Annotated in this window: 47 protein-coding genes and 1 pseudogene (2 of these 48 running past the window's edge); 15 read left to right on the top strand and 33 right to left on the bottom strand. The window is 59.1% G+C overall.

Annotation, left to right across the window (positions count from 1 at the left end; genetic code table 11):
• The 5 genes in view from EN818_RS08260 to EN818_RS08280 are tightly spaced (at most 18 nt apart) and all read left to right on the top strand, a layout consistent with a single transcriptional unit that may run on beyond the window.
• Nucleotides 1-252, top strand: partial view of a ubiquinone biosynthesis methyltransferase UbiE gene (locus EN818_RS08260; RefSeq protein WP_135904481.1) — the final stretch only. The gene continues 261 nt to the left of window position 1, outside the view; 252 of the gene's 513 nt are visible here — the last part of the coding sequence; the start codon falls outside the window, past its left edge; the stop codon is at nt 250-252.
• Between the two features lie 2 nt (nt 253-254).
• Nucleotides 255-1,433: a class I SAM-dependent methyltransferase gene (locus EN818_RS08265; protein ID WP_095805589.1), complete on the top strand. Its 1,179-nt coding sequence runs from the start codon at nt 255-257 to the stop codon at nt 1,431-1,433.
• Nucleotides 1,430-3,790, top strand: a complete 2,361-nt coding sequence (locus EN818_RS08270; RefSeq protein ID WP_135904212.1) for a SpoIIE family protein phosphatase — start codon at nt 1,430-1,432, stop codon at nt 3,788-3,790. Before EN818_RS08265 ends, EN818_RS08270 begins: the two co-directional genes overlap by 4 nt.
• Before the next feature lie 2 nt (nt 3,791-3,792).
• Nucleotides 3,793-4,353 carry an ATP-binding protein gene (locus EN818_RS08275; RefSeq protein ID WP_176478349.1) on the top strand — a complete coding sequence of 187 codons (561 nt, stop codon included), beginning with the start codon at nt 3,793-3,795 and terminating at the stop codon, nt 4,351-4,353.
• A gap of 18 nt (nt 4,354-4,371) precedes the next feature.
• Nucleotides 4,372-4,710, top strand: coding sequence for a hypothetical protein (locus EN818_RS08280; RefSeq protein WP_095805592.1), 339 nt, complete (start codon nt 4,372-4,374; stop codon nt 4,708-4,710).
• Between the two features lie 51 nt (nt 4,711-4,761).
• Here the strand turns inward: EN818_RS08280 and EN818_RS08285 are convergent, their stop codons facing one another.
• Nucleotides 4,762-6,474, bottom strand: coding sequence for an HAD family hydrolase (locus tag EN818_RS08285; RefSeq protein WP_135904215.1), 1,713 nt, complete (start codon nt 6,472-6,474; stop codon nt 4,762-4,764).
• Between the two features lie 204 nt (nt 6,475-6,678).
• Nucleotides 6,679-6,954, bottom strand: coding sequence for a LysR substrate-binding domain-containing protein (locus tag EN818_RS33555; protein ID WP_245518803.1), 276 nt, complete (start codon nt 6,952-6,954; stop codon nt 6,679-6,681).
• Nucleotides 6,955-7,364: 410 nt separating this feature from the next.
• Here EN818_RS33555 and EN818_RS08295 point away from each other — a divergent pair.
• A pseudogene (locus tag EN818_RS08295) lies at nt 7,365-7,880 on the top strand (transposase); the annotation flags it as partial.
• A gap of 372 nt (nt 7,881-8,252) precedes the next feature.
• Complete coding sequence (locus tag EN818_RS08300) at nt 8,253-8,753, top strand: hypothetical protein (protein ID WP_135904217.1); 501 nt, start codon at nt 8,253-8,255, stop codon at nt 8,751-8,753.
• 5 nt (nt 8,754-8,758) lie between these two features.
• On the opposite strand, the gene EN818_RS08305 is transcribed toward EN818_RS08300, so the two are convergent.
• The 19 genes from EN818_RS08305 to EN818_RS08395 form a co-directional block, all read right to left on the bottom strand.
• Nucleotides 8,759-9,529 (bottom strand): ABC transporter permease, encoded by a 771-nt coding sequence (locus EN818_RS08305; RefSeq protein ID WP_135904219.1) that lies wholly within the window; start codon nt 9,527-9,529, stop codon nt 8,759-8,761.
• A complete protein-coding gene (locus EN818_RS08310; protein ID WP_245518805.1) occupies nt 9,526-10,332 on the bottom strand; it encodes an ABC transporter ATP-binding protein in 807 nt (268 codons plus the stop codon). Before EN818_RS08310 ends, EN818_RS08305 begins: the two co-directional genes overlap by 4 nt.
• A 23-nt stretch (nt 10,333-10,355) precedes the next feature.
• Nucleotides 10,356-11,414, bottom strand: a complete 1,059-nt coding sequence (locus EN818_RS08315; RefSeq protein WP_245518806.1) for an ABC transporter substrate-binding protein — start codon at nt 11,412-11,414, stop codon at nt 10,356-10,358.
• 1,018 nt (nt 11,415-12,432) lie between these two features.
• Nucleotides 12,433-13,290 (bottom strand): DUF3800 domain-containing protein, encoded by an 858-nt coding sequence (locus EN818_RS08320; protein ID WP_135904223.1) that lies wholly within the window; start codon nt 13,288-13,290, stop codon nt 12,433-12,435.
• Between the two features lie 25 nt (nt 13,291-13,315).
• Nucleotides 13,316-15,619, bottom strand: coding sequence for a molybdopterin-dependent oxidoreductase (locus EN818_RS08325; RefSeq protein WP_135904225.1), 2,304 nt, complete (start codon nt 15,617-15,619; stop codon nt 13,316-13,318).
• A gap of 14 nt (nt 15,620-15,633) precedes the next feature.
• Nucleotides 15,634-16,497 (bottom strand): nitrilase-related carbon-nitrogen hydrolase, encoded by an 864-nt coding sequence (locus EN818_RS08330; RefSeq protein ID WP_135904227.1) that lies wholly within the window; start codon nt 16,495-16,497, stop codon nt 15,634-15,636.
• Entirely contained in the window at nt 16,484-17,503 is a 1,020-nt protein-coding gene (locus EN818_RS08335; RefSeq protein WP_135904228.1) for a M14 family metallopeptidase, read from the bottom strand. The genes EN818_RS08330 and EN818_RS08335 overlap by 14 nt, the downstream gene beginning before the upstream one ends.
• Before the next feature lie 18 nt (nt 17,504-17,521).
• Nucleotides 17,522-18,334 (bottom strand): IclR family transcriptional regulator, encoded by an 813-nt coding sequence (locus EN818_RS08340; RefSeq protein WP_135904230.1) that lies wholly within the window; start codon nt 18,332-18,334, stop codon nt 17,522-17,524.
• Between the two features lie 37 nt (nt 18,335-18,371).
• Nucleotides 18,372-18,977 carry an urea carboxylase-associated family protein gene (locus EN818_RS08345; RefSeq protein WP_210237122.1) on the bottom strand — a complete coding sequence of 202 codons (606 nt, stop codon included), beginning with the start codon at nt 18,975-18,977 and terminating at the stop codon, nt 18,372-18,374.
• Nucleotides 18,974-19,741, bottom strand: a complete 768-nt coding sequence (locus EN818_RS08350; RefSeq protein ID WP_135904232.1) for an ABC transporter ATP-binding protein — start codon at nt 19,739-19,741, stop codon at nt 18,974-18,976. Before EN818_RS08350 ends, EN818_RS08345 begins: the two co-directional genes overlap by 4 nt.
• Nucleotides 19,731-20,540 (bottom strand): ABC transporter ATP-binding protein, encoded by an 810-nt coding sequence (locus tag EN818_RS08355; protein WP_135904235.1) that lies wholly within the window; start codon nt 20,538-20,540, stop codon nt 19,731-19,733. The genes EN818_RS08350 and EN818_RS08355 overlap by 11 nt, the downstream gene beginning before the upstream one ends.
• Nucleotides 20,537-21,532, bottom strand: a complete 996-nt coding sequence (locus EN818_RS08360; RefSeq protein WP_135904237.1) for a branched-chain amino acid ABC transporter permease — start codon at nt 21,530-21,532, stop codon at nt 20,537-20,539. Before EN818_RS08360 ends, EN818_RS08355 begins: the two co-directional genes overlap by 4 nt.
• Nucleotides 21,529-22,374: a branched-chain amino acid ABC transporter permease gene (locus EN818_RS08365; RefSeq protein WP_210237317.1), complete on the bottom strand. Its 846-nt coding sequence runs from the start codon at nt 22,372-22,374 to the stop codon at nt 21,529-21,531. The genes EN818_RS08360 and EN818_RS08365 overlap by 4 nt, the downstream gene beginning before the upstream one ends.
• 59 nt (nt 22,375-22,433) lie before the next feature.
• Nucleotides 22,434-23,576, bottom strand: a complete 1,143-nt coding sequence (locus EN818_RS08370; RefSeq protein ID WP_135904241.1) for an ABC transporter substrate-binding protein — start codon at nt 23,574-23,576, stop codon at nt 22,434-22,436.
• A 91-nt stretch (nt 23,577-23,667) separates the two neighbouring features.
• Entirely contained in the window at nt 23,668-25,305 is a 1,638-nt protein-coding gene (locus tag EN818_RS08375) for a rhodanese-like domain-containing protein (RefSeq protein WP_135904243.1), read from the bottom strand.
• Nucleotides 25,306-25,315: 10 nt separating this feature from the next.
• A complete protein-coding gene (locus EN818_RS08380) occupies nt 25,316-25,909 on the bottom strand; it encodes a cysteine dioxygenase family protein (RefSeq protein ID WP_135904245.1) in 594 nt (197 codons plus the stop codon).
• Nucleotides 25,878-27,086 (bottom strand): cystathionine beta-lyase, encoded by a 1,209-nt coding sequence (gene metC, locus EN818_RS08385; protein ID WP_135904247.1) that lies wholly within the window; start codon nt 27,084-27,086, stop codon nt 25,878-25,880. The genes EN818_RS08380 and metC overlap by 32 nt, the downstream gene beginning before the upstream one ends.
• A gap of 429 nt (nt 27,087-27,515) precedes the next feature.
• The gene (locus tag EN818_RS08390) at nt 27,516-28,019 is read right to left on the bottom strand and encodes an ABC transporter permease (protein WP_189523774.1); all 504 of its coding nucleotides are present in this window, start codon (nt 28,017-28,019) and stop codon (nt 27,516-27,518) included.
• Nucleotides 28,020-28,315: 296 nt separating this feature from the next.
• The gene (locus tag EN818_RS08395; protein ID WP_135904250.1) at nt 28,316-29,623 is read right to left on the bottom strand and encodes an LLM class flavin-dependent oxidoreductase; all 1,308 of its coding nucleotides are present in this window, start codon (nt 29,621-29,623) and stop codon (nt 28,316-28,318) included.
• A gap of 514 nt (nt 29,624-30,137) precedes the next feature.
• Here EN818_RS08395 and EN818_RS08400 point away from each other — a divergent pair.
• Nucleotides 30,138-31,430 carry an FAD-binding oxidoreductase gene (locus tag EN818_RS08400; protein ID WP_135904252.1) on the top strand — a complete coding sequence of 431 codons (1,293 nt, stop codon included), beginning with the start codon at nt 30,138-30,140 and terminating at the stop codon, nt 31,428-31,430.
• A gap of 4 nt (nt 31,431-31,434) precedes the next feature.
• On the top strand, nt 31,435-32,067 hold the full coding sequence (locus EN818_RS08405) for a hypothetical protein (protein ID WP_135904254.1): 633 nt from the start codon (nt 31,435-31,437) through the stop codon (nt 32,065-32,067).
• 711 nt (nt 32,068-32,778) lie between these two features.
• On the opposite strand, the gene EN818_RS08415 is transcribed toward EN818_RS08405, so the two are convergent.
• Nucleotides 32,779-34,152 (bottom strand): FAD-binding oxidoreductase, encoded by a 1,374-nt coding sequence (locus EN818_RS08415; RefSeq protein WP_189523775.1) that lies wholly within the window; start codon nt 34,150-34,152, stop codon nt 32,779-32,781.
• A 76-nt stretch (nt 34,153-34,228) separates the two neighbouring features.
• Between EN818_RS08415 and EN818_RS08420 the strand changes: the two genes are divergently transcribed.
• Nucleotides 34,229-34,855: a TetR family transcriptional regulator gene (locus tag EN818_RS08420; protein ID WP_189523776.1), complete on the top strand. Its 627-nt coding sequence runs from the start codon at nt 34,229-34,231 to the stop codon at nt 34,853-34,855.
• Between the two features lie 50 nt (nt 34,856-34,905).
• Here EN818_RS08420 and EN818_RS08425 read toward each other — a convergent pair whose 3' ends face one another.
• The 4 genes from EN818_RS08425 to EN818_RS08440 all read right to left on the bottom strand — a co-directional run bounded on the left by EN818_RS08425 (nt 34,906) and on the right by EN818_RS08440 (nt 39,025).
• Nucleotides 34,906-35,760, bottom strand: coding sequence for an ABC transporter permease (locus EN818_RS08425; protein WP_135904258.1), 855 nt, complete (start codon nt 35,758-35,760; stop codon nt 34,906-34,908).
• Between the two features lie 8 nt (nt 35,761-35,768).
• Nucleotides 35,769-36,680, bottom strand: coding sequence for an ABC transporter permease (locus EN818_RS08430; RefSeq protein WP_135904260.1), 912 nt, complete (start codon nt 36,678-36,680; stop codon nt 35,769-35,771).
• A gap of 24 nt (nt 36,681-36,704) precedes the next feature.
• Nucleotides 36,705-37,793, bottom strand: coding sequence for an ABC transporter ATP-binding protein (locus EN818_RS08435; protein WP_348631404.1), 1,089 nt, complete (start codon nt 37,791-37,793; stop codon nt 36,705-36,707).
• Between the two features lie 74 nt (nt 37,794-37,867).
• Complete coding sequence (locus tag EN818_RS08440; RefSeq protein ID WP_189523777.1) at nt 37,868-39,025, bottom strand: extracellular solute-binding protein; 1,158 nt, start codon at nt 39,023-39,025, stop codon at nt 37,868-37,870.
• Between the two features lie 498 nt (nt 39,026-39,523).
• Here EN818_RS08440 and EN818_RS08445 point away from each other — a divergent pair, with 498 nt between their 5' ends.
• The gene (locus EN818_RS08445; RefSeq protein ID WP_281036005.1) at nt 39,524-41,125 is read left to right on the top strand and encodes a GMC family oxidoreductase N-terminal domain-containing protein; all 1,602 of its coding nucleotides are present in this window, start codon (nt 39,524-39,526) and stop codon (nt 41,123-41,125) included.
• Between the two features lie 129 nt (nt 41,126-41,254).
• On the opposite strand, the gene EN818_RS08450 is transcribed toward EN818_RS08445, so the two are convergent.
• Nucleotides 41,255-42,559, bottom strand: a complete 1,305-nt coding sequence (locus EN818_RS08450) for an NAD(P)/FAD-dependent oxidoreductase (protein ID WP_189523779.1) — start codon at nt 42,557-42,559, stop codon at nt 41,255-41,257.
• Between the two features lie 336 nt (nt 42,560-42,895).
• Here EN818_RS08450 and EN818_RS08455 point away from each other — a divergent pair, with 336 nt between their 5' ends.
• Nucleotides 42,896-44,155 (top strand): FAD-dependent oxidoreductase, encoded by a 1,260-nt coding sequence (locus EN818_RS08455; RefSeq protein ID WP_135904267.1) that lies wholly within the window; start codon nt 42,896-42,898, stop codon nt 44,153-44,155.
• Between the two features lie 507 nt (nt 44,156-44,662).
• Here the strand turns inward: EN818_RS08455 and EN818_RS08460 are convergent.
• From EN818_RS08460 to EN818_RS08485, 6 genes are all read right to left on the bottom strand, one after another.
• Nucleotides 44,663-46,099: an NAD-dependent succinate-semialdehyde dehydrogenase gene (locus tag EN818_RS08460; protein ID WP_135904269.1), complete on the bottom strand. Its 1,437-nt coding sequence runs from the start codon at nt 46,097-46,099 to the stop codon at nt 44,663-44,665.
• 183 nt (nt 46,100-46,282) lie between these two features.
• Nucleotides 46,283-47,167 carry an alpha/beta fold hydrolase gene (locus EN818_RS08465; protein ID WP_135904271.1) on the bottom strand — a complete coding sequence of 295 codons (885 nt, stop codon included), beginning with the start codon at nt 47,165-47,167 and terminating at the stop codon, nt 46,283-46,285.
• Between the two features lie 167 nt (nt 47,168-47,334).
• Nucleotides 47,335-49,284, bottom strand: coding sequence for a 3-hydroxyacyl-CoA dehydrogenase NAD-binding domain-containing protein (locus EN818_RS08470; RefSeq protein ID WP_245518807.1), 1,950 nt, complete (start codon nt 49,282-49,284; stop codon nt 47,335-47,337).
• Between the two features lie 76 nt (nt 49,285-49,360).
• A complete protein-coding gene (locus EN818_RS08475; RefSeq protein ID WP_135904273.1) occupies nt 49,361-50,956 on the bottom strand; it encodes a GMC family oxidoreductase N-terminal domain-containing protein in 1,596 nt (531 codons plus the stop codon).
• Between the two features lie 44 nt (nt 50,957-51,000).
• Nucleotides 51,001-52,305 (bottom strand): FAD-dependent oxidoreductase, encoded by a 1,305-nt coding sequence (locus EN818_RS08480; protein WP_189523780.1) that lies wholly within the window; start codon nt 52,303-52,305, stop codon nt 51,001-51,003.
• Between the two features lie 358 nt (nt 52,306-52,663).
• Nucleotides 52,664-53,479 carry an IclR family transcriptional regulator gene (locus EN818_RS08485; protein ID WP_135904277.1) on the bottom strand — a complete coding sequence of 272 codons (816 nt, stop codon included), beginning with the start codon at nt 53,477-53,479 and terminating at the stop codon, nt 52,664-52,666.
• A 302-nt stretch (nt 53,480-53,781) separates the two neighbouring features.
• On the opposite strand from EN818_RS08485, the gene EN818_RS08490 reads away from it, so the two are divergent.
• From EN818_RS08490 to araD, 3 genes are all read left to right on the top strand, one after another.
• The gene (locus tag EN818_RS08490; RefSeq protein WP_135904279.1) at nt 53,782-54,921 is read left to right on the top strand and encodes an acyl-CoA dehydrogenase family protein; all 1,140 of its coding nucleotides are present in this window, start codon (nt 53,782-53,784) and stop codon (nt 54,919-54,921) included.
• 86 nt (nt 54,922-55,007) lie between these two features.
• On the top strand, nt 55,008-56,576 hold the full coding sequence (locus tag EN818_RS08495; RefSeq protein ID WP_245518808.1) for an acetolactate synthase large subunit: 1,569 nt from the start codon (nt 55,008-55,010) through the stop codon (nt 56,574-56,576).
• Nucleotides 56,577-56,610: 34 nt separating this feature from the next.
• On the top strand, nt 56,611-57,671 hold the 5' portion of the coding sequence (gene araD / locus EN818_RS08500) for an L-arabinonate dehydratase (protein WP_135904280.1). Its footprint extends 664 nt past the window's final position; the window shows 1,061 of its 1,725 coding nt (coding positions 1-1,061); the start codon lies at nt 56,611-56,613; its stop codon lies off the right edge, out of view.

Here is a 57,671-nt window from a genome sequence, read left to right on the forward strand (position 1 = left end):
GCGACGGACAGGATCGAGCTGACATTCCCTTGCGTGCCGGAGGAGCGCCAGTTCTATGAAGAAGCCGTGGCGCAGGTCGCGGGATCCGAGATCAGGGAGCGATACCTCAACTCCGTGTCTGGCGATCTCGCTCCCAGCCGGGAGGTCGTGCTCCTGGAACTGGCCATCGACTACAACGCGACACTCAGTGTGGAGGAGGTCGACGGTGATGCCATCAAGCTTGTCGTCGATCTTCCGCTTGAGGGCCTGTAAAATTGAGCCCCTACGACCTTCTCCCGCGTTTCAGGGCGCACTACGACGCGAACAATCAGGAGTTCTCCCTGTCGGGGGTGGTCCGACCTCAGGCGATCGATGAGCTTGGGTCCAGCCTGTCTTTGCTCCGCGATGCGATCAGCCGCGTGCGAGGCGTTCTCTACATCAATGTCAGGCGACTGACGCAGATGAACAACGCCGCGTTCCACGCCTTTTCGCGCATCATCATCGACGCCTGCCGAGCACGGCCCGATCTCAGATTCGTCGTCGTCACTTCCAGCGTCGTTGGATGGACGTCACGAAAATTCGGTCGCTTGAGCAGGATCGAACCGAACATAGCGGTCGAGGAGTACGACACCGTATTCTATCCGGGGCAGAGCTTCCTCGAGGAAGGCGGATTCGTTCCCATCCTGCGCACGCAGACCAAGATGACCTGGCGCCACGAGCGCACCATTTTGCCGCGGCACGGCATGAAGCCCGGCATCGTCATGGCCGACATTTGCTGCGGGATCGGTGATTTCGCCGTGCTCGTGCAGAAGGAGTTCCAGCCCTCGCGGATCGTCGCCCTCGACCATTCCATGTCGAGCCTGGAATATGCCCGGCGCATGATGCGGGAGTTCGACATCCGCGGCATCGAATATACCTATGGCGATGCGTCGGAAATGCTGCTCGACGAAGCGCAGTTCGACCTGGTCACCTGCCGCCATTCGCTTCAGATCTTCAACCGACCCGAACTCATCCTCAAGGAGCTGTACCGCATTTGCAAACCGGGCGGGCGGGTCTACATCACCAATGAGAAGAATTCCCATTGCCTCGGCGAGCCGCGCGCCGAAAGCATTCGCTGGACCTACAACGAAGTGGCGGAGTTGTTCGCGCATTTCGAGATGGACGTCGAGCTCGGACCCAAGAGCCGGCGATACCTGGTCGAGGCCGGGTTCGAAGACATACGGGTCGAGACCTTCATGGTCACCAACCTGGACGGTGATCCGCAAGACTTCGCCGATATCATTGCAGCCTGGGCGGATGTCTATGCGGGCGACATGGCGACCAGACGCGGTGACGGTCCGGAGTTCGTCGCACGGTTCCGGCAGGGTTTTCAGGACCATATCTTCGCTGCCCTCCATCCCAAGGGTTACGCGGCTTGGCCGATCTGGGTCGCGTCGGGGCGACGACCGCAATGACCGATGAGCGGACATCGCGCTTCGGCCTGCGCTCCTTTCGAGCGAAATTCGTGTTGGTCGTCGGTGGCGCGGTCCTTTTCGACCTTCTGGTGAGCGGTGGTCTGGCGCTTTGGAACGTCCAGAAGCTGTCGCGCGACGCCACGTCGGAAGTCGGTGAAGGCCTGACGACGGCAAACCAGGAATACATACGTTCCTACGCTCGATCGACAGCGTTGCGCGTCGACCTGCTGCTCGACCGGGTTCATGGGGACGTCAAGGCATTGGCCGGCGTGCTGCAGGCCCAGATCGACGATCCAGCCAGACAGCAGCAGGTCGGAGCGACGCTGGCGCAGCAATCGCCCGGTTCGGTGAAGGTCGTCTACGACGCGCACGGCGATTGGGCGCAGAATCTGCCGGGCGCGCCGTCGGTGGTAAGCGTCTGGGGCTACTTGCTGGGCGCCGACCACACGCCGCTGCCAAGCGTTCAGCAGGAAATCGATGACAGCACCGTGCTCGATCTCGTCGCGCCGACCCTCATGGCCAGCGGCTCGTCCAAACTGCAGATGTATTATATTGGTCCGAAAGAACGGCCGATCTTCAGGACCGTGCCGTACACGGACCAGGCGCAGACCTTCGACCGCCTCTATCCGGGCCACAACAAGGCGGAATTCTGGGAGTTCTTCTTTCCCGGGATCTACGGGTCGTGGCAGCAATGGGCCCGGGATCCGGCCTCGCGTCCGGTCTCCGACGACATTACCCAGACAGCGCCTTACACCGACGCGATCACGGGAAAGCTGATCGTCAGCTTCTTCCACCCGTTGTGGACGCGCGATCGCAGCGGCGTCGCCGGCACTGCGGGGGCTGACATCACGCTCGATCAGCTCGCGGAAGTCGTTCAAAGCGTGAAGATCGCCGAGACCGGCTTCGGCTTCCTGACGATGTCGAATGGCAACGTGGTGGCGATCAATCCGTCGGGGCAGGCGATCATCGGCCTGAAATCGTCGAGCGATGCGGGCACGCAGGGCGTCACCGGTTTGGAGCGGTCACTGAGGGGAAGCTCGCAGCCGGCGATCGCGTCGCTGCCTCTCGACCAGAAGAATGACGGCGTCATTCAGCACATCATGCTCGACAACAAGGGCGAACGCGTGCCCTACATCGTCGTCCTCAGGCAATTGAAGCCGACCAATTTGTGGAGTTCGGGCCCGATCAAGTCCGAGACGATGTCGGTCGGGATCGTCGTTCCCGAACGGGAGATCTATGCCTCCCTGTTCGCCGCGCAGGACAGCATTTCGCGCGCAACCAATCGCATCCTGTTCTTCCAGATCGCTGCCATCGTCGTTTCGCTGTTGATTGTCTTTGCGGCCGTGCTCGGAATTTCGAAGCGCATCACCGCCGGCCTCAGGGCGCTTGCCAGCGCCGCCCAGCAGCTCCGCTCCAAGGACTATTCGGTGCGCGTGAGCATTCCGACGCGTGACGAGGTTGGAGCGGTGGGAGTGGCCTTCAACCGCATGGCCGAGCAGATCAGCTTCCACACGGAAAACCTCGAGCAACTCGTCGACGAACGAACCCGGGAGCTCGGCGACGCAAATCAGGAGATATCCGCGCTCAACGAAAAGCTGCGCGACGAGAACGTCCGCCTCGGCGCCGAGCTCGCGGTGGCCAAGCAGATCCAGATGATGGTCCTGCCGAAACCCTTCGAGCTCGAAGCGATCCCGGGACTGGAGATCGCGGCCTATATGCGGCCGGCCGACGAGGTCGGCGGCGACTATTACGACGTGCTGCAGAACGGATCGCGGGTCAAGATCGGCATCGGCGACGTGACCGGGCATGGTCTCGAGAGCGGCGTGCTGATGCTGATGGTCCAATCCGTTGCCCGCGCGCTGCAGGAGACCAACGAAGGGGATCCGCACCGGTTCTTGGATCGCCTGAACAGAGCGATCTACAAGAACATCGAACGGACCAACACCGGCAAGCATCTGTCGCTCGCCTTCCTTGACTTCGAGGATGAGCGGGTGACGCTGTCCGGCCAGCACGAGGACGTTCTCGTCGTCCGCGCGGCCGGCGAAGTCGAGCGTATCGACACGATCGATCTCGGTCTGCCGGTTGGCCTGGAGAACGACATTTCGCCGTACATTGCCACGCGTGACATCCTGTTCGGCAGTGGCGACGTGATTGTGCTGCACACCGATGGTGTGACCGAGGCGGAGGACCAGGACAAGAAACTGTTCGGCTTCGAGCGCCTCTGCCAGAGCGCGCAAAACCGTTACGGCGGGAGTGCGGAGGAAATCAAAACCGGGATCATCGAGGATCTGATGGCCCACATCGGCATGCAGAAGATCCACGACGACATCACTCTCGTGATCATAAGGCGCACATAGACATGACAACGCTGTTCGGTACCCCAGACATTGCAATCGGGATGAAGGAGAGCGTCAGCCGGGTGCGGCTCTTCGATGGCCCGCTCGACCTGAGCTGGCGTCACTGCGCGACCACGTCGGACTTCATCGCCGATCTCTTCGCGTTGCGCTTCCGTTCCTCCCGCAACGACTACATGGAAGTGCGGCACAGCATCGGATATCTGGTCAACGAGCTCATCGAAAATGCCGTCAAGTTTCGCGCGCCGGGCGAGATCGTGATCGAGGCATCGATGGATCCGGAGTGCTTCAAGCTCAAGGTGTCGAACGACGTCGTCTGCGAAGTCGCCTCTCAGTTCCAAAGCCTCCTGGCGGACATCACGGTTGGCGATCCCGGAGACTTGCTGATACAGCGCATCGAAGCGAACGCCGCGAATCCCGACGTGGGAGGCTCCGGACTGGGATTGCTGACATTGATGAGCGATTATGGCGCACGACTTGCTTGGATATTCAGCGCTGCCGACGAAAGCGATCGGATTTGCCTGGAGACGTATGCCTCCATACCGATCTCGCAAACTCACAACTAGATGAGATGAAGCCACTCAATGGAAATCAAGACGGACGATTACCGGGTTTGGAATGAAGGAAGCGATATCTTTTTTGACGGTGCGATGCGGCTTGCCAGTTCCGAGGCCGGGGCACCGGTCATGGCCTTGGCGAGCAGCGTTCTTGCCGCCAATCCCCTGTCCATTACGCTCAACCTGAAGGACCTTCATTTCCTCAACTCGTCCGGCATCAACATGCTGGCGAAGTTCACCATCGAGGTACGCAAGCATCCCGATGTTCAACTCATCGTGCGCGGAACGCCCGACATACCCTGGCAATCGAAGTCGTTGCCGAATCTGAAGAAGCTGCATCCGGCCCTGGTGCTTTTGATGAACTGACCTGTGGTCGAAGACGCGCGCCCACCCGGCACCTGAGGTGTGCAGGCCGTCCTAGTTTTCCGGGGCGGTCGCCGGTGCCGTGTAGCGGCGGCGTACGGCGTCGAGCACGCGCTTGCGGCTCTCCTCAGCCGAGAGCGCCTCGTCCTTCTCGGCCTCGGCCGTCTCGCGGGCGAGTTCCTTGTCCCTGATCTGCTGGCGGAACCATTTGGAATAATCGCCGGCGCGCAGATGATGCATCCACGTCTTGTCGTCGATGCCTTCCGCCATCTGCGCGAAGATGATCAGATTGTGGGCTCGCAGGTTCATCGCCTTCTTCGGCCCGGTGAAATAGAAGCTCCCGGCCTCGTCGAGCTCGCCTTCGGCATATTTGCGGCTGTGCCGCTTCAGCGACTGGCTGGGCTCGACCGCCTTGACGGTAAAAGGCTTCTTGCCGTCATGCGGCCGCCAGAGCAGCACGCGATCCCCTTTTGGCGCGGGAATGCTCTTGGGCGCATCCAGCCCGGTCTCCTTGCAGAAGGTCTTGATGACGCCCTTCGCCTTCGGGCCGAGTGCGATCACTGCCGTCACCAGGCGCAGTGCGTCCGTCGAGATCGCCTCCGGGTGCACGGTGATCAAGACGGTGCCCGGCAGCTCCAGCGAGAGCACCGCGCGGGTATCCTCGCGCCGCTTCGGCAGCAGATGGTGCGCCTCGTCGATGATCAGCCAATGCGGTCTTGCGGTGCGGTAGCGAGCGCTGCCGAGCCCGGGCAGCAGCTCGGCGAAGAAGTCCGGCCGCTCGTCGACCTTCAGCGCCAGCCCTTTGACCACGACATTGGTGTCGGGCTTCTCGATCAATTCCAGCAACTGGTCCTTGCTCGGCGCGCTCGACCCGTCGCCGAGCGGCACTGCGCCCTGCAGGCCGTCATAATCGCCTTCCGGGTCGAAGATGCAGAACTGCAGGCCCTGTTCCATGAGCCGCTCGGTAAGCGCCGTTGCCAGGGTGGATTTGCCGATGCCGGAACTGCCGGCGATCAGGACCGTCTCGACGGGCGACAGGTGGACCTTCTTGCCGCGCGCCGTTCCCAGCAGGATGCCGCGCAAGCGTTTTCGGGCGATCAGATGATCGAGCTTGACCAGCTTGCGGATCAGCTCCTCGACCCCCTTTCCGCGGGTGCCCTTCGTGACGAGGTCGGCCGTGTCCTTGACAGCCGGCAGCGCATTGGCGACCGCGACGCTGCAGCCCGAAGCTCTGAGGAAGGCATGGTCGTTCTCGGCATCGCCGACGCCGAGCACATTGTGCGGCGAGAGCCTGAGGTCCTGAAGCGCGGCCGCGAGCCCCGTTGCCTTGTTGATGCCGCTGGGCAGGATCATCACCGCGCCCTTGTTGAAGATGATCTCCAGCTCCAGCCCGAGGTTCTTGATGACGTCGAGGACCGTGGCCTGGTGCGGTTCCCATGTGGCAACGATCGAGCGCCCGACCGAGAGCGGCTTGACGCCGCGCTTCTTGAGCCTGTCGACGAGATCGGTGGACGGAGAGGGGCAGATCGTGCGCTCTTCCTCGCTCGCCGGCGTGTAGATCAGCGCCCCGTTTTCGGCGACGACCTTGTCGAACAGGCCGATCTCGGGAAACACCTCCTTGAGATCGGGCAGCTCGCGACCGGTTACCAGGATGAGCTTGCGGCCGGATTTCTTCAGCTTCTCCAGCGCCGAGACGGTGCTTGCGGTCACCAGCCCGTCATGCGCCAGCGTGCCGTCATAGTCGGTGGCCAAGGCCATGAAATACATCGGTTTTGCCCTCTCCGCTGGCCGCGCTCGAAGAGCCGGCAGGAGCCGGCCTGACGAACAACAACGCGTGTCTGCGGAAAAAGTTTAGGCTGTGGGGCGCATTCCGCACGTGCCCAGCAGGGTGCACCGAAATCGGCAGCTCATTCGAGCAATTCCGGGCAGAATGCGTAGGGGCTTTCCGCAAACCACGCGGTTAGAGCGCAGTCACGGCCCCTGCGAGCTTATCGCTCCCGCGGACTGCCCCTCCTGCTCCGAGAGATTCGTGAGAACGAAATCTATGAATTCCTGCACATGCGGCTTGTCCTGGGAGGCGCGGTTCACCTTCATATAGTATCCGCGATCAATCCGCAGCGGAGCGTCGAACAGGACGCAGAGCGCGCCTTCGTCCAGCAGTGATCTGATGAGGTGACTCCAACCCAGAACGACGCCTTGGCCCTTTACCGCTGCGTCCAGAAGGAGCGGGTAATTGTTGCTGACCATGACGGGGGAAAACTGGGGCACATTGATGCCGCTCTGCCGGAACCAGTCGTGCCAGGTGACTGCATGCCAGCCAATGGCGTCAGAGGTCCAATGCTTTCGATCCCAACAAGTCCGCACGGCCGAGGCTTCGGGCGTCCGGAAACGGCCCGCGGCGTGCCATATAGGCTGGGCTGCACGCCGGTTGGACGATGTCCGGAAAGAGATAATAAAGATGCTCCCCAACCTCACAGCGTTCGTTCCCGCGTATGATCGACTGCACGTCTGCTTCGAGGCCGGGCCGACGGGTTATGGGTTGTGCCGGCAGGTCCGCGATCTTGGTCACGACTGCATGGTGGTTGCGCTTCTTCCGGACCGGCGACAGGTGGCGCCGGCCCTGATCCCGAAGCGGCCGGGCGAGCGTGTCAAGACCAATTGCTCATCTCGCTGAACGGCGGGCATTCCTGCGCTGGGTGGTCTACGCCAAGGCGCCCTTCGCCGGCCCGGAAGCGGTGCTCGCCTACCTGTCGCGCTACACGCACCGGGTCGCGATCTCGAACCGCCGCCTGATCTGCTTCGACGAGAACGGGGTTACCTTCCGCTACAAGGATTATCGTCGCCCTGACGGCGACCGGCAGCAGGTCATGACGCTCGCCACCGACGAGTTCATCCGTCGGTTCCTTCTCCACGTCCTGCCGCGCGGCTTCCATCGCATCCGCCACTACGGCCTGCTCGCGGGCGGCTCTCGCAAAACGAGGCTCGCGCTCGCCCGCGAACTGCTGGCGGCCGCGCCTCCCGTCACGAACGATCCGCCGGCGGAGCCGGACGACTTCCGCCCGCCGTGCCCGTGTTGCGGCGGACGCATGATGGTCATCGACGTGTTCGAGCGCTGCAGGCAGCCGCGCGGACCGCCGGGCGCACGGACGACGAACCGGGAGACCGCCCCATGACCCGGCATGGCCCGTTTGGCCACACGACCGCGCTGCGTCGGCGCTGGTCCACGGAAACACATGTGCGCTTCGCTGTGGCGCCAGAAGTCGGCATTTAACGCCCTGCCAGCGACGGTCGCGATCCGACCCATTGCGGACAAAAGTCTTGGTGGGCCGCAACCGCGACCTCCAGCGTCGTCGCCGGCGATGTCTGGTTTTGGTTAATGGCCATGGTACCCGGAATGACCAAGATGCTAAAGGGTTTCGGGTGCCGTTAGGCGTACGAAAGCCGTCCGCTCGGGTCCACAGTGGGAGGGACCCTCCGTCCTATAGAAGGAGAGCCGCGATGACTGCCCTATACAACAGGCCTGCTTGCCGTTTTGATCGGGCCTGATGTCGATCGCCACAGGCATCGGCGGCCTACTTCGCCCGAACGATTGGCGACGCATGTTCGATGAATTAGAAGCCTCACCGGGACTCAGCCTGGCGATCGCCTTTATCGCCATCCTGTTCGGCACCCTCGTCATCCTAATCCATCCACTGTGGGACACGCCGTTGCAAATCGTCATCTCGGTGATCGGCTGGGCTTCCTTCATCGAGGGGCTCGCCCTACTGGCCATTCCCCGCTCCTACATCGGAATGGTGAAGCCGCTACTCGCATACACCCGGGCTGTCTTCTCGCTGCTGCTTGGCGCTGTGCTTCTGATTGTCGGATTCGGCGAACGCCGAAACCCTCCCGCTCCCATAAAGGAATACCCGGCCTATCCGAGTGGCGTCAGCTTGGTTTCCCATAGAGGAGAGGAAGTTTCGGCTGGCCCCCGCCGGCCGGGAACTTTCCTATCGTCTGCTAATGTCCACTTTCCACCCTCTCCTGCGGTACTCCTCCAGCGCTAGAAGATTCAGCCCCTTAGCCCGGTGCCCCAGCGTCGATGCAGAAACCGTTCCCATGGGGAAAAGAGGGCTTTGTCAGCGAACAGACCGATAATCACGATGACAATCATGATTCCGATCACCTGCTCCATAGCATTGAGTTCGCGACCATAGTGTAGAAGTTGCCCTAGGCCGAACCCAGTCAGAATAGTGACGAAGATTTCGGCCGCCATCAGCGACCGCCACGCAAAAGCCCAGCCTTGCTTCATGCCGCTGATAAGGAAGGGGAGCGAAGCGGGCAGAATCACCCGCGTCCATTTGTGCATTCCTTCGGAACCCATCGTGCGTGCTGCGCGGGCGTAAATGGGCGAGATGTTGCGGGTGCCTGTGTCGGTGGCGATCATCACCGACCAGACGGTGCCCATGATAACGACGAACAGCATGGCCCCCTCGGTCTGCCCGAACCACAAGAGCGCCAGCGGCACCCAACAGACGCTGGGCAGCGTCTGAAGCCCGAGCGCTAACGCGCCGATCGTATCCTCAAAGAATTGCGAGGTGCTGGTCAGAAAGCCCAACGGCACCCCGATCGCAACTCCGACCAAGTAGCCAACAAGCAACCGGCGAAGCGTCACTAAGCTCGAATCGAGCAGCGTTCCATCCTGTAGGGCTCCCCACAGATATTCGCCAACGCTCAAGGGAGACGGCAAGATTATTGGCGACCATCGCCCGCTCAACACCAAGACATGCCAAGCGAGCAACAGGGCGGCAAAGAACAGGACAACCGAGAGGATTCGCCTCAATCAGCTACATCCATCGTTAGATAGTTCTTGAGCGCAGCCGTGATCTCCGCGGCATGTCTTGCCAGCTCCGGGCTATTTATGTCACGCGGTCGAGGCAGATCAATGGTGAATGTCTCTCGAATGCTCCCTGGGCGGGGCGATAATAGGACCACGCGATCGCCCAGGCAAACTGCTTCGCGTACATTGTGAGTGACCAATACGATGGTCTTCTTACGGGATTGCCAAATATCCTGAATGTCGTTGTAGAGCTGCTCGCGAGTCATAGCGTCTAGCGCAGCCAGAGGCTCGTCCATGAGCAGTATGCGTGGATCAGGCGCCAGCGACCGCGCTAGCGCAACTCGCTGTTTCATGCCACCCGAAAGCTCGTGCACGTTGGATCGGGAGAATTTTTGCAGCCCGACCAGCGTCAGATGGCTGTTCGCGATCTCGTGGCGCTCGGCGTTATTCAGGTCGGCCCTGAGCTTTAGGCCAAACATCACATTGCCAAACACTGTCAGCCACGGAAACAGAGCCGATTCCTGGAACATCACCAAACGATGCCGTCCGGGCCCCACCACCGGCTGGCCGTCAGCGAAGACGCTGCCAGAATCTGGTTTGGTCAGACCGGCGATGATGTCGAGAAGTGTCGATTTCCCACAACCGCTAGGGCCCACCAGACAGATGAATTCGCCTGGTTTGACATGCAGCGATACATGGTCGAGCGCGTGGACTTCCGAGCGCGACGTTTTGAATCGCTTGGATATGCCCTCGACGACCAGTTGGCCCGGAATGGGCACAGTGACCTGATCCTCAGGAGGATTCAATACGACCTCGTTACCTCTCTCCATTAAGGGCGCTCGACCAGCCGCCCGAGATCGGGGGCGCTGCGCAGAAATCCGACGGATTGGGCATCGCGCACAAAGTGCTCAAGAGCATCTCGGTCGATGTCGCTCGTTACAGTGATGCGCTTCCAGGCGCGCGCAACGAGCTCGGGTGCCATCTTGACACGTGTCTCCTCTGCCAATTCGTCGCGCACGAGCCGCTGGGCCTCCTCTGGATTTTTGACGATCCATTCCGTCAATTCCCGGTGTGCGGCGGCAAACTTGCTTACCAGTGGCCCCTGATCCTTTAAGAAAGCCGCGCTGGAGACGAGCACGGTCGTAATCGCCTTCGGCTCCTCGAAAACGACCCGCCCCTGAGCTTCGGATTCGAGTCGAGAGACCCAAGGCTCGATCGTCCACACAGCATCAAGCTGCTTTTCCTTGAATAAGCTGAGTTGATCCGGATTAGCCGTCGGGATTACGTTGGCATCGCCGCCGGTCAAGCCTATTTTCAACCCGCCTTTGCCGAGCCAAACGCGTGCCGCGACATCCTGGGTATTGCCAAGCTGAGGTGTGGCAATGGTGCGGCCCTTGAAATCGGCTGCCGAGTTCAGAGGCAAGTCCGGTTGCACCACCAGCGCCGAGCCGCCATTCGCTGCGCCGGCAATGATGCGTATTTCTTCGCCGCCCGATCTCGTATATGCGTTGATCGCTGGGTTCGGGCCGACATACGTGAGGTCGAGCGAACTGGCGAAAATGGCTTCCATAGCGCTCGGTCCCGCATTGTAGAGGTACCATTCGACTTTGACGTCCGCGCCCAGCCGCTGCTCGAACCAGCCTTTTCCCTGGCGCGAGAGATTGTGGGCGATCAGCGCTTGCATGTGGGTGAGATTCGGGAAATGCCCCACGCGGATCACGATATCCTCCGCGACGCTCGGGCTTACGAGGACAGCAAGCCAGCTGATAGCGAGAAGCCGCATGCTGAGAAGTTTCCAATACCTGCGACTACGTTGGGAGTTCTGCATGTTCGGATAGGCTCCGATTTTGCCCAGTGCGCTCCGGCCCGCACACAGCAGGCTGTTCATCGGTCACTCTGGCGAGCGTTCTGACCGACCCAAGTTATTATAGCAGATCGCGAAAAACCAGCGAAGGAGGATTACATACTGTGATCGATCACTGCAAACGGTTCCCGGATTTGCCGCTTCGGCTCAAGATGCACGCCATACGCGCTGCACTTGCGCGGTGAAGATGCGTTGCGGCATGCAAGGCTGGTGGAGATTGCAGACCTGATGCGGATCGGCAGTTCCTGACCCGAAGCGGACCGTCGCAGAATAAGCTGCAAGGTCCGCATCGGGTCAGATCAAGACCTCGATTCCAGCAGGTCGAATGTCTGCAATATTCGTTCTGGAGCCCGAAGCTGCCGGACTGCTTTCGTGAAGAGTTTCGGGCGCCGGCAGAGGAGACGGGCAACCTCATCGCGGCTCAGCACCACCGGCAGCTCGCGCGGGTGCGCCATCGGCGCTTCCTTCCGATGAAGAAAGTGAGCTGGAACAGTCAGTTACGGATTTGTTGGCTGGGGCGCCAGGATCCTGATTTCGCATTTTCAGAGCCATTTTTACTGTGGAATATCAGATACTTAGTAAAAGTCATCGTCACCGTCAAGATCCAGTTGTAGCACTGAACTGGGGGAGGACGATGGTCACTGCGAAGGTGCGCTGAGCCAAATTCTTGCTTGCGATCTACTGCTCTATGAGGCGGTGAAGACGCTTCCCCTAGCGTCACGGCGATGCGCTCACCCTCAGCGTAAGCTTTCGATTCCGACCTGGGGCAGGCAGCAGTTCAATGCCATCCCGACGCAGACCCGGCGAGCAGGGTTGCCAGTCTTTTTCGGCTCTTAGATTCTAGCGCCTTCGCCTTTGATGACTGTTGGATGGCAGCCCTTATGCCAGTCACAGATGCACTCAATCTCGATGCTGCGCCAGGTCGGCAGTAGCAGCCCGACCTTTGCTACGTTGGACATATCCGGCAACTAACTCAATCGACCAGGTTCCCTTCGTCGCAGATTTTTGCGCACGAAGGAGCGCACTTAGGTGCCGTGAGGGTTCAAGCGGCCTGACAATGAAGCGCCGGATTGCTTAGCAGCGAATGCAGGCGCCCATCTAGGCGCCCAACTGTCTCTGCGATGAGCCGATCGAAAGCGTCCATCGCGTCTTCATCCGCTGCCGCCGTCATACCGTCACGGCGACGCAGGTATCGTCCAATCACATAGACTGCGGCGTCGGCAAGCTGAAGGCCAAGGATTTCATGCGAATGTGCAAGGAAGATGCCGCCCCCCAGGAGATGGTCACTCCCCTCGAATTTGGCCAAGCCCAACCCTTTGCTATTCTTATCCTTGTCCGCGATGACGATGGCGGGGGTCGGGGTATCGAGCATTTCAGCGATAAGTTCGCGGAAGCGAGTTCTCACACCGGTCTTGTGATCGCCACTTAGGGGCAGCAACGAAGCATAATAGTCATATTGCGCTTTGGGGACATGCACATAGTAGACGTGCCCGCTGGATGCGCAGAGCGCATCGCATATGGTCCCCAGTGCTGCGAGTCGATCGGCTTTGTTGCGCTCCTTCCAGACCGACTTTTTGCCGTTGTTGACGATGTCGACGGCGTGAAACTCGGCGACGCCGAACTCCTGGAGCGCCGCAGCAAGCGGCGCGGTAAGTGGCCCATAGTCCTCAGAGGGGAGCACCACGGCGGCATGGAAATGAATGTCCGCAACCATCGTCGAGGTCGCTTCCTTGGTCAGATCGGTTTCGTCACAAAAGGCCAGGATGCGTCCAGGGACCATCAGGTCACCAACAAGTGCGGCTAGGGTGTTGCTCATCGCACAATCGTAGCATCCCAGCGCTTCGAAATGAAGATCGGCCGTCTTCCGGTGCGTTTCGAGCCATGTCGTCGTTGCGTGCATCCATAAAGTGCCGAAAGCTGTGGATTTATACGAGTTTTATTTCCGGGGATTGAAACGTTCCCCCAGGTTTGGTCGCCGAAAACCTCTCGACCTCGACAAGAACTGATTGTGCGGACGGACCTTGCCCGAGGCGAGAGGTACCCTCATCGCGGGTAAGCATGTTGGGATTTCCATGGAGATCGAGAGAGCCTGGGACGCCGTACATGTCGGGGCGATACCAAGCGCCGGACGCGAGCTGCACGACGCCGGGAATTACGTCGTCAGATAATTGTGCGCCGGCAAGACAGGCTCCCCGATCGTTGAATACGCGCACCGTGTCTCCGGCCCGTATACCTCGGGCTGCTGCGTCAGCACAGTTAATGAGAATAGGCTCACGACCATCGATCTTCGATTCCTTGCTGAGCTTGGCATCGTCCAGCTGGCTATGGAGCCGGGTCGACGGCTGGTTCGAAATCATGTGGAGCGGATAGCGGCTGGCGGCGCCCGCAGAGTGCCATTCCTTGGGGGGGAGCCAAACCGGATGGCCCGGACAGTCCGCATAGTTGAAACCTGCGATTGTCTCGCTGAAGATCTCGATGCGGCCCGATGGCGTCCTAAGAGGGGTGGCGTCGGGATCCGCACGAAAATCCGCAAAGAGTACAAAGTCCTCTTCGGGCGGTGGAACCTCTGCGAAACCGTCCTGCCAGAACGCGTTGAACGTGGGCAAGTCGACATTTTGGGCACGAGCCTTCGATCTGCAGTGTTCATAGGCATGCTCGATCCAGCCGCGGATGTCTCGTCCCTCCGTGAATTGATCTCGGAAGCCCAGACGTCCTGCCAAGTCACTGAAGATATCATAGTCGTTTCGCGCCTGACCGACCGGCTCTATCAGTTGCGGCATCGCCACGATGAACCGGTCGCGAGGCGACGCGCCAACGTCCTCGCGCTCGAACGTGGTGGTAGCAGGCAAAACGATGTCTGCCTGTTGCGCCGTGGCGGTCCACCAAACTTCGTGCACGATGATTGTATCTGGCTTGTTCCAGGCCTCGACAAGGCGATTGATGTCTTGGTGGTGGTGGAAAGGATTGCCTCCACACCAATAGACGAGCTTGATGTCGGGGAAGGTTACGCTCTTCCCGTCGAATGGAATGGTTCTACCCGGCTGAAGCAAAAGGTCGGCGATACGGGCAACTGGGATTGCAAGCCCCAGAGGATTCTTGCCCGCCTCCATCGCAGGCGAACTTGTGGGCCGCCGGGGCGTGCCCATGCCATTGATCGATCCATAGCCGAAGCCGAATCCACCTCCGGGAAGTCCGATCTGACCAAGCATCGCCGCCAGCGCGATCAGCGCCCAATAGGGTTGCTCGCCATGGTCTGCGCGCTGCAGCGACCATGTGGCGGATAGCATGGTGCGGCCGCTCGACATGCGGTTGGCCAGATCAACGATCTTGTCGGCGGCAATTCCGGTGAGTCCGCAAGCCCATTCGGCCGATTTCGGAATGCCGTCCGCAATTCCAGTGACGTAGTCACGAAAGCGATCGTACCCGACTGTGTACTTTCGCAGGAATCCGAGGTCGACACGGCCTAGTTTGATCAGCTCATGGGCGACTGCGAGCATCAAGGCAGTGTCTGCACCTGGCCTGATCGGCAGCCATTCGGCGCCGAGGCAATCGCCACAGTCGCGTTTCAGGGGGCTGATGGAGAGGAACTCTACGCCTGCGTCACGCGCCTGTCGGAACCACCCCGGGCTTTCGTGGCAGCCGGCGCCTCCGGTTGTAATGAGCATGTTTTTCTCGGCGGCGCCTCCGAACAGTATCATCAGATCGGTATTCTTGATGATGCTCGGCCAATCGGTTACGGGACCTGCCACCGCCTCGATGCCGCCAACGATATGCGGAAGCAGGATTGCGGCAGCCCCCCAGCTGTAATTGGTCACCTGATCGACGCAGCCGCCAAACTTGTAAAGGAAACGGTGAACGAGCGTACGCGCGTGGTTGATGCGTCCGGCGCTCGACCAGCCATAGGACCCGCCAAAAATTGCCTGGTTGCCGTGTTGTTCCTTCACATCCGTCAGTTGCTCGGCGATTAGATTGAGCGCGTGGTCCCAGGTCACCGGGACGAATGGCTCTCCACCGCGGCGACGCGATTTGTCGCGGGGGCCGCGGAGCAAATAACCCTCACGGATCATGGGCTGACCTATGCGCGAGGCCGCATGGACGGCGCTTGGAATCGACCGGATCAGCGCGGAGGGATCGCGATCGTGTTCGAAGGGAGCAACGCCGGCGATCCTGCCTTCGACAACGTCGGCCTCGAATGCTCCCCAGTGAGCATGGCTGAGTTTACGTGCCATCGGCTTGATGCTCCTCAATGGCCCAAGGTAGCGACGCCGCGCGAATAAAGATCATCGCGCCGTGTTTCCATGTGGCTTTGAACCATGGCCCTGGTCGCAGAGGGATCCTGCCACTCGGCAATAAGGCAATCGTCTTGCTCAGGCGAGGCAGGGCCTGCCAGCAGACGGCCATTTGGGCCAACGATAAAACTCTGACCAAGAAACTGTACGCCACCCTCTTGGCCGGTGCGATCGGCGCACGCCACGGTAATTTCATTGCTGCAAGCGGCAGCGATCGCTAGGTGCATCGCCATCGGGCTTGCCCCCGAACGGTCGGACGTCTGGCGTGGCGGGGTGAACCAGTTGGCTGGTGAAGCGACAAGCGTCGCGCCATTCTTCGCAAGCGCGCGGGTGAGTTCCGGAAACCAAAGATCGTAACACACCGTAAGCCCGATACGCCCCCATGGCGTGTCTACACAGGCAAGCTGATCGCCAAGGTCAAAGAGCGCGCGCTCGCCGCCGAACACATGGGCCTTGCGATAGCGGGCGGCGGACCCGTCAGGAGACACCGTGATCGCCGAATTAAAGAGTTTGCTTCCCTCTCTCTCGGCCATCCCCGCAACCAGGTGGATATTCAGCTCGGTAGCTGTCTTTCGCCAGGCATTGACAGCAGAGCCCTCGAACGTCTCGGCAACGCCAAACAGCTCGCTACGCCCGGGGTAGACGAGTCCGGTCGTGCAGCATTCAGGCAGGACAACAACCGATGCGCCGCGACTTGCGGCATTTGCTATTTTTTGGAGGGACATCTCGACATTCGCCGCTACGGCCCCATGCTCTGGCGCGTATTGCATGACGGCCACCAAAGGCCGAGCCGCCTCGCCGGTGTCAGGCTTCGACATTGACGTCGCTCCATTTCGTCGCAAGGAACGCAACACGGTCGCCGGAATGCACGACCGGATCGCGCCTCACCGCGATCACCCAGCTGTCCACTTCGACCGTAATGACTTCGATCACGTCGCCGAAGAGGTTGCGAATCTGGCCGATGCTTGCCCCGGCGTTTACAATCGTTCCAGGTGCAGCTGCCGGCTCGAACAGGCCGCCTGCTCGCGCCAGTCGGTGCGCGCGTTTGGTGACTTGCCTGACTTTCGAGGGAAGGAGATCGGGCGAGGGCGGTAAGATGCCCATCTTGGAGGCGAGGCGAATGAGACCAGTCACTCCCTGCTCAACGAAATCGTTCTCCAGGCGGCCACCGCCACCTAGTTCCACCATGAACGCGATGGCCCCCAGGGAAAGCGCCTGGTAGTCCAGTGCGCCGGCGATGTTGCCAGGCAGTTCGCCGGAGGCGTCAGCGACGGGCATTTGGCAGGCCACCGTAGGCTCGAAACAGGCTATGTGCGCCAGAAGGGCGGCTTCGGACACTCTGGCCTGAGGGTGGATCTTATAGACGGCATAAGGCGCCGCGTTGAACGGCGTTCCAAGCGTGTGGATGTTGATGACGACGTCAGCCGTTTTGGCAAATCGGCCAAAGAGCGCGGCCGCAGCCCGCTCCGTGGCGAAGCCGTCGGCCCGGCCGGGAAAGCTCTGATCCATGTCGATGCCGTCGACAAGCGTCGTCTTGCGACGTTCCTCGAACGCAAGGACATTGGCTACTGGCGTGACAATGACCGACCCGATCATCGTCTCCGGATCAAGCCGTTGGAAGAAGCGCTGGGCAGCAAACACCCCATTGATCTCATCGCCATGGACGGCCGCGTTGACCCAAAGACAAGGTCCGTCAGTCCGCCCTTTCTTGATCAGATAGGGAATGCGGATCTCTTGGCCGCTGGCGGTTTCGCCCGCCTCTATCGACCCTCGCTCGTAGGGAAGCATGACTGGAGATTGCGACATCGCTATGCGCTGGCTCATTTCAATCGTCCAATCGTGTCAGTTCTGGAGAGCCACACTTGTCAGAGTTGGCCGGAGCGAGCTGCTGGCCGATCCATACGGATAGTCCTGAGCACCGCATTTTATGGAAAGTGTTCTTGCCTCTTCATGCAACAGCCCGGTTAAATCTTCCGTCTGCGCCTCGACAAAGAAGCGGTCTGGAATAATGAGGCCAAGCGCTGCAACAGTCTCATTCAAGCGTCCCAGAACGGGCACCGCGATCGCCACGAGACCGGGAGCGCTTTCGCCTCGGGTGAGCGACACGCCCGTAGTTCTGATCTCCTCGACTTGCTGCCGAAAGACCTTGGGATCGACAACCGTGGAGGGTGTGATCGGGTCAAGCTTGCGGCCAGCGATGAATGCCTCGAACCCGCCTGGCGTCAGTCCGGCGAGCAGGATCTTGCCAGCGGACGTTGCGTGGAAAGGTAGCCTGTTGCCGACCCGCCAACGACCGTCGATGTAGTGGGGACCTTCGACCGCCAGGATGTGTAGAATGAGATCGCCTCGCATGACGCTCAGCGTCGTCGAGTGTCCGGTGCGGTCGACTATTTGCCTCAGAACCGGCAATGCGGCGTGCGCAAGAGGCTGGGACTTTATATAGTTTGAGCCCAGCTCGAACGCGGCTAAGCCGACTCGGTAGCGTCGCGTCTGCTCGTCCTGTTCAAGAAAGCCGTTCGCTCGAAAATCGGCAAGGAGCCGCGAGACTTTGCTTTTCGGGAGAGCGGTCGCCTCGGCAATCTCGGTGACGGAAAGCGTTTGTTCTTCCATCTCGAAAAGCTTCAGCAGCTTGAGTGCCGTGTCGAGTGTCTTCATGCGTGTGGCCGCCTCTGATTGCTTTGTCGAGCGCTCGTCAGTTTAGGATCTGATACGCGGCATCGGTCGGCATTTTGCCGATGCCGTTAACGGTCTGAATATCTTGCGGGCAGGCGGAGAGGACCATCAAAAGATCGGTCTTGACGTCGAAAAGCACGAAGTCGCCCGGCCGCGATACTGGCGGCTCGCGTGTGATCAAGCCGGCTGCAGAGACCGGAAAATTCATGAAGAGGTTCAGCGGTCCAGGCGTGAACGAGGACTGTTTTCCGACGGCAGCCAATGCTGCATGAAAATTGTCGTTGCAGTTATCATGGTAGCCTTCGTGTTTAAGGCGTTCATAGGTCTTCTTGCTGCAGCAACACATCAGCGTGTCATGGATCCCGGGCGAAGTGTCTTCGATCACCGTGAGCATGGGCGTGAAGAGGTTGCTGACATAGGTGTCACCCACGCCCGGAATGATGCGGCTTGTCGCCGAGCGCGTGTGCTCCATCGACATGTACTCCTTCATGTCGTTAGCCGCGAAGGCCCAGGTGTCCAGAACTTGCGATCCGTAGGTGTTGATGATCCTGAGCTTGCTTCCGCGGGGCACTTCGAAGGCGATACCCCGGCGAGCAGGGATGATGGTGATGTCGGTGTTGTTCAAAGTACTGCTCCGGCTGGTTTGTTGCTGTCGCTGTCGTCGACCACCGGCTCGCCGCCCAGGAAGGCGGCCTTGATCCGCGGGTCATGCATGATGTCATTGGCCGGACCGTCGGCAAACTTGCGCCCGAGCTCAAGAACGATCGCCCGATCCGAGATCATCAGCGAACCGAAGACGTTCTGCTCGGCCATGACAACGGTCACGCCCTGCTTGCGGATTGCATCGACGGTTTCGAAGACTTCCGATTGCATTTTTGGCGAGAGCCCGAGGGAAGGTTCGTCGAGCAACAGAAGGCGAGGTCCGTTTTCGAGGACCATTGCGGTTTCCAAGATCTGCTGCTCCCCACCACTCAGATTTCCAGCAAGCTGACGCCATTTTTGGCGCAACATGGGGAAAAGGTCGGCGACCCGTTCGATTGCGTCGGTCGCCATTGCCCTGGGCTGAAGGTATGCACCCATTTCAAGGTTCTCGTAGACGGTCATTTGCGCAAAGTTGCACCGACCCTGTGGTACGATGCCGATCCCTGCTTTCAGCCTTGCGGCTGGCGACAGATTTTCGACGGCTTTGCCCTCGAAGATGAGCTTTCCGGCAAAGTGCTTGTTGAGACCAAAGATCGATTTAAGCAATGTCGACTTGCCGGCGCCGTTGCCGCCGATCAGGCTGGTAACAGAGCCTGCGGCAAAAACCGCCGAGAACTCGCGAACGATGGGATGATCGAGATAGCCAACCGACCAGTCGTTTATCTCGAGCGCGACGTTATCGACCATGGAAGGCAAGCTCCATTGCAACTGCGTCTGCCTTGCCTAAATAGGCCTGCAACACCCGTTCATCCTCCTTAATGAGCGAAGGCTGGCCTTCGGCCAGTTTGCGGCCCTGCTCCATGACGACGACCCTGGAACAGTGGTCCATGATGAATTGCACGTTGTGTTCGACGATGATGAAGGTCTGGCCGTTGCGGTTCAGCGTCTCGATGAGACCCGCTACCCTGCGGATGACGGTTGGATTAACGCCCGCCAAAGGCTCGTCGAGGATGACGATCTTTGGATCGGACATCAGTGCCATCGCAAGCGCGAGCAGCTTCTTTTGTCCATACGACAAGAACGCCGCAGGAAAGGTCGACATTGCGCCCAGGCCGACAAGATGGATGAGCTCACGGCCCCTGTCTTCGGCTCGGCGCTCGGCTGCCCTGGAAGCCAGCGAACCGAGGAGCACCTTCCACCACGAAACACCATCATATGCTTGGCGCGCGATGAGCACGTTCTCGGTCACTGTGAGACGGTCGTAGACGCGGACGTTCTGGAATGTTCGAGCCAAGCCGGCCTGAGCGATCTGTTCTGGCCGTGCGTGGCTCAGTTCGACGCCATCCAGCGTGGTGGTGCCCCGATCCGATTTGGTGAAGCCGGTGACGCAGTCGATCGAGGTGCTCTTGCCGGACCCATTTGGCCCGATCAGCCCGACGATCTCGCCGCGCGAGACGGTGAAGGAAAGGTCGCTGACGGCCTTGATGCCAGAAAACGACTTCCTAAGATTCTGGACTGAAAGAAGCGGTTTGTCTGACGGCATCATTCTGTCCTCCTCAGCATCCGATTGCGGCGCTCACTGAGGTAGCCGCCAAGCCCCTGTGGCATGAACTGGATCGTTACGATGAGGACGAGGCCGAACAGGATCATGCGTAGCTCAGGAGCAAGCCGCAGAAATTCGGGGAGCGCCGTAAAGACGAAGCTCATGAAAAGCACGAACCAGAAATGGCCGGCGCCCCCAACGATCACAATAATCAGCATCATCTGCGCGTAGTAGATGTCGAAAATTCCCGGGTCGACGATCCCGAGTTTGAACACGTAGAGCGCGCCGGCCATCCCTCCGATAAGCGCCGACAGGGCAAAGGCGGCGAGTTGATGGAGAAATACGGAAATTCCCTGCGAACGCGCCAGGTGCTCGTCGAGATTTACTGCCACGAACGCGCGCCCGATGCGCGAGCGCAAGAGCCACCAAGTTGCTGCCACGACGAGGCTGCCGCAGCAAAGTGCGATCCAGTAAAAGCCGCCCGCGCTGTTGCCATCCAGGAGGACCACGTCACCCAGACGCATTTGAGGAGGCATCAGACCCGGAATGCCCATGGCGCCCCGAGTCAGTGAGGTCCAGCTGCGCGCCAGCAGCTGGAGCAGTAAGCTGAAGCTCAACGTGATCACGACGAAGGCGTCGCGTGAGACGCGCAACGCGGCGACGCCGCCGGCAAGCGCGGTTACGACGCAGACGACCCCGGCGACAAGGATTGCCGACCAAGGTGAGAAGCCCGCATCTGTGACGAGCAGCGCCGAGGTGTAAGCGCCAAGGCCCCAGAACCCGACCTGTGCGAATGAGAGCAGTCCGGCGTAGCCGTAGACAACGTTGAGACCGGTGCTGGCCACGCCAAAGAAGATCGCCAGCGTTGCAATATTGGTCACATAATCGGATGGCGACCACAAAGGCAGCGTCAACAGCACTCCAATACCGGCGACGATTCCCACCAGGCGGAGAGGGAGCCACGATGTGGTCATGGTCTCGGTCGCCGTGCTCATATCCGGACTCCTTTGCCGAACAGGCCCATTGGCCTGAACTGCAGCATTGCGATCATGACGAGAAATACCGCGGCGTCCTGCATGGAAGCTGAGCCGAGGCCGCCGGCGAGGCTCTCGGACACGCCGATAATGAGGCTAGCGACGACAGCTCCCGGCAGGTGGCCAAGACCGCCGATAATGACAATTGCAAAGGCCTTGAAGAGGACAGGCGCGCCCATCAGAGGGTGGACCGTGAATACCGGGGCGAGCACCGCGCCAGCCAGGCCGGCCAGCGCCATCCCAATAACCACCGCATGGCCCACGACGATCGTGGGCCGCATGCCGACAACCAGAGCCGCCTCTCGGTTTTGCGACAGCGCCCGGATCGCCATTCCGAAACGCGTGCGGGTAAGCACCAGATGGAGCAGGGTTATTGAGACAAGGGCAAAGGCAACGGCAATTGCCTTGATCATCTCCACACGAAAGCCAAATGCGCTGAGGTCCTTGAAGCTGAATTCGGTGTCGACGATTTGTGGCGTCGCGCCGTAGAAGTAGATCAACGCATTCTGGATGACGATGCCGATGCCCAGTGTCAGGATGATGCCGCGCTCGAACTCCCCTTTCTTGATATGCCGAAGGAAGAGCAAGTAGAGGGCGTAACCGAAGGCGGCGACGGCAACCGCCGACACGAAGGCTGCAGGAAGAAACCCCAGGCCGAAATGGCTGACAAGGATCGCTAAAGCCAGCGCCCCCAAAGTGTAGATCTGTCCATGGGCAAAGTTGACGATCTCCAGCACGCCGAAGATCAGGGAAAGGCCGACACCGATGAGCGCGTAAATCGCGCCCATGACGAGGCCGTTCAAGACGAGTGTCGCAACAAGCATGACATACTCTTTCTTTGGGGGCGCCCCAGCCTTTGCGCTTAGGTGTTGAACAAGCCCTTGACCACCACCTTGGCGTCTTCGATCTGCAGGATCACGGCGGAGGGGTGGGCCTGATGATGATCATCAAACTTGATCACGTCGCCCAACGTCGCCTTGAAGGACGCGCTCTCCAGGGCATCCCGGATCTTTGCCGGATCTGACGATTTGGCCCGCTCGATGGCATCCGCAACCAGCTTGATCGCGGTATAACCTTCATAGCTTTGGGCATTTGGCACTTCGCTGAACTTCTTGCGGAAGCGCTCGACGAAGGCGGTGTTCTCGCCGGCCGTGATCTGATCGGCGTAGGGAAAGACGCTGGTGGCACCATTTATTGCGCCGCTCTCCACGATGCCTTCCTGCAGTTCTGAGAATTCGACGCGCCCGGTAAGCGGGATCGTCAGACCCGCAGCGCGGTACTGCCTGAGAAAATTCAATTCGTCGGCGCCGTTCAGGTAAAGGGCGATCGCGTCCGGCTTCTCCGATCCCATACGGGTGAGGAATGCCGAGAAATCCTGCGTGTCACGACCGAAGAAGTCGCCATCGCCGACGTTGATGCCATTCTTTTCCAGCACTGCCTTCAAAGCGGCATGGCCGCCACGCCCATAATCGGTGTCTTCCCCGGCAAAGGCGACCTTTTTGATCTTCCCGTTCGCGATCAGATATCGCGCAAGCCCGACCGCAAGCTCGGAGTCGGATGGGTTAATGCGAAAGGTCCATTTGTTGCCGCCGACGCCAGCCTGCTCGGTGATCTTCGGCGAGGTCGACGTTTCGACAACGAGCGGGATTTTGGCCTTCTCGATGATAGGCATGATGCTCAGCGTCGCCGAGCTGCAAAGCGCGCCTACGATCGCTGACACCTTGCCTACACTGATAAGCTGTTCGGCGCTGGCAGCTCCTTGCGTCGGATTGCATTGATTGTCCTGGACCGAGAGCTGCAGTTGTTGTCCGCTCGCGCCACCGGCTGCGTTGATCTCTTCGATGGCGAGCTCGGCTCCCCAGCGTTGGTGCTGGCCGAGATAGGCTGCGCCACCGGTTTGCGGGCTGCTGAGACCGATTGTGATCGGGTCAGCGCCGGCCGCATGCGTAGCAAGGGCAATGCCGGCGACGAGGGTGGCAATTTGGATGGATGATCTAATGGTCATGTCTTTCCCCTACTGGTTTGTTGCAAATATTGCAACTAATTTTCATTTTATTGGCATGCTTCGGCAGCCCTCAAGCTGAGGGTTTCTCTTTTCACTCCCCGTTGGAAAGTCGTTTTGCCTCGGCGCGGGATCCGGCGAGCAAATCTGTGCGGGGCGCCCGATGAGGGTTCAATTCGGCAAGCTCGTCCTCGTCAAGCCGTGCCACCAAGCCGGTTTCCCACGAAAGATAGCGTCTTGCGGCCTCAAGGTTGCCGCTATGGCGATCATGTGTGAAAAAGACGAAATCCAGGGCTTCGGCGTCGGACGGCTCGTCGGGTGTGCTGACCGTTTCCAGCCCGGCTTCGCGCCAGCCGACAGGATCGTCACGGAGGTGCGAAACATCTTCGAAACCGAAGGCTTTCAAATCTGCTGCGACAAGATCAACAACGCTCTGGTCGTTGCCGCAAAGGACGACGGGACGAGTTCTTTCACGATCATTGAGCCGATCTTCAAGCTGATGCCGAAGGACCCAGATCGCTCCGGGAATATGGGAGGATCGATAGGGCGTGCTCGACCTTGTGTCGAGAATGATCGCATCGTTGGGTAACGGTACTGCCGCCAACCGGATTTCCGGCGGAGCGGGCGCAACCAGTGGATGGGCGGTAGTCGCGTTCGGGCCATCGCTCGAGGCATTCAGCACAGAACAATCGAGGCCCATCATCCGCAGATATCGCGCCACGACGACGGCGCGAAGCCCGGTGTCGTCGGCAAGGACTATCCGGCTTCTGCGAACGGCAACCCATTGATCCGTCGATTGCAGCAATTGGCCACCGGGAGCATGCACTGCACCGGGTAGATGTCCACGTTGATATTCCGACCCGCTGCGAACGTCCAAGAGATAGGTTGTACGACTGGCATCGCGCAGCCACTCGGCGGCAATAGGACCGTCGATGAATGGCACGTCCCACTCTTCGCCAAGATAACGCGCCTTGACACGCATTTCCGTGAGCATCTCGCCTGCCGGGGTCGTGTCGGCAACACGGTCGGACCCGCGCTCGAGCTCGAAACCGGCAAGGGTCCATCCTTGCGTCCCGTTTTCCAGCGCGAAGATTGGGTTGTGAAAGCCGAGATCGCGAAGGATCTGCGCTCCGATGATGGATCGGGTGCGCCCCGCACAATGGATCACAATGGGAATCTCTGGATCCGGAATGACACTGTCTGCCCGGTAGGCGAGCTCGCCATTCGGCAGACAGATGCTGCCTGGGATGTTCATCCTGCGGTGCTCATCAATTGGCCTGCCGTCGAGCAGAACAAACGCCTTGTTGGTCCTGCGCCAACTATCCAGCTCCTCGGCGCTGACATGCGGCACTGAAAAGGCTGTCTCGACAAGCTCCCCGAAGGCCTTGCTGGGGACATAAACCCCCTCGAACAGCGTAAAGCCGGATTGTTGCCACCCAACTGTCCCGCCCTCGAGAACGAAGACGCTACCATAGCCCAGGCCCCACGCGATCTGCGCAGCGCGCGTGGCCCGGCCGGAAGCTCCGTCATCGAGGAAGACGATGCGGCAGGATGTCGAAGGTGCAAGTGCAGGCAACCGCGCCTCGAGAACGCTAAAGGGAATTGATGTTGCAAACAGTGGATGCCCAGACGCGAACTCGCCGGGTTCGCGCACGTCGAGCAGGGCGATCTCCTGCCTGTCGCAAAGCCAGGCTTTCGCCTTGGACGGACTGATGGATTGAGGGGATGGCACGAAGGTTCGCCTATCGTTTGGTCGCGACCGCCATTTTCATCGGCCTCGCCTCGCCCGCTGCGAGATCGAACATCAGGCGCTCGCTTAAGGTTTCAAGCGCCTTGCCGTAAAAATGCAAATGTCTGATCGGCTGCTCGCCGCGGATCTCCACCGAATGGATATCGTCGGCCAGAAGGGCAACGCCACTTCCCGGCTCGACGTCGAATTCCTTGACGACGCGCAGGCTGGCCGGCCCCGCGCCGGTGCCGCCGTCCGTGCGTTCGTAAAGCGTGTTGTGCTCGGCACCTTGAACGGCCGCGATGCAGGCCCACGTGGTGTGATTATGCGGTGGGATCAGATTTCCTGGACGCATGACATTGAGGTACAGCGTGAAACTGTCGTCTGGGTCGGTGGCAATCAGGTAGCGTGCCTGGCGCTCTCCAGGTTCCGGATCGGGAAATCGGGATGCGTCCCATTGGTTGGGAAGCCTGGCTGCTTCCTCGACGATGGACAAAACGCCAGCCAGACTCGCGCGGGTTACACCGTGCCGCTCAACATGTGCTTTTGCATTTGCGACAAGGTTGGCTACTTCATCAGCGATTGCGGGCATCTTGTTTCCTTTCATGGCGCAAATTCGCGGCGTGCAGGGCGTCGAGGCCGCTTTGCAGGTCTTCGAGCAAATCATTGGGGTCTTCCAGACCAATGTGGAGTCGCAAAAGCGGCCCGCGCCAATGAGCGTGGCTGACTGTGCGGATCGGGTTTGATGGCAGTACTAGGCTTTCGTAGCCGCCCCAGCTGGAGCCGATGCCGAATAGCTTGAGACCATCAATCAAATCACGCACGGCCTCGGAAGCTGCAGGCATAAGCTCTATGCCGAACAGTCCGGTGGCGCCGGCGAAGTCCCGAAGCCAGATCGTGTGCGAGTCATCCGTTGGGAGTGCTGGATAAAGTACACGCTTCACGGCTGGATGATCTTGCACCGCCTCCGCAACTTGCTTCGCACTTTCCTGATGCTGCCGAAGCCTTGCGCCAAGTGAACGAAGACCACGCAGGCCGAGCCAACATTCGTCTGGTCCGGCAAGAATTCCATGCTCGGCCGCCCAGGCTCGCAGTCGGGGGAGGTGCCGTTCCCGCGCCACCGCCACTCCGAGCATGGCGTCGGAATGGCCGACGATATATTTTGTGGCGGCATGGATCGATATGTGCGCTCCGAGTTTGAGCGGCTGGTGGAAGAATGGCGTTGCCCAGGTGTTGTCCACGACAACAGCGATGTCGGAGGCGGCACAGGCCGCCGCGATTGCGGGAATGTCCTGAACTTCGAATGAAAGGCTACCGGGAGACTCGCAATAGACCACGCGAGTCTGGGGCCGGATCAGGTCGCTGATCCCGGCGCCAGTAGTGGGAGGAAAGAAGGTAACATCGACCCCATTGCGTCGCAGTTCGGTCTCGCAAAAATTGCGCGCCGGCCCATAGACTGCATCGGTCACGAGCAAATGGTCGCCGGGACCGAGCAATGACTTCAGGACACATGCGATCGCTGCCAAGCCCGACGGGTAGAGAACGGACCCGTCACCTTGTTCGCACTGCGCCATCGCTTCCGCCAGGGCGAATGCTGTCTGGGTTCCATACCGGCCATAACGCAAGGCGCTGAACTTGTCGGCTCGGGAGCGCTCGTAGGTCTTGAGATCAGGATAGAGGATAGTCGATGCGCGAACGACGGGCGTGTTGACCGCGCCGCCGAAGTCTTCGGGATGCCTGCCGGCATGTACCAACACTGTATCCCGCTTGGAATGAATAGGCATTACGCAAGGCTCCGCGCGAGTCGAACGACAGAGGCATTCACAACCAGCTGAGCCGAGACCGGGCGCGCCGCGATCGAACACACAACCACTCCGCAAGACAGGTCAGCCCAGCTGCACAATCCAAGCTTTAGGAACGACCACATTGCTTTTCGCCTCGCTTTACATGTTGCACTATTTGCAACTTAATTGCATTATAAACAAATAGCGCCCGCCGTCAACTCGCTCGCTCGTTGCCTGTTGTGATTGGCGGTTCTAACGAGCTGCCTCTAGTCGGGCTCAGTCCGGAGCCGCGATCCAAAGCAATTCAGGACAATGTGTGGCGATCAGGCTCGGCGACTCGCCGTAGCGCTCCGTTCAGCAATCGTAAAAACCAATGGCTAGAGCAGTTCAGCGACCTACCAAACGCCGAGCTGCTCCCGTCGCGGAGCATCAACGGCTCTCGCGATCGTAGGTCCGACCTGCTGCAGCAGGCTGTCGCGATTTGCCTAGGAACCAGACCATTGTCATAAGCGAAACCGCGTAGGGTAGGATCAGGAATATCTGGTACGGTATCTCTGGATTGGAGAATTGCAGACGCAGCTGGAGTGCATCGCAAAAGCCAAAAAGGAAGGCAGCTGCGACAGCGCCAAAGGGATGCCAACGACCGAGAATAATTGCCGCCAACGCGATGAAGCCATTGCCGGCAGACATTCCTTCGGAGGTTACATAAACTTGGCTCAGCACGAGTTGGCACCCGCCGGGGGCTGCCAGGCCTCCGCTTATGGCCAGTGCCAGAAATCGCATGACCGACACGTTAATGCCGGCCGTGTCGGCTGCCCGGGGATATTCGCCAGTGGCGCGCAGGGCTAGACCTGCGTGTGTCCGGTATAGAATGAAAGTAATCAGCGCCGTCAGAAAGATCAGCAGATAAACCAGAGGATCCTGCTGGAACAATCCTTCTCCGAGCACTGGCAGCTCGGAAAAAGGCGGAACCACGAGTGGGCCGAAACCTGTGACAGACGTCAGTTTGGAGCTACCTTCGGTCGCTTAAGCCACTACGGCGGTCTGACAGCTCTTTATCGAATAGGCTTTCGGTGCCTGCCATATGCAAGTCTTTGCCCGCCGGGTATTTATGCGCCTTTAAGCCGACGGGATGGAGTACAAGCAGGCCCCCTCTTCCCATCGCGTAACGACTATCGCGAGGTGAGTGGGTCGCTTGCGGGCGGTGGCGCGAGTGGGCTTTACCTCGGTCAACTCCGTAAATGATCACGGAATGTGCGACCCACGTAGTCCGTTCGGAAGATTCCTCGGCGCTGAAGTTCCGGAACGACCCCGTCGACGAATTGCACGTAGGACGAGGGGGTGAGCGAAGGACATACGATGAAACCGTCACAAGCCTCGCTTTCGAACAAGTCCTGCATATGGTCCGCAACCGTTTTTGGTGTTCCTACAAGCTGTGGGTTCATTTGGCTAACGCCCCAGGCTCGGCCAGCATCGCGAAGTGTCTTGCCCTCTGATCCCTGCAGTATGACGTCGAGCATTCCTCGCGGGCCTTGTGTGATCTCCATGTCCTCCAGCGGTTTGTCGAGAGGATAGTTAGACAGATCGACGCCAATAGAGTTCGAGATCCCAGCGACGCCAAGTTCTGGGCTGACCAGCGAATTGAGATAGTCTGCCTTTTCGCGGGCAATGGTCTCGGTTTCGCCGATGATAACGTCGACGGACGGGAGAATGGCGCAATGAGATGGGTCCCGGCCATGCTTAACCACTCTGCTCTTAACGTCGTCGTAAAACGCCTTCATGTGTTTCTTGCTGGAGTGTATGGCGAAAATGACTTCTGCCCATCGACCCGCAAATTCCCGTCCTCGATCCGAGGCGCCGGCTTGCATGATCACCGGCGAACCTTGCGGGCAACGTGGTGTGGTGAGGGGTCCGCGCGTGCTGACGTACTTACCGCGATAATTCACATGATGAACTTTCGAGGGATCGGCGTAGATCGCATTTTCCCGATCGAGGATGAAGGCGTCGGCCTCCCAACTATTCCAGAGAGCATGAGTTGCTTCGAGAACCTCGTCTCCTTGATCGTATCGGAGTGACTTTTCAAGAAGCCTCTCGAAGCCGAAATTCTTTGCTTCGTTGTCGTTCGCGGAGGTCACAACATTCCATCCGGCCCTGCCGCCGCTGATATGGTCAAGGCTCGCGAACGCCTTTGCGATATGAAAGGGCGGGTACAAGGACGTTGACATTGTTGCAGCAAGGCCCAGCCGCGACGTGACGCGTGCGATGGTAGCTAACAGTTGCATTGGATCGAGGAGCCAGGTTTGCCCTGGCTGGTGCAAATTCGCATGGAAATTGCCGCCAAAAACTTCCTCGATCATCTGAACGTCGACGAAAAACATGCCGTCGAATTTCCCACGCTCGAGTATGCGCGCGATGTTTTCATATCGACGAGGGTCTAGGGCGTCCAAAGCGTCACTTTCGAAGTGCCGCCATGACCCGTTGTGATGCCAAGTTGGCGTCGCGCAGCAATAGCCAATCAGATGCATCTCTTTCGCCATGGCTCTCCTCCATTCCCAACGCGAACAGCGATTGTGCTAGGGTACCGGTGCGCACGAATAAGGCAAGAAAAAAACGAAATTTAATTCCGTATTCTGTCTGATCGTGGTTTGGCGCCCCGGAACGATGACCTGGTCAGGAAATGCCGCGTGCGCCGCCTCGCGGCGAGCTGCCGGGAAGCGTGCTTTGCGTGAGATTTTGATGCCTTGCGCTATCCACCACAAAAAGTTGTCAGCGGTAGAATACAGCTTCCCACCACTCCCGCTACCGGAGCCACTTGAAAACCGGAAATAAATTCCGTAAACAACCTTCTTCGGCAGCTCCCAGTGCGACAAATGACAGCCGGGCATGCACAGGCGGATATCGCCAGATGCTCGGCCGAAAAAGGGCAGTACTCATCTATTGAGTTGATCATCTCAATGTCCTCGCGTTGCGCATCGCCGGAGCTCGCACACGCGACGGAACTCGGGAACAGCCGGTGCTGCACCGGGCGGATTCGCGCAATTGGAGCTCATCATGACGGCGTCCGGAAGCGAAAATACCCTGCCACTCGACCATGAATTGCCGAAGCGTACCCGCGTGCTGGTAATCGGCGGTGGCGTGGTTGGATGTAGTGTTCTTTATCATCTGGCCAAGCTGGGCGAGACGGACATCATCCTTGTAGAGAAGAACCAGCTCACCTCAGGTTCGAGCTGGCACGCGGCAGGGATGCTGTCGCAATACCATGCCGACCGAGTCCATCTCGAGATAATCAAAGAGGGAAGGGCTCTCTACGGCGAGTTCGAAAAGAATCCAGACACGGCAGTTGGCCTTCACTCCTCCGGAGACCTGAAACTCGCCCGCAGCGAACACGAGATGCTCGACCTGAAGCGCTGGATCGGTATCGCCAAGACGCTCGGCGTCCCTGCCGAGATCGTCGACGCCGCCCGCCTGAAAGAACTCTATCCCATCATGGAGGTCGGAGGAATACTCGGTGCATTGTGGTTCCCGACCGCAGGATATGTGGACCCTTCTCTGACCACGCACTCCCTTGCCCGGCAGGCCAGGGGAATGGGGGCGAAGGTGTGTCAGGACTGCGCGGTTGAGGCGATCAAGCGCAATCAAGACAAGAGTTGGCTGATCACAACAAGAAAAGGGCCGATCCAAGCTGACTACATCGTGAACTGCGCAGGCGTCTGGGCATCCGAGATATCTGCAATGCTTGGAGAGATTATACCGTCGATGGGGGTCGAGCACCAAATGATGGTGTTTGAAACTATACCCGAGGTGAAGGCGCTCGGCTTTGAACTGCCGATGGTCCATGATCCGGCGACGCCCCTCTACACTCGAGCCGATCGCGACGGCTTGATCGTCTCGTCGTATTCGGACCACACGTTGTTCTTCGGCGCCGGCGGCGTACCGAAGGGCTTTGGAGGCGAGCTGCTTCCGCCGGAGGTGGACCGCGGCGAATCTAAGCTCGCCGTGGCAATGGAGACGTTTCCCGCGCTGCAGAACGTCGGCGTGCGTGCGTTCGTTAACGGCGCCATTCCGCGGAGCGCCGATCGCGTTCCTTTGGTGGGGCCTGCGCATGGTTACGACAATTATTTCCTTAGCTGCTCAAACTACGGGGGCTTTCTTTTCGTAGCGCTCGGCAGGTACCTTGCCGAATGGCTGTTGCACGGAGAGCCGAGGATCAACCTGGTCCAGATGGACCCACGCAGGTTCGACGAATACGCCGACGACATCTTCGCCATCAGGAAGATGGAAGGCGTCATAAGCGGCCATACGGGACCTCAAGCCGGCATAACGGTTTGGCGAGGGCGCTGGTGATTACATGAAGCAGCGCCTGACGGTCGATCCCCCTGCGCTGAACGAGATGGTCTATGCCCCGGCTCTAAATCGTACTGGTGGACTCGTTGGGCTTTGGCGAGTGAGCCAGCCGCGGGCCGGAGCCTACTATGTGACGAGCGACAGCAGGCTGACGCGGCGAGAGCTCGACAGCCTTCGCTGGGAAACGTCGGATAAAGTCGTCATTTCGGATCTGACCCGCGATCGCGCAGTACCAGGATTGGCCGGGCCCCAAGCCGTCAATGTCCTCGCCAAACTCGGCTGGCGCGGCGATGGCGGCGGCACGGCTCTGCCATCCGGGGCCGAAGATGGTCGAATCGGTTTCGTCCCAACCAGACTCGTTCGCGTGCCCTACGGAGAGACGCTGATGTGGGAGGTGCACACGCGGATGGAATATCAAGCGGGCCTCTACGAGCGACTAGTCGACGCCGGTGCGGAGTTCGGCATAAGGGACGTTGGGTCGCGCGCTTTGACAGCCATTCGAACAGAAGCCGGATTTCCGCTCCTCGGAAACCGACATCAACTATGGTGCGGACCCACGCGACGCTGGAATCGCCGAACTGCTCAGCTTCTGCAAGCCGGGCTTCGTCGGAAAGGACAGTCTAATCTCGCGCTCTAGCAATGCGCCTAGGCTGGTCAAGTTCAAAATCGATGTCGCCTCCACCAAGCTTTCGGTCGGCCCCACGGGCGACGAACCCGTGCTTAGTGGCGACACGTGCATCGGTTACGTCACGTCGGCGACCTCTACCTACGGCGGCGGGACAGTCCTTGGCTTCGCGTTGGTGGATCCTCAAGCGGATACGACTAAGAGCGATATTGCGATCGAGATCCTCGAAGTCCCCTACAAGGCGGAAATCGTCCGAGTAGAGGTTCAGATGGCGCGTGTGAACCAGGGATAGCCTCAGGCTCCGTGGAAGGCATCTTTTGGCCTGGCATCGTGCGGAACGCGAGGCATTACGAGTGTCTCTCCGGACCTGTCGCAGACTCACAGGGTGGTAACGCCCGATTTGAGGGGCAGAGAATGCTAATTAATGCCGTCGAGAGGTTGGCCGATCATGGGCCGAGGCGTTGTCACGGTGCGGACGGCGGGGCACGCTGGTTCGCTTCTAGAAACACGGCGGCCGTGGGGCGACCATATCTCACCCGCGTTCCGCATAACTAAATCCCCCCAGCTCTCCGGATGCCTTTGGCTTGCCATTCAATTGGGTCCCCAGGCGCTCGAAACACGAACAGAATTGCAGGAAAGCGGCAGCAAATCGAGCGCTTTCCTGGAATCTTACAAACTTCTCCCTGAGAGGAGGTTAGCAGTCTTTCGACTGCGAGAAAGTCGTTAAGCCTCGTCCGGCAGTGCCATATAGGTGTGAAAAACTCCGCTGGGGTCCCACGCCTGCCGGATTTCATTCAATCGCGCGAAGTTCGCTGGCGCCATGAAGCGCGCCGGACGACTCGCAAGATTTTCGTCCCCCAGCTTAATTCCGAGGGATTTGGATTCGAGCCTGCGCATTGAGTCTGTCACCCAGCCCTGGTGAAGATCATCGTCTGCCGGATCATACCAGCCGGTGCTCGCGATCATGAAGATGTTGGCTTCCATCGAAAAGGCCATATCGGGCAGGTTCGGAGAGCGGCCCCACGGCTGAACCATGAAGTGGCTCGGTGGCGAGTTTGGCATCGAGTCGACTGCGGCATGTATTCCCGGGAGAAGGTCGTGCGGCCTTGAATCACTCCACGCATTGTCGAGCGCGATGCGCATACCGGGAGGATAGTTCTTGTCCATGCCGGAATAGAGCTGCGGGAAAGTGATGGGCAGGTTGTGATTACGGGTGTAAGCACGTTTGCGCATTGGACAATCATCGATCACAGCCAATGCCGCCGTAGCCGCATCTTCCGATTCCGCCAAAATGACGCCGCGCATTTGGATGGAGAGTTTGCCGGTCTCGGCATCTGTTTTGGCCAATGCGCTGCATTCAAGGTCAGGCGATAGCTCGGGCAGAGTGTTCGCCAACCAGGGAAAAATTTCGTCCATAAGCTCAAAATGATAGGCATGGGCCGTGAAGCGCAACACCGGCGGGCGATCATAGAGCTCCAGTTCGAACTCAGTCACGACGCCAAAGAAGCCTGGGCCGGCGCCGCGCATAGCCCAGAAGAGATCGGCGTTGGTCTCAGGATCCACCCGCACTATCTCGCCATCGGCCGTCACCACCTGAGCCGAGCGGACCGAAGCGCAAGCTGGCCCACGACGCCGCGAATGCCAGCCGAACCCGCCTTGAAGTAGATAGCCGCCGAGTGCGACGGTATCGCAATGCCCCGCTGGGAAGAACAGCCCCATCTCTCCTAGCTTTTCGATAAGTTTCGCTCCCTTGACGGCCGGTCCTACGGTGGCGGTCTTCGCGGTCACATCGATGTGTAGCTTGTCGAAAGCCGACATATCGAGCAGGACCCCGCCGTCGCGCATGAACGAAGCTGTCCAGCTGTGCCCGCCAGAGCGGATGCCGACCTGCAAACCGTTGTGCTTGGCGAAACGAACGGCACGCGCGACGTCTTCCACGGTTTCCGGCCGTACTAGCACATCGGGAAAGCGCGACGGCTTGCGCTTGTTCCAGATAAGAGCTTGCCGTGCGCTTTCGTATGCGCTGTCATTTGGATCGAGAACCCGACCCGAAACACTCGTCCTTAGTTTGGAAAAATCAGGCACTCGTTCTGACATATCTGGCTCCAATGACAACACGCGATATGTACACCTGTACGCAACAATCAGCAACCCAAAACCAGCCCCTTTGCGCATGACCAAGAAACCGTCTCAGGCCAAGACAGGACGATTGCGCCGCTTCGATCCGCAGAGGCGTGACCGGATCATCGAGGCCGCGCTTGAAGTCATCGCGGATTTGGGTGTCGGGCGCACAACTCATCGCCTGATCGCGGAAAGGGCGGGGGTCCCTCTCGGGTCGATGACGTACCACTTCAAGGATCTGGAAGAAGTGATCTGGTCGGCGTTCGAGAAATTCGCAGCCAGAATGCAGCAAAACTTTGAAAATCGGCTAAGCCGTGCCGCTCCTACTGGCGACCTGGTCCGGGCCATAGCCCCGCCCGGGGAGGGCGACAGATCGCAACAGCAGGCGGACGCCCTTCTGGTTCTCGAATTGTATGTGCTGGCGATCAGACACCCTGTCTACCGCCGCTTGGTCGAGCAGTGGATGGCGTCTACACGGGCCTCGATCGAGCGCCATTTTTCAACGCAACATACCGAGGTTATCGACGCGTTGGCGGAAGGGTTTTTTATACACAGGGTGTTTTCTGGGTCCGTACCGAGCCCCGACGCGATCGCCCACGCCCTCCAGGTGTTGACGAAGGAGACAGATCCTCTCGGATCCGTGAGCGGCCCGCGGACGAAGCCTTCGTCGTCATCATAGCGCCTGGACCTGGACTATTGTGCTTCGGATAACCGGGCAGGGCACACCGTTCAATAGATTGGCTCGCCCCGCTCTTCCGCCTGCTCTGCAGCGTGAGCCAAACTTTCCAATTTCACCCTTCTTCTATGTTCGCGACGCCGAACGATCTCGTATGTGACGCCGCCCGCGACTGCTATCAGGATCATGATAACGGCTAGGGCGTTAATCTGCGGCGTCACACCGATTCGTACCTGAGACGCAATGTAGATTGTCACGGTCTCGGCATTGCCTCGGGCGAACAGTGGAACGTTAAATGCTTCCAAGGCCTGCAGGAAGGCGATCATGGCGCCGACGGCGATAGCCGGACGAAGATGTGGGAGCATGACCATAGTCAAGACTTGCCAATTGGTCGCTCCCAAATCGAGGGCAGCGTCTTCGAGTGCGCGATCGAAGCTTTGCAGGCGCGCCAACACTAGCAGCATGACGAAGGCAGATATGATCGAAGATACTCCGAGCGTGGTCATGAAGATGCCAGCCGGCACGTTCACACCTCGCCAGAAGATCAGTGTGGAGATGCCTACCACCGCTGCTGGCGTCAGGATCGGAGCGGTCATGAGCGCATACAGCAACGCTCGGGACTTTCCCTTCGTGTTATTCAGAACGATCGCTGCGGCCGTGCCGATCGGGACGGAGAGCAAAGTCACTCCGACCGCGAGCATGAGTGTATTCCAGACTGCGACGAGGAGTTGGTGATTCTCCGCCATTTGTGTAAACCAGTGAAGGGTCGATGCCTTCCAAGGCCACACAGACGGAAATCGCGTGTCGTTGAACGCCGCCCCTCCGGCAATCAGCAGGGGAAGCAGCAAGAAACCTATGAATAGGGCGACATACCCTACCATCAAATAGTGCGAGTAGGAGCGCTTCATTCCAGAACCTACCGGGTTATGTCGGCGAGATTAACGCGGAAGAGTTTCATCACCAACGACACAAACAAAAGACAGACAAGCAGAAGGAGGAATGCGTAAGCAGCCGCAGAATTCCAGTCCTGCCCTTCGAACATCGATCGGATAATTATCTCCGTAAACCACCGAGAATTTGGTGACCCAAGCAGTGTTGGCACAAGAACGGAGCCGACGGCAAACATGAAGACCATTGTTGCACCGGAACTTATCCCAGGTTTGGCGTGCGGTATGATGACATTGAGATGAACTTGCCAACTGCGCGCGCCTAGATCCTTCGCTGCCTCTATCTGATTGTTATCCAGGGCCGTCAAGCTATTGTAGATAGGGAAAAACATAAAAAGTATATATGTGTACACCATCCCTATAATTATGCCATTGTAGCCGGAGAGCCAACGCACTTTAGATATGCCCACGGCGTCAAGCAGTGCGTTCAACGGCCCCTGGTAAGCCAGGATAATGAACCATGCAAAGGTCCTGAGCATCTCGCTGACGAAAAGTGGGATGGCCAGCATCAAGAAAAGGGTGGGAACCTGCCCGGGCGACGCCTTCTTCGCCAAAAAATAGGCTGCCGGGTACGCTAGAGCGAAACAGATAATAGTCACGCCGCAGCTGTAAAATACCGTGATAAGAAACACTTGAATAGCGATGGGAACCATTAGCCCCAGGAACTCGCTGCTCGCGCTCATATCAAACAATGAAAGGTAGTTCGACAACGTATATTTGTCGGATGGTCCTCCGATCTCGCTCACAGGCAGGTAAAGTCGGAAGGACTTCTCAATCATTACGGAGTACGGCACCCACACCAGGGCAAGCAGCCAGAACGCCGTCAAAGTCACCAGAACCGCGGACAGCCCCCAACCGTAACGGCGAACGAAATCAATCATGGTCCGAACTCCTGTTGGCGAGGCTCACTCGACCTTCAGAACCTTTGCAGCATCGGCCGCGAATGTGAATTTGATGTGCTCGCCAACTGATGGCAGCATTAGGCCTGGTCGGTTCGTGAACTGGGATGTCAGATGGGCTCCGCTTTCCGTTCGCCCGATGACACTGACCACGTTGCCTTCGAATATCACGCTGTTCACGACGACAGGCAGAGTATTGGTCTGCTCATCGCCGATCTTGATCGTCTCTGGGCGGATGTAGACTTTCGTTCGAGCTGCGTTGGTCAGATCCGGACCTGCCACGCAGGCAATCGGGCCGTCCGCTGTCATGAAGCATGGCTGGCTCGTGTCGAGCTGCTCAATACGTCCCTCCAGAATGGAATTCTCGCCCACAAACGACGCAACAAATCCGTTGACTGGATCGTTGTAGATTCGTTCGGGAGTGTCCACCTGCTGCAGCCGCCCCTTGGACATCACACCAACGCGATCCGACATTGCCAAGGCTTCATTCTGGTCGTGAGTGATGTAGATGAATGTGACCTTCGTGCGCTCCTGAATTGCGCGCAGTTCGCTACGCATGTGTTGACGAAGCTTCAGGTCAAGCGCCGATAGAGGCTCGTCCAGTAACATCACCTTGGGCTCGACAGCCAGGGCTCGCGCGATCGCAATCCTTTGTTTCTGACCGCCAGACAATTGCGCAATCATCTTGTCGCCTGCATCCGGCAGGTCGACTATCCGGAGCAACTCTTCCGCGCGGCGTCGACGTTCGGCCTTGTCGATCCCTCTCACTTTGAGACCGAATGAGATGTTTTCCCAAACACTCATCAGCGGAAACAGCGCGAGATTTTGGAAAATAAGCGCGGTTGGCCGCTTGTTCGGACCGATTCCACTCATGGGACGTCCGCCGATACTGATGCTGCCCTCAGTCGGTTCGAGGAAGCCGGAAATTGCGCGGAGAATTGTCGTCTTGCCGCATCCGGAAGGTCCGAGGAAGGAGAAGAATTCTCCTGGGCGAATATCAACCGACACGTTATCCACTGCCCTGAATCGACCAAAGTCCACGCTGACGCGGCTGATCTCGACCCCCTCACTCATTTCTTCTTGTCCGAACTTCATGCCGCCATCGAGTTTGAATTAAGAAAATAATGGGCACCCTGGATTGGGTGCCCAATAGCTCATCATGCCGTCTTTCAGGCTGAACGGAAGCGATCAGAATATTCGCCGCGCAATTTGATGAACCAAGGCTCTTGCGCCGGCCACCACCACATCTTGGCAACGGCCTCCGGAGGATAGGCCTTCACGCTGAAGTCCTTGAACGGACCTGTTAGCAGGTCGATCGATCCTGCCGCGCTGGAAAGTCCTTGGTTCGCAACACCCCAGCGGACACCATTTTTGGGCCGAGAAATCCACCTTAGATATTCATACGCCTGGTCCACATTCTTGGCGCTCTTCGTAAGAACGTAGCCTTGGTTCCATCCGAAAGCGCCCTCCTTCGGAGTAACCCACCGTACGTTAGTACCTTGGTCGCCAAGCGAACGCCCGATCGACTCCCAAACCAGACCAACTCGGCAACCATTTGTAGTGAAGGCGCCGATGCCCTCGTTGTCGTTCGTCCAGAACTGCGCGACGTTCTTTTTGTGCTTCACCGCTTCTGCGAGGATGACGTCGTATACAGCCCTCATCGACGCCTCGTCCTTGTAGGCGTCTAGATACGGTTTGGGCAACTTGCCCTGAGCTTCCATCACCCGACCTAGCGCCGCAAGCCCTGAATAAGGCCGTAGCGTGACCTGACCTTCAAACTGCGGGTCAAAGAGATCTGCAAGGCTTGCGGAGCCGAATTCATGGTCCTTGACGTCGCTCGCGTAAGCCATGCCCTCGCCGCCCCATAGCGCCGACATATAGTAGAGCTTGCCGCCCACATAGGCGCTATCGCCTTCCACAGTCCCGGGCATGCCTTTTGAAGTGTTGGCCAGTTCCAATTTGGCAGGATCGAGCGGCTGCACAATCCCACTCGCGGGATAGACCGGCAGATTGGTTATGGTAGCCTCGACCAAGTCCAGTTCGCCGGGATTGGCCAGCTTCGCCTGCGCGAGGATGCTGTCGGAGTCAGGTTGGCCGATTTCATTCACCGTGATGCCGGTGTCTGCTTTGAACGCGTCAAAGACGTCCTTGTGCAATGGAAAACCGGCATAGGTGAGAAGATTGAGCTCACCTGAGGACGCGAGCGCTTTGGAAGAAATGATAGCGGGGGCGGCGAGAAAAGCACCCGTCGCTACCGCACCTTTGAGAACGCTGCGTCTGTTTACGATTAAGTTTTTCATTTTTGCTCCTTCCTCTGTTGAGTTCATTCCGTTGGCTCCCTGACTAGCACTTTGCCATCGCGCAGCTTTTGTAACTGGCTGGACCTGCCGGGTTGGCATTGTCGCCATTCGTGGCGGTGCGACCACGATGATCGGCTCCTAAATTACGCCGGCCCTCATCGGGGGTGCGCCGCGGCCGGACTGTCTCGAACTTGATCCCATTGTGCGACCCCGCTGCGTTCTGTTTGGTTATAGGGCAGCACTTATGCTTGCCATAAGCGCGAGAACGTGGCAATCGTTTTCGGAATATAATTCTATAAATTCTCGAACGGTCGAGATGCTCCGGCAGCGTCCAGCACATCGATCGGCTTCGAATTTGGGGCGGTGATAGCGTGAGACCACCTGCGAGCCTGGGCACTGGCGACGTAGATCGCAGGGCGACGCTAACCACAATTGCATCGATAGTTTAGTCGCCCATTTTAATGCGGTCATGACGCAGCTAAGTGGCTATCGGAGGATGCCGTCATAAACGAAACATACGACATCATAGTCGCGGGCGCCGGCTCCGCGGGTTGCGTGCTTGCAAACTTGCTCTCGGAAAATCCCGGCACCAGAGTGCTGCTTCTTGAGGCTGGTGGGAGGGATTGGAACCCGCTCGTGTCGATTCCCCTTGGCGCACGCAAGCTGCTCGACTGGGGTTGGTATCAATGGAACGACCGGTCAGAGCCGGATCCAGGCTTAAATGGTCGTCGGCAACGGGTGCCGCACGGCAAGCTCATAGGAGGAACTTCCTCGATCAACTTCATGGCGCATGTGCGCGGGCATCCCCATGACTACGCAAACTGGGTTAGGTGCGGCGCAAAGAGCTGGAGCTACGAGGCCGTGCTGCCATTTTTTCGTCAGAGCGAGCGCTGGCTACTCGGAGGGGATCAGTGGCGCGGCGCTGAAGGACACGTCAGTGTCGAGCCTTCCGCGTTGCGTGATCCAATCGCACAAAACTGGTTCGCGGCAATCGACGCCTCCGGCCAGGGCAGAACGACCGACTACAACGGACAGAGTCCTGAGGGCTTCGGTCCAATGCAATATTCTGTGGATCACGGCCGGAGAAGCTCCGCCGCCTCAGCATACCTGAAACCGGCGCTATCTCGTCCAAACTTGCGGCTGATAAAACGGGCTACCGTCACTCGAGTGTTGTTTGACGGGCGGCGGGCGGTTGGCGTCGAGTACGTGCGGGCCGGGCGGACTGGGCAAGCGTTATGTTCCGACCGCCTCGTTCTCTCGATGGGGGCGATCAATACCCCGCAAGTCCTAATGCTGTCGGGGGTTGGGCCGGCCAATCATTTGAAGCAGGTTGGAATCAACCCGGTCCTCGATCTCCCGGTCGGCAAGAATCTGGAGGATCATCTCGGCTACTTCGTAGAATGGGAAAGGCACGACGTCGATCCGTTTCACGCATCGCTTAGGCTCGATCGAATAGCCGTCAATATGATGCGGGCATATCTGTTTCGCACAGGGCCTGCAGCGCATCTCCCAGGGTCGATTGGCGGTTTCATTCGATCGTCCCCCGAGCTTGTCGCGCCTGATCTTCAGTTTCTCATCCCGTTCATTAGCCCCAGTGCGAACGTTTGGCTGCCGGGCCAAAATGTACGCGCACAAGCTGAGTTTGCAGTTAAGGTCCAGCTGACATCGCAACGGAGCAGGGGAGAGGTCAAGCTCGCTTCTGCCGATTTCCATACGCGGCCTCAGATCGTTTACAACTCGCTGTCGGATGATCACGATTTAAAAGTGCTGCGAGCGGGCTTCAGGATCGCCCAAGATCTTGGTAACTCCCCAGCGCTGGCCCCTTTTAGAAAAGGCCCGAAAAACCCTGACCGGGTGCTTGAGCACGACGAAGAAATCGACAGCTTCATTCGGGCCACGGCAACTCAGCAGTATCATCCAGCCAGCACGTGCCCGATGGGAGGCGACGGCCAAGCTGTTCTCACAAATGAGTTGAAGGTGCGCGGTACCGCCAACCTGTTCGTAGTTGATGCTTCTGCCATGCCCCGTCTCATTTCTGGCAATCCCAACATCGTCGTCATTATGATGGCCGCGCGTGCTGTCGACCTGTGGAAGCAGCTGAACTTAGCGGGAGGACCGCTTGGTTGAGACTTGCGGGCAGCGGTGTTTGCATCAACCGCTGATCGGGGCGCCGGTCGGTCGCAGGCTCTCTGCTGAAAAGAACGGATGTCGCCGATAGGATTCTGGTAGGCGAGCAAGCGCTTCTGGACGTGTAAGCTAAGCGCCTCGCAGAGCTCGGTCGGCGGCCCGTTGGCCACTGCGGATGCCACTTTCCATGTGAATGCTGTCATAATCGGTTCCGGCGAAGGACACCCCTCGTAGCCGTTCTGCGCTTGCCTTAAAATCCAGCACTTTGCGGTGCATTCCAGGTTCATAACGGGCGAGCCCCCAGTGGTGCCGAACCACATGCGCCTCTTCGATGGCGGCGGGGAATTCGGGGAAGAAATCCTCCAGGTCTTTCCTTGCCAGTTCGATCAAGTCCGTGTCGGAACGGCCCAACAGCTCGACGACTGCAGGAAATGCCGGCCACGCTGAAATGAGGCCTTTGCCGCTTGGAACAAGATAAGGCGTCTTAGCAGCGTGGTTGACCGCCATGTTGAAGGTCGCGTGGCGATACCCGTGGCCCATATAGGCGTAGGCTTCACTTTTAACTGGGCGGTCCAAAAAGAAAAAAACCAGCGGCATCGGCGTGTGGGTGAAATTAGACAGGAAACTTTTTTGATATTGAAATTCCTCGGGCAGAGCGGAGCCCGCTCCGCCGGCTGTGCATGCCAAGATCACATGCTTTGCTTTCAAGCTCTTGCCGTTCTCGAGGAGTACGCCGTCGACCGAGCCGGCGGTTGTTAGAACAGACTGGACACGGCTTCCGTAGTCGATCCGCAAGTCCTGAGCCATGCGCTGCGGAAGCGACGCAATACCTCCCCGCAGTCCCAAAATCTTAGTCGTCATCCGGAGGCGCAGCCCGTTGACGATGTAGTACATGCTGATCTTGTCGGGGGTGGAATTTGCCATCGCCCAGGACATCGGACGGAGCACGAAATCTGTGAAGTTTCGTCCGGCCCAGCGCAGCTCCTCGGCGGCGCTGACATTGTCGTATTCTGGAATATCCGTACTGAGTTCAAACTGAGAAAAGGGCTTTGCGTAGGTGAAGTACTGGGTCCAGAATCGAGCGAGATCTAAGCTGCCTCGAACGCCGATGATGCGAGCAAGATCCATGTTGCTGCCCGATATTCGGGGGCGCCCCCGGCGATCCAGATATTGCAACTTGCTGCCAGTAGGCATGACATCCGCCGTCATTCCATAGTTGGCAATGATGCCCAGCATCTCCGTATAATTCGAATGGAGCCCTTGCGCCCCAGCCTCGGCTCGGTCACCGTTTCTGCGGATGATACGGGCAATGCGGCCCCCCGGCCGTTCAGTCGCTTCCAATACGAGAACATTTTGCCCGGCGCGCTGTAATTTGGTTGCGGCGGTTAGACCAGCGATGCCTGAACCAACCACGATTGTATCGAAATCCGGCACTCGGGAGTTCCCCCATATGCGATCAACGAACGGAATTTAGTTCCATATTCGACAGAAATGCTCGCCTATTGCAACCATTTATGTTGCCCCGTGACCTTGAAATGAACAGAGTCCCGACACTAGCTACCCGCCACTAGCTATGCGATACCGGCCGGATGATTGGGCAGGTCGAGACGCCGCTGTGGTCAGCCGACGGAGGCTCAGGCCGGGCTGCCGAGGCTTCAGTAGCTTACCTAAAATCAAAATAAAGTTTCAGTTTTGGGATGGTGCGCTTGACGGCTTTCTCACCTTGGCATAATCCAACGGTGCGTCAACCACTCGGGACGATGAAGCCTCGTGATCAACTTTCCATACAAGGTGAGCTTCTGGGCCACTGGCAACGTCGAGCCTACCTATCCGCTTGGTGATAGTGACATCAGCGTGGACATTCTGGTTATCGGCGCGGGATTTGCCGGCATCTCTTCCGCTTACTACCTCAAGAAGGCGGCACCTGACCTGAACATCGCCGTGGTGGAGGCCGAATATGTTGGATTCGGACCGAGCGGCCGCAATTTCGGTGGGGTGACGACCGGAATGCGTGAACTGCGTACCTCGTTTATCACTGGCTTCGATCTCGAGGAGGAACGTTTTGCGGCTAAGTACTTCCTGAGGAGCCGCGACGAATTCGAAAAACGCATCGCGGATGGCGCAATCGAATGTGAGTACCGTGACGAACCGATCCTCATGCACGCTCTCGACGCTGACGCCTGGCAGACGTTGCAGCATGAATCGGAGCTACTTCACCAGCGCGGCACTCCAAACAAGCTTTTGAGCGGCGATGAAGTTCGGCAGGCCCTTCCGGTACCTTATGAGATACATGGCGGCATGGTGCTCACGGCTTGGCGCTCGGTTCAGCCATTTAAGCTTGTGCGGGGTTTCGCCGAGCAGCTTCGCGGCATGGGCGTGGCGATCCACGAAGCCACCAAAGTCTCCGATATCCATGATGACGGCTCCAAGGTTTCTGTAACTACGACGAACGGGGGCACGATCAAGGCGGACAAGGTGGTGCTTGCGACGAATGCCTACACATACCACATGAAGCCGTTCAATGAGCTCCTGTTTCCACGTCAATCCTATGTGGTTGCGACCGTTCCGTTGCAGGATGACGTTTTCCAGAGCCTTGGCCTAAAAGAATTCACCTACATCGAGGATGTCGGAATGACGTTCTATTATGCCCGGGCCTATAAGGATCGCCTGCTGTTTGGAGGCGGTATGCCAACTAAGGGCTTGTTTTCGCCATCCACGGTGGACAGGGCAGCTGACACAGACCCGGTCGAGTATGAACGTGTCTACGAGGAAATGCAGCGTCGTTTTCCACAGCTCAAGGGAGTTGCGCTTGAAGCTGTGTGGTCCGGTCCGATCGATATCACGGAAAACTTCGCCCCGATCATCAGGCCAATGGCCGGGATGCCGAACGTCATCGCAAATATCGGTTTCAACGGGGAGGGGCTCTTCGCCGGCAGTCTTTCGGGTAAGATGGTCGTTGGGCAGGTTCTGGGCAGTAGCCACTCGGATCCAGATGCGGAACGAGTCCGCCGGTATCTGAACGGCAACTGAATGCATTCGCGCCACAGCCTCCGCTCGAGCCACAAGTGCTATGTCAATTCAAGTTCATGAGCTCCGCCGATGAGGATCAATGCGCCTTCGATGAAGCTAGATATGCTTCTGTGCGGTGTCGAGATTCGGGAACAGCGCCCAATCATCACTTGCCGGATCGGTTCCTATAACGCGACAACTGAGTTGTCTCGGGAGGACATGCGCAACTTCGTCCGATCCCTGCTTCGACCGAAGGTCGCCTGGGCCTTCGCAAAGGTCTTTTTTGGTAAGTCGGAGTAATTGCCGACACTGGGCTATCCTTGCCAGCGGAAACTGGTAGGAAGTCGATTTGCTGCCGAACTTTGCTCGTTTGAATGCGGGTGAGCGCTGACCCTCACGCTCTTCAAGAACCTGGGTGTTCATTGCTCGCTTCTTTACGCGGCTCGCTTCTTTACGCGGAGTGACGCTCAGCCCGTGCAACCGGTGGATTGAGATATACCGTAAGCGGATGCTCACGCTGAGCGAATGTCACCCTTTGCGAGTCACGAACCGAGTCTCGAGATACGGTTCAACGGCCTGAGAACCTCCTTCGGTGCCGTAACCAGAATCCTTGATGCCTCCAAAGGGAACCTCAGGGAGAGCGAAGCCCAAGTGGTTGATCGTGGTCATGCCAGCTTCAACTTCGTTGGCGAGACGGGTCGCCAACGCTGTATCACGAGTATAGGCATAGGCAGCCAGCCCGTACGGAAGTCGGTTTGCCTCCGCGATAGCTTCGTCGACCGACGAGAATCGATTGATTACCGCTATTGGTCCAAAAGGTTCTTCATTCATAATACGAGCCGACGTGGGTACGTCGGCCAATACTGTCGGCTCGTAAAACCAGCCCTGGTTACCTATCCGTCTTCCGCCAACCACCAAGTTGGCGCCTTCTTTGACAGCATCCCTAACCAACTCATCAATCGCGTTTACGCGCTTCTCGTTAATGAGCGGACCCATTTCGGTTGCCGGATCAAGGCCACTGCCAACCTTGATTTTCTTCGCCGCAGCTCCGAAGCGCTCCGCGAAGCTGTCAGCCAACTCGTCCTGCACCAAAAAACGCGTCGGTGAAATGCATACCTGTCCTGCATTGCGGAACTTGAACTGCACCAACGATGAAAGTGCGTGGTCCAGGTCGGCGTCCTTGGCGATGATTACCGGGGCATGACCACCAAGCTCCATCGTGGCGCGCTTCATGTGAAGGCCTGCAAGTGCAGCGAGCTCTTTCCCGACGGGAGTTGATCCCGTGAAGCTGATCTTGCGAATGATTGGACTCGGGATGAGGTAGCGCGAGATTTCGGTTGATCGGCCGTTGACGAGATTGACTACTCCCGCCGGAATGCCAGCGCGCGCAAACGCCTGAATGAGGCCTCCAGGGCTTGCGGGCGTTTCCACCGGCGCCTTGACGATAATAGAGCACCCCGCGGCCAAGGCGGCTGAAAGCTTGCGCACAATCTGGTTCAGGGGGAAGTTCCAGGGGGTGAAGGCGGCCACAGGGCCCACCGGCACTTTCATTGTGAACTGCAGAACGTCGGGTGATCGGGCCGGAATAACCTGGCCATAGGTGCGTTGTGCTTCTCCGGCGAACCAATCGATAATATCCGCAGCCGCCAACGTTTCGAGGCGAGACTGCGAGAGCGGCTTGCCCTGTTCCAGGGTCATCCACCGGCTTATGTCCTCGACGTCAGCACGGACATTTTCTGCAGCTCGGCGCATTAGTTTGGCGCGCTCAAAAGGCGAAGTGCCGGCCCAAACCTTGAACCCGGCTTCTGCGGCGGCCAGCGCGTCATCAAGATCGCGCTCAGAAGCATGCGCGACACGTCCGATTTCAAGATTGGTCGCGGGATCGGTCACCGGGATCCAGCGATCATCTTCGGCGGGCCGCCAAGTTCCGTTGATGTAAAGCTTAACGTCAGGATAGCTGGTCATCTGTCCCCAAAAACTTTGTGACTGCTCAGAGTTGACACCTTCGACACCTTCGCATTCGAGACGCGCGCATTTCAGCAGACGGTCAGGCTAGAGCGCGGCGGACGTTCAGCTGGGAGTACTAATGCCAGCAAGTCTTTCGATCGTCAATGAAAATGAAATTAAATTTCGATTTGCACCTTACGGTCAAGCTGCTGCTTCACCTCGAGAATCCACCTTCGCCAGCAGCGTTTCGATCGCGGCCAGCGACGCGGACTCGGTCAGTAGGAGCGGGTGGCCGCGGCCCTCGACTACGGTCAGCGTGGCATTGGCGTTTGCAGCGGCCATCCTCTCTCCTAGGTCTTGGGGGAGAAAGTCAGACAACGCTCCCTTTAACACAGCAATCGGTATGTTAAGCCCCGCGAACTCGTTCCAGAGGGACGGCTTATCGGCGCGGAAGCGCTTCGTTTCTTCGCTGGTCATCGGGTCGAAGTCGCGGACGTACTGGCCGCTCGCGGTCTCGCGGTGGGAGAGTTTGGCGAACCACCGCCAGTCCTCGTCGTCGAACTCCGGGAAGTATTTGCTATTGATTTCCTTCAGTTTCATGGCGAGTAACTCGAGGGGCCGCTCAAGGTGATCGACGGTTCCGCCGAGCCGCTTACTCCCCGGCGGTGTCGTTTCCGTCCCGGCGTCGTTGAGCACGATGCCGGCGACGCGGTTCGGACAATCGTGAGCCATCTGAATAGCCATGAATGCGCCGAGGGCGGTCCCGACCACGACCAGTTGGTCCATGTGCAGATGATCGGCAAGCTTCCAGACGTCATCGATCAATGTCTCAAATCTGTATTCCGAAGGGTCAGACGCGCGTGTCGAGTTGCCGCGGCCCCGCATGTCGGGAGTGACGACACGCCGCGTTTGCGACAGATGCAGTGCAAGACCCTCGAAATCGCGAGCATTGCGCCAGAAACCGGGAAGGCAGATGATCGGTGTAGCGTCTTGAGCGCCGGCGTAATCCCTGAAATACAGCCGATGATTTTGGCCAACGTCGAAATAGTTTTCCTCGTGGCTGACAAATGCCCTTGTGGCGCTCATGCTTTTCTCCTCACGATCCGGCCTGGCTTACGGGTGGATTCTCGATTCCTTGGCCGGCCGTTACAGCTTTGCACCGTGAGGGCATCGGCCCAGTCTGTTGGATGGTGCGAGCTTTGCCGGTGGGGGGTGCCTAGTCGTGGACATCTTCGGCAAAGCCGATGCGTCGCTTAGATGGCGTTGCGGGCCGACAGGAACATAGGGCCGCCCTTACCCCGCGGGAAGCCGTAGCCGTGCACCTCGACGAGGTCGATGGCTTCTGGACTGTCGGCGATGCCTTCTTCCAAGATCTTGCGACCTTCGTCGGCCATCGCATTAATCAACCTGCCGATGATCTTGCGCGAGTCCACCTGCTTCGGTGTGCCAATTGAGGGCGCGAGAAGGCGGGCCGTCGCGGCCGAGGGCTGCGGCTTGCGCTCGCCGGGCTCATAATCGTACCAGCCCCCACCGGTCTTCTGCCCCTTGCGCCCTGCGCGTACCAAGATATCGCCGAGAGTCTCCGGAACGTTCTCGCCCCTGCCACGGGCGGCTTCCCGGTTCATGAACGAAATGTCGAGCCCCGCCAAATCCTGCATCTCGAACGGACCCATCGCGTATCCGAAATCCCTAAGAGCTGCGTCAATAGCCGCGAAATCCACCCCCTCGGCCACCATCTGCTCCGCCTCGCCCCGATAGCGCTTGAGGATGCGGTTGCCGATGAACCCCTCGCAAATGCCGGCACGGACCGGAACCTTCGCCAGCCGTTTTGCCAAGTCGAACCCCGTTGCCTTCACGTCCGCCGCGGTTTGTGGCAGGGGGATGATTTCGAGCAGCTTCATGACCTGCGCGGGGCTGAAGAAATGTAAGCCGATGAAGCGTTCTTGGTTGCCAAATCCCTCCACGATAAGCCGCGGATCGATATAGGAAGTGTTCGTGGCCAAGATCGCATCGGCGCGGCAGACTTGTGAGAGCCTGGCGAATACGTCCCGTTTTACGTCGAGGTCTTCAAAGACGGCCTCGATGACCACGTCGCAGCCGGCCAGTTCGTCGAGACCGACCCTCCCGCTGAGACGCGCCAACCTGTCTCGGCCTTCCTGGTCGGAGTGTATCTTTCGCTTGGCCTGGGCGGCGAACACAGCCTCCAGCGCGGTCCTTGCGCGGTCCAGGCTCGCCGCATCCCGCTCGGAAAGCACAACAGTCAATCCCGCATTGAGGAGGGCAGTGGCAATGCCCACCCCCATCGTTCCGCCACCGACGACCCCGGCCAGGTTGATACGTCGGGGCTCGACGCCGCGTAGCGCCGCCGACCGGAACGCAGATCGCTCGGCGAAGAACAGGTAGCGCAGGGCTGCCGCCTCGTCCGAAGCACGCAGGCGCAGAAACGTTTCGCGCTCGAAGCTTAACCCCTCCATTGCGCCCTTCTGGACACCCAGGCGCAGTGACTCGAGTGCCGCGAGAGGGCCCTTGGCGCCTTTGGCTGACTTGCGAATTCGGGCGGCGGCTTCAGTCCAGAAGCCTTCGCCCGGATCGGCGACCGGCAGCTCAGTTGCCACAGAAGGCAAAGGGCGCGTCGTCATTTCGGCCGCGGCCGAGATGACGCCCTCGAGGAAGTCACCCTCCACCAACCCGGCAAGGTGCAGCTCGATCGCGCGCTGCGCATCGATCTGAGCGTTCTCCGCGATAACTGGCAGCGCAGCCTCCACGCCAACAAGCCGCGGAAGACGCTGTGTACCACCTGCTCCCGGGATGATGCCAAGGTTTATCTCGGGCAACCCGAACCGAGCCTTGGGCGAGACCAGACGGTAGTGGCAAGCGAGCGCCAGCTCCGCGCCGCCACCGAGCGCCGGTCCATTGACTGCTGCGACCCACGGCTTGCCCGAACGCTCAATCCGTTCCAGCACCTCCGGAAGGTGTGGCACTTGCGGTGGGCGTTCGAACTCCGTGATATCGGCGCCCCCTACGAACAGCGATCCGGCTCCGGTTAACACCACCCCCGCAACGGATCCGTCGGCTTCCAGTTCGGGGACCAACTCGAGCAGCCGTTGACGCACGGCCAGCCCAAGCGCGTTGACGGGCGGATTATCGATCGTCACCACAGCGATTGCACCGCGGCGTTCAAGCTTCACCGGCATATCGGACATCCTAGCTCCAGCAACATTCGGATAGAGAGTTTTGCGGTCGACCCACGCCTGATCGCCAAAAGGCGAAAAATGGTCCTCAGTGCTTCCACATAGCCGCCACCCTGGCGGCCATCATCATGATCACCACATTCGGGTTGCCGCCGATAAGGTGGGGCATGGCCGAGGCGTCGACGACATTGAGTGCGTCAAAACCCTTAACGCTCAGATCGGCATTTAGGACGCTGCGTTCGTCATTGCCCATCCGGCAGGTGCAGGCGGGGTGGTACTGCTGGAACGAATTGGCGCGGACGAAGGCGTCGATGTCATCATCGGTCTTGAGAGGCTTGGCGGGGAGGAGTGTTTCCGCCCTCATTGGTGCCATGGCGGTGGCCTCCCCGAGAGCCATGGCAAGATGATAGCCTCGGCGCATGGTAGCCACATCCTCCGGCGCCTCGAGCGAGCGGTAGAGGATCCGCGGACGCTCCATCGGATCTGTGGACCGCAGAAGCACCTCGCCCCGGCTTCTCTGACTGAGCAGATTGACCTTCAAGCCGAACGATCCGGTTCCAGGACGGTTGATGAAAGGGTACCAGAGATTGGCCTCCGGCGAGATCATGGAAATGACGAGTTGGATGTCGGGCTGGACAAGGGCTGCCTCGGACTTGAGGAAAGCCATGATTGCGCCGGGCAAGTGCGCGGCTGGGCCGGTTCCAAAGAAGTGGGCACGCAGCATGTTCAGGGCGATGCGGTCGAGTCGCAGTGACTTGTGAAACGGATCGGGCCGCTTGCGGCGCCAGAGCAATGGAAAGGCCAGGTGGTCCTCAAGCGACTTTCCAACGGGCAGATCGGCAAGCGGAGCGATACCGGACGCTAGCAGGTGATCGGCTGGTCCGATCCCGGAGAGCAGGAGTAGGTGGGGCGTGTTGATCGCGCCGAGGCACAATGCGACGCGCTCCGACGCGCGCACGACACGGCGTTGGCCGCCCTTGACATACTCCACACCGACGGCGCGCCGGCCCTCGAAGATAACCTTCGTGACGTGCGCGCCGGTGCGCAGGGTGAGATTTCTGCGGCTCATCGCCGGCCGCAGGAAGGCCCTGGCTGGTGAAGAGCGTCGACCGTCCCGGATAGTGTACTGGATCGCGCCGAAGCCTTCGTTGTGTTCGCCATTGTAATCGTCGGTCAGCGGATGGCCGAGTTCCTTGGCTGCTGCGAACCAAGCCCGAGGCAGCGGATCAACAAATTTGGCCTTGGACGCCCCGAGGGGGCCGTAGCCGCCGCGCCACTCGTTCTCGCCGCCCTCCCAGGTCTCGCATTCCTTGAAGAAGGGCAGCACCTCGCCGTAGCTCCAGCCAGTCGCGCCCTGTTCGACCCAGCGTTTGTAATCGTTGGGATGGCCCCTCACATGAGCCATGAAGTTCAGCGAGCCGGTACCGCCTATAACCTTGCCGTGGGGGACACTTTGGCGGTGGTCGTTAAGGGTCGGGTCGGCATCAGAGATGTCGCCCCACTGGAACATCGAGTGGTCGAACATCTTGCGGGCGCCGTATGGGATATGGATCAGCGGATTCCAGTCCCATCTGCCCGCCTCCAGCAGCAGCACGCGTCGGCCCGGATCGATGGAAAGCCGGTCGGCAAGTACGCAGCCGGCGGTGCCCGCGCCGACGATGACGGTATCGAACGTCTCGGCCATGTGAACTCAAGTCCTCCCGGCGATCGATTTTCCGGTCCCGGGGATCATGCGCCGCGCAGCGCGCGAGCGGCGGCGCGCTGCCCACTGCGCACGCCACTTTCCATGTGGATGCTGTCGTAATCCGTCCCAGCGAAAGAAATGCCGCGAAACGTTTCGGCTTCCTTCTTGAAATCGAGGACCTTGCGGTACATTCCTGGCTCGTAGCGTGCCGCGGCGCGATGGTGGCGGACGACTCGAGCTTCTTCGATCCATGACGAAAACCCGGGGAAAAAGCCCTCTAGGTCTGTTCGCGCCTGTTCGATGATTTCTGCATCGGTGCGCTTCATGAGATCTACCGACCTAGGGAAGGCCGGCCAGGCGGAAACGATCGCCTTGCCAGAGGGGGCGAGAAAAGGCGTCTTCTTGGAATGATCGAGCGCCATGTTGAACATGGCATCGCGGAACGGATGGCCCATAAACGAATAGGCTTCTTTACCAAGCGGCCGATCAAGAAAGAAGAACACGAGTGAGAGCGGCGTGTGCGTGTAGTTCGTCAGGAAGCGCTTGACCTGACCGAACTCTTCCGTGAGCAGCTGGCCAGCGATCGCAGCGGTGCAAGACAAGATGACGTGGTTCGCCTTAATGGCCGTCCCATCCTCAAGCTCGACGCCGTCGACCACGCCATTGGTGGTGAGCACCGTCTTGACCGGCGCCCCATATTGCACCGGCACGGTGCTCGCGAGCTTGGCCATCAGAGATTCATTGCCGTGCAACAGGCTCATGATCTTGGTCGTCATGCGAATCCGAAGCCCGTTGACGATGTAGTACATGCCGATTTTGTCGGGCGTTGAATTTGCCATCGCCCAAGACATCGGTCGCAGCACGAAATCGGTGAAGTTTCGTCCGGCCCAGCGCAACTCCTCGGCGGCGCTGACATTGTCGTATTGCGGAATGTCCCTGACCGCCTCGAACTGCGGGAACTTCTTGGCAAAAGTGAAGTAGCGCGCCCAGAAATAGGCGAGGTCGAGCTTTCCACGCGTTCCCACGATCTTGGCGAGGTCGGAATTCCCGCCGGATATTCGGGGCGCGCCAGAATGGTCGAGATATTGGACTTTGCCAAAGGACGGCCGCAGGTCCCCTTTCATGCCGAACCGGTCGAGCATCCCAAGCATTTCGGTATAGTTCGAATGGATACCTTGCGCGCCAGCTTCAGCCGCGTCGCCGTTCTTCCTCGTTATCTTCACTATGCGGCCGCCGGGCCGGTTGGTCGCCTCGAGAACGAGAACTTTCTGGCCGCTCCGCTGCAGTGCTTCAGCTGCTGTCAGACCGCCAATTCCGGCGCCGACAATGACGGTATCCACCGTTGACACTATTTAGGACTCCCAACGAAAGGCATTCAGCGAAAAAAGGAACTTAATTTCGATAATCACTTATGTTGGGGGAAATTGCAACTCGCACCATACACTCCACCAATGCGCTGACGATGATGCCAGACCCGCTTGCCGAGCTGACCACTCAGAAGCCCAAACATTCATGCCTCGACCGACCCAATGGCGCGGCTGTTACCGAAGCAGGTCAAGCGAAGATGAAGCGCAATCGGGCGGCTGTGGGTACAGCCGAACACTTCCTGACGGAATGCTGTCCTACTGGCCGCCGCATTTCCTGAATATGAGAGAGGTCAGTAGAACCGGAAAGTCGCCCTGACGGCCCCTCGTTCCGGCCAGCTATTCAGGTGTGTCCGATAGTTGGATCCTCTAATCGCTCACGAAGGTGTCGCGCGGCCGCGACAAGTTCATGTCCGACAGTTGAGAGGCAGGCGTCTCTGGAAAGAATGTCGGATATGCCGCCACAGGTTAATGCCACAAGAGGCGATCCGTCTGTAGGGCGGAATGGCACTCCGACTGCGTTGATGTAGCTGTACCAAGTGCCGAAAGAGCAAACATAGCCTCGTTCTCGATACATATTCATAGCTTCATCAACTGCTTGCCGTATCGCACGGCGGCTCTTTGGCTCGCTCGCGATCAACTGCTTTATCAGATCACTGCGCAGTTCTGGCATCATCCCCACGACATAGGCGAGACCCATGGCGGTGCGCCAGATAGGCAGTTGCGACCCAACATTCAGTTGTAACGTCACCGGCCCATAAGCCCGGCTATTTGCAAGGTAGATCATCTCTAGCCCATTTCGGGTGCCCAAAGCTGCAGCTACTCCGGTCTTATCTGCAAGGCGTCGCAACAAAGGCTGCACGACGCGTACCACCGGTGTTGAGCTCAGGGCGGAATATCCGAGCGAAACGGTCGATGGACCGATACTATATCGCCCCATCGCCTCGTCATAATTCAGATAACCCATACTGACCAATGCGTAAGTGAGGCGGGAAACGGTGGCTTTGGCAAGTCCAGTCCTGTCTATCAAATCCTGGTTGCCCAACGTCGAGTCGGTTGCCCTGAATGCCCGCAAGATTTCGAGTCCGCGGACCAGGGAACTCGCGGCAACACTATCGTCCCCTGCGACTTCATCGGGTGTCTTGGTTCGTTTTCTCATGCCTCAAGCTCCAGCTACCGTGTGTGCCGATCCCAATGACACCTCTATAAGGAAATGAAATATAAATCCACCACGGCCGTTCAGCATGGTGTGAGGCGTCACTGTGCATTCGAACACGAGTGACCAACCCTTCGATGGAGCCTTGCCGCCATTTGTCATCGGCCAATCGAGAGCATCCCACAGAAGGTCGCAATGCAGAAAAGTGGAATTTAGTTCCATTGCTGTTGATGTCCTCAGTGCGATGTGGCAGAACGACGTCCACATCGTGGAATGCGCATTTCCAGGTTTGGCGGTAGAGTCCGGTGATAAGAGACGAACAACTTCTCAGTGGTCTGGTGGAATCGGTTCGACGGTTCGTGCGGGAGCGGCTGATCCCTGCCGAGAACGAGGTTGAGGCGTCGAACGCAGTGCCGCCCGCTATCATCCAGGAGATGCGAGGACTCGGCCTGTTTGGTCTGTCGATCCCGGAGGAGTATGGCGGGCTGGGTTTGACCATGGAAGAAGAAGTGGCGCTTGCCTTCGAGCTTGGCTACGCGTCGCCGGCGTTCCGCTCAGTGATCGGCACGAATAACGGTATTGGCTCGCAGGGCATCATTGTCGACGGAACAGAGGCCCAGAAGGCCTACTGGTTGCCTCGCCTCGCGTCCGGGGAAGCTATCGGTTCATTCGCGCTTACCGAGCCGGACGTTGGCTCCGACGCTGGTTCGGTCAAGACCAGTGCGGTTCGAGATGGCGATCATTACGTCCTGAATGGCACGAAACGCTATATTACCAACGCGCCGCTTGCGAATGTTTTTACGCTGATGGCGCGAACCGGCGGCCCCGGGCCAAGTGGCGTCACCGCCTTTCTGGTTCGTAGCGACGCGCCAGGTTTGTCCCTGGGCTCGGTGGACGGCAAAATGGGGCAGCGCGGCACCCGGACCTGCGACGTGATTCTGGAGGACTGCCGGGTTCCTGCCGACGCCGTTATCGGCGGGGTGGAAGGCCGCGGCTTTAAGACGGCGATGAAGGTGCTAAATCGCGGCCGACTTCATATCTCAGCCGTTTGTGTCGGCGCTGCGGAGCGGCTGTGCGATGAGGCGAGCGCCTTCGCCAGGACCCGTATCCAGTTCGGCAAACCAATCGCGGAACACCAGCTCGTGCAGGCAATGCTCGCCGATAGCTTGACCGAGACTTACGCCGGGCGTTGCATGGTAGTCGACACGGCCAAACGGTATGATAGCGGCGAGCGGATTGTCAAAGAGACGGCAGCCTCCAAGCTCTTCTGCTCAGAGATGGTGGGCCGCGTTGCTGATCGCGCAGTGCAGGTTCACGGCGGTGCCGGCTACATGCAAGCCTCGGCCGTCGAGCGCTTTTACAGGGATGTCAGACTGTTCCGTCTTTATGAGGGAACATCCCAGATACAGCAGATCATTATAGCGCGCGAAATGACGGCCGACTAAGTCCCTGCCCGTGCGCCCGAAGTCGCAGGGTAGTGCCTCATCTTGGCATTCGGTGCGCAAGACGAAGATAGACAGGAGAGCAGTGCATGGCCGCAGCGGCAAAAGGCAACATGAACGGTGCGCAAAGCCTTGTACATACGCTGATCGATTGCGGAATCGACACCTGTTTCGCCAATCCGGGGACGAGCGAAATGCATTTCGTCGCCGCACTCGACCAGATCCCCGGAATCCGCTGCATCCTCGGCCTTCAGGAAAACGTCGTGACAGGCATGGCCGACGGCTATTATCGCATCTCTGAGCGTCCCGCCGCGAGCCTTCTGCACTGCGGTCCCGGGTTGGCCAACGGCTTCTCGAACATCCATAACGCGCGACGCGGACGCAGCGGCATGGTCAATGTCGTCGGCGACCAGGCGACTTGGCATAGGTCGTTCGACGCGCCTTTAACAACGGACACAGAAGCGATCGCACGTGCCTGCTCAGATTGGGTCTTCACCTGCACCCGGTCCAGCGATGTCGGGCGCGACGGCGCGCGCGCTGTGCAGATCGCTCGCCGACACGGCGGCGGAATCGCGACTCTCATCTTGCCGTCGGATGCCTCGTGGGACGAGGGCGGGACGCCCTCACAACCGCTGCCGGATGAGGGGCCAACCGAGGTAGATCGGCACGCCCTTGAGACAGCCGCGCGGATTCTCCGCGAGCACGGCAAGGATACCCTCATCCTACTCGGGGCGCGTGCGACCCTTGCCAATGCGCAGGAAGCTGCCTTCCGTGTCGCTCACGCCACCGGGGCCTCGCTGCTGGCGGAATATGTCTGCGCCCGGATCTCGCGCGGCCGCGGGCGGCTCCCGCTCGAGCGTGTTGGCTATACAGCCGACGCGGCGAAGAGAGGACTCTGGCGATTCAGCCATATCATACTGGTTGGAGCGAAGCCGCCGGTTGGCTTTTTCGGCTATCCGGGCAAGCCATCGATCCATCACAATCCGGAGACGATTTTCCATCATCTGTCGCGCTACGACCAGAGCGCGCTAGATGCGCTCTCCCAACTTGCGGGAATTTTGAACGCACCGAAGGTCGCCATACCCGATCCTGGCCCACGGCCGGAGGCTGTGAGGGGCGCCGTGACTCCGGAGGGCCTTGCGCGCACCGTAGCGGCTCTGATGCCGGAGGCCTCAATCGTGGCCGATGAAAGCGTGTCCTTCGGGCGCGGGTTCTATAAAGAAACATTTGCAGCGCCAGCTCATGAGTGGCTGCATCTAACGGGTGGTGCCATCGGCGATGGCCTGCCCGTGGGCACCGGGGCAGCGGTCGCGGGCGGCGGCAGGCGTGTAATTGGATTGCAGGCGGACGGTTCGGCAATGTACTCGCTGCAGTCACTTTGGACGCAGGCCCGTGAGCGGCTCCCGGTAACAACCATCATCCTATCCAATCGTAAGTACAAGATCCTTATCGACGAATATCAGGGCGTCGGCGCAACCCCCGGGCCTACAGCCATGAACATGCTCGATCTCTCCAACCCTGAGATCGACTGGATCAAGATCGCCAATGGCATGGGTGTTGACGGGGCGCGCGCTGACACTCTGGAGCGTTGCGGTGACCTGATGAAGCAGAGCTTCAAGAGCGACGCGCCGTTCGTGATTGAACTCTCGATCGGGTGACGATTGTCGCGAACTAGTCCCAGTGGAGGTGCCCATGGCCGCACGTGATCCCTCTAATCTGCGAAGCGCGCGTTGGTTTGGACCGGACGATATGCGCACGCTTAGCCATCGCGCCCGAATGAAGCAGATGGGCTATGCGAGCGATGACTTCGACGGGAAGCCCGTCATCGCCATCCTAAACACATGGAGCGACCTCAACCCGTGCCACGCGCATTTCAAGACACGCGTCGACGACGTCAAGCGGGGCATTATCCAGGCCGGCGGCTTCCCGGTCGAGCTGCCGGCGATGGCACTCGGCGAGGTATTTATGAAGCCTTCGACCATGCTTTATCGAAACCTACTTTCGATGCAGGCCGAAGAGCAACTGCGTGCCAATCCGGTAGATGGGGTGGTGCTCATGGGCGGGTGCGACAAGACGGTTCCGGGGCTGCTGATGGGTGCTATCAGCATGAACCTGCCGGCGATTTTCGTGCCCGCGGGACCGATGCTTAGCGGTAACTGGCGGGGCGAGCGCCTCGGCAGTGGAAGTGACATTTGGAAATTCTGGGCCGACCGTCGCGCAGGCAATGCGGACAAATCCATGCAAGAGGGCATCGAGAGCGGCATCGCGCGCTCGCCCGGAACCTGCATGACGATGGGGACCGCCTCGACCATGGCTGCGATCACCGAAACGCTCGGCATGACGCTGCCTGGCGCCGCCACTATTCCTGCGGTCGATGCAGCGCATGCCAGGATGGCGTCCGCGTCTGGACGACGGATCGTCGACATGGTTTGGGAGGACCTGAAACCATCCGACATCCTCTCGCCGGCGAGCTTTGACAATGCAATCAAGATTGCGCTCGCGATGGGGGGCTCTACGAATGCGGTGATCCATCTTGTGGCGCTCGCCGGGAGGGCGGGAATAAAGCTGGATCCGGAGCGCTTTGACGAATTTTCTGCCGAGACGCCGTTCATCGTGAATGTGCGCCCCTCAGGGAAATACCTCATGGAGGATTTTCACTTTGCCGGGGGCGTTGGGGCGGCGCTCAAGGTCATTGCGGACCGCCTCGATTTGACCACACGCACCGTCGGCGGGATCTCGCTCGGCGAGGCGAT

Origin of the sequence: Mesorhizobium sp. M3A.F.Ca.ET.175.01.1.1 (assembly GCF_004791945.1) — a bacterium.
Taxonomy (GTDB): Bacteria; Pseudomonadota; Alphaproteobacteria; order Rhizobiales; family Rhizobiaceae; genus Mesorhizobium.

Excerpts from the sequence above, each read along its gene's own strand:
- EN818_RS08270 (WP_135904212.1), top strand. The coding sequence starts at position 1,430 with ATGACCGATGAGCGGACATCGCGCTTCGGCCTGCGCTCCTTTCGAGCG.
- EN818_RS08275 (WP_176478349.1), top strand. The coding sequence starts at position 3,793 with ATGACAACGCTGTTCGGTACCCCAGACATTGCAATCGGGATGAAGGAG.
- EN818_RS08280 (WP_095805592.1), top strand. The coding sequence starts at position 4,372 with ATGGAAATCAAGACGGACGATTACCGGGTTTGGAATGAAGGAAGCGAT.
- EN818_RS08285 (WP_135904215.1), bottom strand. The coding sequence starts at position 6,474 with ATGTATTTCATGGCCTTGGCCACCGACTATGACGGCACGCTGGCGCAT.
- EN818_RS33555 (WP_245518803.1), bottom strand. The coding sequence starts at position 6,954 with ATGGTCAGCAACAATTACCCGCTCCTTCTGGACGCAGCGGTAAAGGGC.
- EN818_RS08300 (WP_135904217.1), top strand. The coding sequence starts at position 8,253 with ATGTCGATCGCCACAGGCATCGGCGGCCTACTTCGCCCGAACGATTGG.
- EN818_RS08315 (WP_245518806.1), bottom strand. The coding sequence starts at position 11,414 with ATGAACAGCCTGCTGTGTGCGGGCCGGAGCGCACTGGGCAAAATCGGA.
- EN818_RS08320 (WP_135904223.1), bottom strand. The coding sequence starts at position 13,290 with ATGCACGCAACGACGACATGGCTCGAAACGCACCGGAAGACGGCCGAT.
- EN818_RS08325 (WP_135904225.1), bottom strand. The coding sequence starts at position 15,619 with ATGGCACGTAAACTCAGCCATGCTCACTGGGGAGCATTCGAGGCCGAC.
- EN818_RS08330 (WP_135904227.1), bottom strand. The coding sequence starts at position 16,497 with ATGTCGAAGCCTGACACCGGCGAGGCGGCTCGGCCTTTGGTGGCCGTC.
- EN818_RS08335 (WP_135904228.1), bottom strand. The coding sequence starts at position 17,503 with ATGAGCCAGCGCATAGCGATGTCGCAATCTCCAGTCATGCTTCCCTAC.
- EN818_RS08340 (WP_135904230.1), bottom strand. The coding sequence starts at position 18,334 with ATGAAGACACTCGACACGGCACTCAAGCTGCTGAAGCTTTTCGAGATG.
- EN818_RS08350 (WP_135904232.1), bottom strand. The coding sequence starts at position 19,741 with ATGGTCGATAACGTCGCGCTCGAGATAAACGACTGGTCGGTTGGCTAT.
- EN818_RS08355 (WP_135904235.1), bottom strand. The coding sequence starts at position 20,540 with ATGATGCCGTCAGACAAACCGCTTCTTTCAGTCCAGAATCTTAGGAAG.
- EN818_RS08360 (WP_135904237.1), bottom strand. The coding sequence starts at position 21,532 with ATGAGCACGGCGACCGAGACCATGACCACATCGTGGCTCCCTCTCCGC.
- EN818_RS08370 (WP_135904241.1), bottom strand. The coding sequence starts at position 23,576 with ATGACCATTAGATCATCCATCCAAATTGCCACCCTCGTCGCCGGCATT.
- EN818_RS08380 (WP_135904245.1), bottom strand. The coding sequence starts at position 25,909 with ATGAAAGGAAACAAGATGCCCGCAATCGCTGATGAAGTAGCCAACCTT.
- metC (WP_135904247.1), bottom strand. The coding sequence starts at position 27,086 with ATGCCTATTCATTCCAAGCGGGATACAGTGTTGGTACATGCCGGCAGG.
- EN818_RS08395 (WP_135904250.1), bottom strand. The coding sequence starts at position 29,623 with ATGGCGAAAGAGATGCATCTGATTGGCTATTGCTGCGCGACGCCAACT.
- EN818_RS08400 (WP_135904252.1), top strand. The coding sequence starts at position 30,138 with ATGACGGCGTCCGGAAGCGAAAATACCCTGCCACTCGACCATGAATTG.
- EN818_RS08405 (WP_135904254.1), top strand. The coding sequence starts at position 31,435 with ATGAAGCAGCGCCTGACGGTCGATCCCCCTGCGCTGAACGAGATGGTC.
- EN818_RS08415 (WP_189523775.1), bottom strand. The coding sequence starts at position 34,152 with ATGTCAGAACGAGTGCCTGATTTTTCCAAACTAAGGACGAGTGTTTCG.
- EN818_RS08420 (WP_189523776.1), top strand. The coding sequence starts at position 34,229 with ATGACCAAGAAACCGTCTCAGGCCAAGACAGGACGATTGCGCCGCTTC.
- EN818_RS08425 (WP_135904258.1), bottom strand. The coding sequence starts at position 35,760 with ATGAAGCGCTCCTACTCGCACTATTTGATGGTAGGGTATGTCGCCCTA.
- EN818_RS08430 (WP_135904260.1), bottom strand. The coding sequence starts at position 36,680 with ATGATTGATTTCGTTCGCCGTTACGGTTGGGGGCTGTCCGCGGTTCTG.
- EN818_RS08435 (WP_348631404.1), bottom strand. The coding sequence starts at position 37,793 with ATGAAGTTCGGACAAGAAGAAATGAGTGAGGGGGTCGAGATCAGCCGC.
- EN818_RS08440 (WP_189523777.1), bottom strand. The coding sequence starts at position 39,025 with ATGAACTCAACAGAGGAAGGAGCAAAAATGAAAAACTTAATCGTAAAC.
- EN818_RS08460 (WP_135904269.1), bottom strand. The coding sequence starts at position 46,099 with ATGACCAGCTATCCTGACGTTAAGCTTTACATCAACGGAACTTGGCGG.
- EN818_RS08465 (WP_135904271.1), bottom strand. The coding sequence starts at position 47,167 with ATGAGCGCCACAAGGGCATTTGTCAGCCACGAGGAAAACTATTTCGAC.
- EN818_RS08470 (WP_245518807.1), bottom strand. The coding sequence starts at position 49,284 with ATGTCCGATATGCCGGTGAAGCTTGAACGCCGCGGTGCAATCGCTGTG.
- EN818_RS08475 (WP_135904273.1), bottom strand. The coding sequence starts at position 50,956 with ATGGCCGAGACGTTCGATACCGTCATCGTCGGCGCGGGCACCGCCGGC.
- EN818_RS08485 (WP_135904277.1), bottom strand. The coding sequence starts at position 53,479 with ATGAGAAAACGAACCAAGACACCCGATGAAGTCGCAGGGGACGATAGT.
- EN818_RS08495 (WP_245518808.1), top strand. The coding sequence starts at position 55,008 with ATGGCCGCAGCGGCAAAAGGCAACATGAACGGTGCGCAAAGCCTTGTA.